This is a genomic window from Psychrosphaera aquimarina (assembly GCF_032461525.1).
GTDB classification, from domain to species: Bacteria; Pseudomonadota; Gammaproteobacteria; order Enterobacterales; family Alteromonadaceae; genus Psychrosphaera; species Psychrosphaera aquimarina.
Map to the genome: position 1 here is coordinate 173,015 of NZ_JAWCUA010000003.1, position 57,671 is coordinate 230,685.

General features: G+C 38.3%; 48 protein-coding genes, 2 tRNA genes and 3 rRNA genes (2 of these 53 running past the window's edge). 21 read left to right on the plus strand and 32 right to left on the minus strand.

The window, feature by feature from the left end; translation table 11 throughout:
• The 3 genes from ctaD to lexA form a co-directional block, all read right to left on the minus strand.
• On the minus strand, positions 1 to 1,519 hold the 5' portion of the coding sequence (gene ctaD, locus RT723_RS03965; protein WP_216056662.1) for a cytochrome c oxidase subunit I. It extends 71 nt beyond the left edge of the window; only the first 1,519 of its 1,590 coding nucleotides appear in the window; its start codon is at positions 1,517 to 1,519; its stop codon lies off the left edge, out of view.
• Positions 1,520 to 1,531: 12 nt separating this feature from the next.
• The gene (gene coxB, locus RT723_RS03970) at positions 1,532 to 2,596 is read right to left on the minus strand and encodes a cytochrome c oxidase subunit II (protein WP_216056693.1); all 1,065 of its coding nucleotides are present in this window, start codon (positions 2,594 to 2,596) and stop codon (positions 1,532 to 1,534) included.
• A 365-nt stretch (positions 2,597 to 2,961) separates the two neighbouring features.
• Positions 2,962 to 3,579, minus strand: coding sequence for a transcriptional repressor LexA (gene lexA, locus RT723_RS03975; protein WP_216056663.1), 618 nt, complete (start codon positions 3,577 to 3,579; stop codon positions 2,962 to 2,964).
• Between the two features lie 146 nt (positions 3,580 to 3,725).
• Between lexA and plsB the strand changes: the two genes are divergently transcribed.
• Together plsB and RT723_RS03985 are read left to right on the plus strand one after the other, a co-directional pair.
• The gene (gene plsB, locus RT723_RS03980) at positions 3,726 to 6,155 is read left to right on the plus strand and encodes a glycerol-3-phosphate 1-O-acyltransferase PlsB (protein WP_315945963.1); all 2,430 of its coding nucleotides are present in this window, start codon (positions 3,726 to 3,728) and stop codon (positions 6,153 to 6,155) included.
• A gap of 45 nt (positions 6,156 to 6,200) precedes the next feature.
• Positions 6,201 to 6,644 carry a hypothetical protein gene (locus tag RT723_RS03985; RefSeq protein ID WP_315945964.1) on the plus strand — a complete coding sequence of 148 codons (444 nt, stop codon included), beginning with the start codon at positions 6,201 to 6,203 and terminating at the stop codon, positions 6,642 to 6,644.
• Between the two features lie 48 nt (positions 6,645 to 6,692).
• Here RT723_RS03985 and tesB read toward each other — a convergent pair whose 3' ends face one another.
• From tesB to RT723_RS04000, 3 genes are read right to left on the minus strand one after another with little or no spacing between them, the layout of a single operon-like run.
• A complete protein-coding gene (gene tesB / locus RT723_RS03990) occupies positions 6,693 to 7,571 on the minus strand; it encodes an acyl-CoA thioesterase II (RefSeq protein WP_216056666.1) in 879 nt (292 codons plus the stop codon).
• Positions 7,568 to 8,644: a potassium channel family protein gene (locus RT723_RS03995; protein WP_371820017.1), complete on the minus strand. Its 1,077-nt coding sequence runs from the start codon at positions 8,642 to 8,644 to the stop codon at positions 7,568 to 7,570. The genes tesB and RT723_RS03995 overlap by 4 nt, the downstream gene beginning before the upstream one ends.
• The gene (locus RT723_RS04000) at positions 8,644 to 9,315 is read right to left on the minus strand and encodes a TetR/AcrR family transcriptional regulator (RefSeq protein ID WP_315945965.1); all 672 of its coding nucleotides are present in this window, start codon (positions 9,313 to 9,315) and stop codon (positions 8,644 to 8,646) included. The genes RT723_RS03995 and RT723_RS04000 overlap by 1 nt, the downstream gene beginning before the upstream one ends.
• Positions 9,316 to 9,563: 248 nt before the next feature.
• Between RT723_RS04000 and RT723_RS04005 the strand changes: the two genes are divergently transcribed.
• The 4 genes from RT723_RS04005 to ubiB all read left to right on the plus strand — a co-directional run bounded on the left by RT723_RS04005 (position 9,564) and on the right by ubiB (position 13,729).
• Positions 9,564 to 10,568 (plus strand): GGDEF domain-containing protein, encoded by a 1,005-nt coding sequence (locus RT723_RS04005; protein ID WP_315945966.1) that lies wholly within the window; start codon positions 9,564 to 9,566, stop codon positions 10,566 to 10,568.
• A gap of 124 nt (positions 10,569 to 10,692) precedes the next feature.
• A complete protein-coding gene (gene ubiE, locus RT723_RS04010; RefSeq protein WP_216056669.1) occupies positions 10,693 to 11,454 on the plus strand; it encodes a bifunctional demethylmenaquinone methyltransferase/2-methoxy-6-polyprenyl-1,4-benzoquinol methylase UbiE in 762 nt (253 codons plus the stop codon).
• On the plus strand, positions 11,451 to 12,071 hold the full coding sequence (locus tag RT723_RS04015; protein WP_315945967.1) for a ubiquinone biosynthesis accessory factor UbiJ: 621 nt from the start codon (positions 11,451 to 11,453) through the stop codon (positions 12,069 to 12,071). Before ubiE ends, RT723_RS04015 begins: the two co-directional genes overlap by 4 nt.
• Positions 12,072 to 12,073: 2 nt before the next feature.
• Positions 12,074 to 13,729 (plus strand): ubiquinone biosynthesis regulatory protein kinase UbiB, encoded by a 1,656-nt coding sequence (ubiB, locus tag RT723_RS04020; protein ID WP_315945968.1) that lies wholly within the window; start codon positions 12,074 to 12,076, stop codon positions 13,727 to 13,729.
• Positions 13,730 to 13,735: 6 nt separating this feature from the next.
• On the opposite strand, the gene RT723_RS04025 is transcribed toward ubiB, so the two are convergent.
• Positions 13,736 to 14,884 (minus strand): hypothetical protein, encoded by a 1,149-nt coding sequence (locus RT723_RS04025; RefSeq protein ID WP_315945969.1) that lies wholly within the window; start codon positions 14,882 to 14,884, stop codon positions 13,736 to 13,738.
• Between the two features lie 111 nt (positions 14,885 to 14,995).
• Between RT723_RS04025 and tatA the strand changes: the two genes are divergently transcribed.
• The 5 genes from tatA to hemB all read left to right on the plus strand — a co-directional run bounded on the left by tatA (position 14,996) and on the right by hemB (position 19,176).
• Positions 14,996 to 15,223, plus strand: coding sequence for a twin-arginine translocase TatA/TatE family subunit (tatA, locus tag RT723_RS04030; RefSeq protein WP_216056673.1), 228 nt, complete (start codon positions 14,996 to 14,998; stop codon positions 15,221 to 15,223).
• A gap of 5 nt (positions 15,224 to 15,228) precedes the next feature.
• A complete protein-coding gene (tatB, locus tag RT723_RS04035) occupies positions 15,229 to 15,546 on the plus strand; it encodes a Sec-independent protein translocase protein TatB (RefSeq protein ID WP_216056674.1) in 318 nt (105 codons plus the stop codon).
• The gene (gene tatC / locus RT723_RS04040; RefSeq protein WP_216056675.1) at positions 15,536 to 16,279 is read left to right on the plus strand and encodes a twin-arginine translocase subunit TatC; all 744 of its coding nucleotides are present in this window, start codon (positions 15,536 to 15,538) and stop codon (positions 16,277 to 16,279) included. Before tatB ends, tatC begins: the two co-directional genes overlap by 11 nt.
• A gap of 102 nt (positions 16,280 to 16,381) precedes the next feature.
• Positions 16,382 to 18,166: a sensor domain-containing diguanylate cyclase gene (locus tag RT723_RS04045; protein ID WP_315945970.1), complete on the plus strand. Its 1,785-nt coding sequence runs from the start codon at positions 16,382 to 16,384 to the stop codon at positions 18,164 to 18,166.
• Entirely contained in the window at positions 18,166 to 19,176 is a 1,011-nt protein-coding gene (gene hemB, locus RT723_RS04050) for a porphobilinogen synthase (protein ID WP_315945971.1), read from the plus strand. The genes RT723_RS04045 and hemB overlap by 1 nt, the downstream gene beginning before the upstream one ends.
• Before the next feature lie 39 nt (positions 19,177 to 19,215).
• On the opposite strand, the gene gppA is transcribed toward hemB, so the two are convergent.
• Together gppA and rhlB are read right to left on the minus strand one after the other, a co-directional pair.
• Positions 19,216 to 20,700, minus strand: coding sequence for a guanosine-5'-triphosphate,3'-diphosphate diphosphatase (gene gppA / locus RT723_RS04055; protein WP_216056677.1), 1,485 nt, complete (start codon positions 20,698 to 20,700; stop codon positions 19,216 to 19,218).
• 19 nt (positions 20,701 to 20,719) lie between these two features.
• Positions 20,720 to 21,946, minus strand: a complete 1,227-nt coding sequence (gene rhlB, locus RT723_RS04060; RefSeq protein WP_315945972.1) for an ATP-dependent RNA helicase RhlB — start codon at positions 21,944 to 21,946, stop codon at positions 20,720 to 20,722.
• Positions 21,947 to 22,034: 88 nt separating this feature from the next.
• Between rhlB and trxA the strand changes: the two genes are divergently transcribed.
• Entirely contained in the window at positions 22,035 to 22,358 is a 324-nt protein-coding gene (trxA, locus tag RT723_RS04065; RefSeq protein ID WP_216056679.1) for a thioredoxin TrxA, read from the plus strand.
• A 4-nt stretch (positions 22,359 to 22,362) separates the two neighbouring features.
• Here trxA and RT723_RS04070 read toward each other — a convergent pair whose 3' ends face one another.
• The 9 genes from RT723_RS04070 to RT723_RS04110 form a co-directional block, all read right to left on the minus strand.
• Complete coding sequence (locus tag RT723_RS04070) at positions 22,363 to 22,782, minus strand: HIT domain-containing protein (RefSeq protein WP_216056680.1); 420 nt, start codon at positions 22,780 to 22,782, stop codon at positions 22,363 to 22,365.
• 126 nt (positions 22,783 to 22,908) lie between these two features.
• Complete coding sequence (locus tag RT723_RS04075) at positions 22,909 to 25,050, minus strand: GumC family protein (protein WP_315945973.1); 2,142 nt, start codon at positions 25,048 to 25,050, stop codon at positions 22,909 to 22,911.
• The gene (locus RT723_RS04080; RefSeq protein ID WP_315945974.1) at positions 25,050 to 25,559 is read right to left on the minus strand and encodes a polysaccharide biosynthesis/export family protein; all 510 of its coding nucleotides are present in this window, start codon (positions 25,557 to 25,559) and stop codon (positions 25,050 to 25,052) included. Before RT723_RS04080 ends, RT723_RS04075 begins: the two co-directional genes overlap by 1 nt.
• Entirely contained in the window at positions 25,556 to 26,671 is a 1,116-nt protein-coding gene (locus RT723_RS04085) for a hypothetical protein (RefSeq protein WP_315945975.1), read from the minus strand. The genes RT723_RS04080 and RT723_RS04085 overlap by 4 nt, the downstream gene beginning before the upstream one ends.
• Before the next feature lie 756 nt (positions 26,672 to 27,427).
• A 5S ribosomal RNA gene (rrf, locus tag RT723_RS04090) occupies positions 27,428 to 27,542 on the minus strand.
• Between the two features lie 160 nt (positions 27,543 to 27,702).
• Positions 27,703 to 30,588, minus strand: a 23S ribosomal RNA gene (locus RT723_RS04095).
• A 277-nt stretch (positions 30,589 to 30,865) separates the two neighbouring features.
• A tRNA-Ala gene (locus tag RT723_RS04100) sits at positions 30,866 to 30,941 on the minus strand.
• Positions 30,942 to 31,075: 134 nt separating this feature from the next.
• Positions 31,076 to 31,152 (minus strand) — tRNA-Ile (locus tag RT723_RS04105).
• Positions 31,153 to 31,264: 112 nt separating this feature from the next.
• Positions 31,265 to 32,800 (minus strand): 16S ribosomal RNA (locus RT723_RS04110).
• The 16S, 23S and 5S rRNA genes sit together here with 2 tRNA genes alongside, the layout of an rRNA operon.
• A 508-nt stretch (positions 32,801 to 33,308) precedes the next feature.
• On the opposite strand from RT723_RS04110, the gene RT723_RS04115 reads away from it, so the two are divergent.
• Positions 33,309 to 33,851: a gamma carbonic anhydrase family protein gene (locus RT723_RS04115; RefSeq protein ID WP_315945976.1), complete on the plus strand. Its 543-nt coding sequence runs from the start codon at positions 33,309 to 33,311 to the stop codon at positions 33,849 to 33,851.
• Between the two features lie 32 nt (positions 33,852 to 33,883).
• Here RT723_RS04115 and aroE read toward each other — a convergent pair whose 3' ends face one another.
• From aroE to dprA, 7 genes are all read right to left on the minus strand, one after another.
• A complete protein-coding gene (gene aroE, locus RT723_RS04120; protein ID WP_315945977.1) occupies positions 33,884 to 34,693 on the minus strand; it encodes a shikimate dehydrogenase in 810 nt (269 codons plus the stop codon).
• 149 nt (positions 34,694 to 34,842) lie between these two features.
• Positions 34,843 to 35,751: an oxygen-dependent coproporphyrinogen oxidase gene (hemF, locus tag RT723_RS04125; RefSeq protein WP_315945978.1), complete on the minus strand. Its 909-nt coding sequence runs from the start codon at positions 35,749 to 35,751 to the stop codon at positions 34,843 to 34,845.
• Between the two features lies 1 nt (position 35,752).
• Positions 35,753 to 36,316, minus strand: coding sequence for an L-threonylcarbamoyladenylate synthase type 1 TsaC (gene tsaC, locus RT723_RS04130; protein WP_315945979.1), 564 nt, complete (start codon positions 36,314 to 36,316; stop codon positions 35,753 to 35,755).
• A 1-nt stretch (position 36,317) separates the two neighbouring features.
• Positions 36,318 to 36,866 carry a DNA topoisomerase family protein gene (locus RT723_RS04135; RefSeq protein ID WP_315945980.1) on the minus strand — a complete coding sequence of 183 codons (549 nt, stop codon included), beginning with the start codon at positions 36,864 to 36,866 and terminating at the stop codon, positions 36,318 to 36,320.
• A gap of 102 nt (positions 36,867 to 36,968) precedes the next feature.
• Entirely contained in the window at positions 36,969 to 37,442 is a 474-nt protein-coding gene (locus RT723_RS04140; RefSeq protein ID WP_216055429.1) for a DUF494 family protein, read from the minus strand.
• 29 nt (positions 37,443 to 37,471) lie between these two features.
• A complete protein-coding gene (locus tag RT723_RS04145; RefSeq protein WP_315945981.1) occupies positions 37,472 to 37,798 on the minus strand; it encodes a DprA-like winged helix domain-containing protein in 327 nt (108 codons plus the stop codon).
• The gene (gene dprA / locus RT723_RS04150) at positions 37,767 to 38,576 is read right to left on the minus strand and encodes a DNA-processing protein DprA (protein ID WP_315945982.1); all 810 of its coding nucleotides are present in this window, start codon (positions 38,574 to 38,576) and stop codon (positions 37,767 to 37,769) included. Before dprA ends, RT723_RS04145 begins: the two co-directional genes overlap by 32 nt.
• A 200-nt stretch (positions 38,577 to 38,776) precedes the next feature.
• Between dprA and def the strand changes: the two genes are divergently transcribed.
• Genes def through RT723_RS04175 form a run of 5 tightly spaced genes read left to right on the plus strand, consistent with a single transcriptional unit; the run spans position 38,777 to position 43,730 of the window.
• Positions 38,777 to 39,292, plus strand: a complete 516-nt coding sequence (gene def / locus RT723_RS04155; RefSeq protein WP_315945983.1) for a peptide deformylase — start codon at positions 38,777 to 38,779, stop codon at positions 39,290 to 39,292.
• Positions 39,293 to 39,297: 5 nt separating this feature from the next.
• A complete protein-coding gene (gene fmt / locus RT723_RS04160; RefSeq protein ID WP_315945984.1) occupies positions 39,298 to 40,257 on the plus strand; it encodes a methionyl-tRNA formyltransferase in 960 nt (319 codons plus the stop codon).
• 9 nt (positions 40,258 to 40,266) lie between these two features.
• A complete protein-coding gene (rsmB, locus tag RT723_RS04165; RefSeq protein WP_315945985.1) occupies positions 40,267 to 41,568 on the plus strand; it encodes a 16S rRNA (cytosine(967)-C(5))-methyltransferase RsmB in 1,302 nt (433 codons plus the stop codon).
• Positions 41,569 to 41,601: 33 nt separating this feature from the next.
• Positions 41,602 to 42,978: a Trk system potassium transporter TrkA gene (trkA, locus tag RT723_RS04170; RefSeq protein WP_216055424.1), complete on the plus strand. Its 1,377-nt coding sequence runs from the start codon at positions 41,602 to 41,604 to the stop codon at positions 42,976 to 42,978.
• Between the two features lie 5 nt (positions 42,979 to 42,983).
• Positions 42,984 to 43,730: a hypothetical protein gene (locus tag RT723_RS04175; protein ID WP_315945986.1), complete on the plus strand. Its 747-nt coding sequence runs from the start codon at positions 42,984 to 42,986 to the stop codon at positions 43,728 to 43,730.
• A gap of 61 nt (positions 43,731 to 43,791) precedes the next feature.
• Here RT723_RS04175 and RT723_RS04180 read toward each other — a convergent pair whose 3' ends face one another.
• From RT723_RS04180 to RT723_RS04190, 3 genes are all read right to left on the minus strand, one after another.
• Entirely contained in the window at positions 43,792 to 45,243 is a 1,452-nt protein-coding gene (locus RT723_RS04180; RefSeq protein WP_216055422.1) for a TrkH family potassium uptake protein, read from the minus strand.
• 9 nt (positions 45,244 to 45,252) lie between these two features.
• The gene (pepQ, locus tag RT723_RS04185) at positions 45,253 to 46,584 is read right to left on the minus strand and encodes a Xaa-Pro dipeptidase (RefSeq protein WP_315945987.1); all 1,332 of its coding nucleotides are present in this window, start codon (positions 46,582 to 46,584) and stop codon (positions 45,253 to 45,255) included.
• Between the two features lie 126 nt (positions 46,585 to 46,710).
• A complete protein-coding gene (locus RT723_RS04190) occupies positions 46,711 to 48,624 on the minus strand; it encodes a transglycosylase SLT domain-containing protein (RefSeq protein WP_315945988.1) in 1,914 nt (637 codons plus the stop codon).
• Between the two features lie 257 nt (positions 48,625 to 48,881).
• Here RT723_RS04190 and fadB point away from each other — a divergent pair, with 257 nt between their 5' ends.
• The 3 genes from fadB to tusA all read left to right on the plus strand — a co-directional run bounded on the left by fadB (position 48,882) and on the right by tusA (position 52,602).
• Positions 48,882 to 51,035: a fatty acid oxidation complex subunit alpha FadB gene (gene fadB, locus RT723_RS04195; RefSeq protein ID WP_315945989.1), complete on the plus strand. Its 2,154-nt coding sequence runs from the start codon at positions 48,882 to 48,884 to the stop codon at positions 51,033 to 51,035.
• 13 nt (positions 51,036 to 51,048) lie between these two features.
• Positions 51,049 to 52,212 carry an acetyl-CoA C-acyltransferase FadA gene (fadA, locus tag RT723_RS04200; RefSeq protein WP_216055418.1) on the plus strand — a complete coding sequence of 388 codons (1,164 nt, stop codon included), beginning with the start codon at positions 51,049 to 51,051 and terminating at the stop codon, positions 52,210 to 52,212.
• A gap of 138 nt (positions 52,213 to 52,350) precedes the next feature.
• Entirely contained in the window at positions 52,351 to 52,602 is a 252-nt protein-coding gene (gene tusA / locus RT723_RS04205; RefSeq protein WP_216055417.1) for a sulfurtransferase TusA, read from the plus strand.
• On the opposite strand, the gene RT723_RS04210 is transcribed toward tusA, so the two are convergent.
• From RT723_RS04210 to gyrB, 4 genes are all read right to left on the minus strand, one after another.
• On the minus strand, positions 52,599 to 53,060 hold the full coding sequence (locus RT723_RS04210) for a hypothetical protein (RefSeq protein WP_315945990.1): 462 nt from the start codon (positions 53,058 to 53,060) through the stop codon (positions 52,599 to 52,601). The genes tusA and RT723_RS04210 overlap by 4 nt on opposite strands.
• Before the next feature lie 80 nt (positions 53,061 to 53,140).
• The gene (gene glyS / locus RT723_RS04215) at positions 53,141 to 55,204 is read right to left on the minus strand and encodes a glycine--tRNA ligase subunit beta (RefSeq protein WP_315945991.1); all 2,064 of its coding nucleotides are present in this window, start codon (positions 55,202 to 55,204) and stop codon (positions 53,141 to 53,143) included.
• Positions 55,201 to 56,127 (minus strand): glycine--tRNA ligase subunit alpha, encoded by a 927-nt coding sequence (gene glyQ, locus RT723_RS04220; RefSeq protein WP_315945992.1) that lies wholly within the window; start codon positions 56,125 to 56,127, stop codon positions 55,201 to 55,203. The genes glyS and glyQ overlap by 4 nt, the downstream gene beginning before the upstream one ends.
• Positions 56,128 to 56,243: 116 nt before the next feature.
• Positions 56,244 to 57,671, minus strand: partial view of a DNA topoisomerase (ATP-hydrolyzing) subunit B gene (gene gyrB, locus RT723_RS04225; protein WP_315945993.1) — the 3' portion only. It continues 1,023 nt past the right edge of the window; 1,428 of the gene's 2,451 nt are visible here — the last part of the coding sequence; its start codon lies beyond the right edge, outside the window; it ends in the stop codon at positions 56,244 to 56,246.

Consider the following 57,671-nt stretch of genomic DNA (forward strand, 5'->3'; position numbering starts at 1 on the left):
CTGCCCCTTCCCACACTTGGTCCGTTGCTTTTTCACCACCTTTAATGCATTTGTAAACAACCGCTACAAATAACAATTGTGATAAACCAAAGGCAAAACCACCAATACTTATCACGGCATTAAAGTCAGCAAATTGAGTAGCGTAATCAGGAATACGTCTTGGCATACCTGCTAAGCCTACAAAATGCATAGGGAAGAACAATACGTTTACTGATACCAGTGATAACCAAAAATGCGCTTTAGCTAATTTTTCGTCAAACATGTATCCAGTCCATTTGGGTAACCAATAATAAGCACCCGCCATAATTGAAAATATAGCGCCTGTTACTAAAACGTAATGGAAATGTGCTACCACAAAATAGGTATCGTGGTATTGGAAATCGGCTGGTGTAATTGCCAGCATCAAACCGGAAAACCCACCTATGGTAAACAGTACAATGAATGCGATAGAGAACATCATTGGTACTTCAAAGGTTAAAGAACCACGCCACATGGTCGCCACCCAGTTAAAGACTTTTACACCGGTTGGCACTGATATCAGCATAGTGCAATACATAAAGAAGAGTTCACCCGCTAACGGCATCCCCGTTGTGAACATATGATGCGCCCATACAACAAATGACAATAGTGCTATCGATGCTGTTGCATAGACCATGGAAGAATAGCCAAATAGCTTTTTACGGCTAAAGGTTGGCACTATTTGCGAAATAATTCCAAACGCTGGCAATATCATTATGTACACTTCTGGATGACCAAAGAACCAAAATATGTGTTGGAACATAACCGGATCACCACCACCTGCCGCACTAAAAAATGAGGTTAGGAAGTATTTATCCGTCAGTACCATAGTGACAGCACCAGCAAGAACAGGCATAACGGCAATTAATAAAAAGGCAGTGATTAACCAAGTCCACACAAACAACGGCATTTTCATGAATGTCATGCCTGGCGCTCTAAGGTTGAAGATAGTTACAATGACATTAATCGCCCCCATGATGGAGGATATCCCCATAATATGAACTGAGAATACAAACAAGGCGGTACTGTCATTACTGTATGTTGTTGATAATGGTGCATAGAAAGTCCAACCAAAGTTAGGTCCACCTCCTTCCATAAACAAAGACATTAACAGAATTAAAAATGCGAACGGCAGTATCCAAAAGCTCCAGTTATTCATTCTAGGCAATGCCATATCTGGCGCACCTATCATCATTGGAACCATCCAGTTGGCTAAACCAACAAAAGCTGGCATAACCGCACCGAATACCATGATCAAACCATGTACGGTTGTCATTTGGTTAAAGAAGTCAGGTTCAACTATTTGCAATCCAGGTTGAAACAATTCCGCCCTGATTACCATAGCCATACCACCACCAATGAAGAACATCAGTAGTGAGAATAATAGATATAATGAACCTATGTCTTTATGATTCGTTGTTAATAACCAACGCATAATGCCTGAAGGTGCACCGTGATGTTCCTCGGCATGGTTATCAGCGTTTAAATTTGTTGTACTCATAACGTGCTCCTCCTATTTACCGGCCAGAAATTCATTAATCGCTGCAGCTTGCACTGCATCACCTGTATTGTTACCCCAAGCATTACGCTCGTAAGTCACAATTGCCGCTAAATCTTTAAGACCAAGCTGTTTTCCATACCCTTGCATTGCGGTTCCAGCACGGCCGTTAACAACAATATCAATATGCTGTTTGACATCACCCAGTGCAATTGCACTGTCTTTTAAAGCTGGGAATACGCCAGGAATACCTTGGCCATTGGCTTGATGACACGCTGCACAATTAGCCATATAAGCTTTTTCACCTAAGGTCATTAACTCTTCCATCGACATGTTCATTGCCAATAGTTTTTGCTCTTCTTCTTTCGCTTGTTTCGCAATAGCCGTTTGTTCTGCCATCCACTTTTTGAACTCAGCAGGTTCCTTTGCAATAACAACGATTGGCATAAAACCATGATCTTTACCGCATAACTCGGCACATTGACCACGGTAGATACCCGGCTCATTCACACGAGTCCATGCTTCATTGATGAAACCAGGGTTTGCATCTTTTTTAATGGCAAACTCAGGTACCCACCACGAATGAATAACATCATCGGAGGTAATTAAAAATCTAACCTTTTGGCCTGTTGGGATCACTAACGGTCTATCTACCTCTAAAAGGTAGTTAGCCGATTTTGCTCGTTCGTTTCTGATTTCAGCTTGAGGCGTAGCGAGGAGACTGTAATAGTCCAATTCATGTTCAAAATATCGATAGTGCCACTTCCACTGAGAGCCCGTAACTTGCACGGTCAGATCAGCATCTGAAGTATCTTCCATTTCTATTAAGGTTTTTGTAGCGGGAAATGCCATCGCTATCAAAATGACAAATGGAATGGCCGTCCAGAGTATCTCCACTTTGGTACTTTCGTGGAAATTTGCAGGTTTCACCCCTTTGGACTTTCTATGATGGATTATGGACCAGAACATGATCCCGAAAACGACAATACCAATAACGCAGCAGATATAGAAAATGATCATGTGCAAATCGTAAACACTTGCACTGATATCCGTTACGCCTTTGGTCATATTAAGACGCATCTCATCCGCAACAGCATTATTCGCAAATACTGCAGCTGGAATTAACCAACTTGATTGCTTAGCAGTCACTAAACACCCTCCCTATTTAAAACATTAAGAAGAGGATGTCTGTACAACCCACACCAGCATATAAACCAATTATTAATCGGTTTATATCTATCCCCAAAAAATGTTTGTTTTTATTATTTTTATATCAGTCTATGTAGCTGACTTATGTTGATATTTTGTTTGTATTATTTTTGTTCAACCAGTCTAACCTATACCCTTTATTTCAATTGTGCAAATAATCACCGGACAAAAAGACATAAAAAAACCCACTTGATTATTTTTTAACCAAGCGGGTTTTATCTATATTTATTAAGCGATTACATTAATGAGCTGTTTCTAATTACACCAACGGCCAAACCTTCAATTGCAAAGTCCTGATAGTTTAAATCTACTTTGATTGGTTCGAACTCTTTATTTTCTGCGTGTAAGATAACTTGGCTACCATTTCTTTCTAAACGTTTTACCGTCACATCTTCTTCAACTCTTGCCACTATCACTTGACCATCACGTGCGGTTTGAGTCTTATGAACCGCTAATAAGTCTCCATCCATGATGCCAATATCGCGCATACTTTCACCTTCAACCATCAGTAAAAAATCAGCCGATGGACTGAACATCATAGGATCTAGATTCACGTGTGATTCAACATGCTCCATCGCTAATATAGGAGAACCGGCCGCAACTTTACCAACAACGGGAATTCCTGCTTCTATATTTGAAATATCTTCAGTTAACCGAATACCACGTGACGTGCCTGCAAGGATCTCAATATATCCTTTCTTAGCTAACGCTTTCAGATGATCTTCCGCGGCATTAGCAGAGCGAAAACCTAAACGTTTAGCAATTTCTGCTCGAGTTGGAGGCATGCCAGTTGAAACTATCGCTTGTTTAATTAACTCAAGAATTTGAGCTTGACGATCGGTTAGTGGACGCATAATCTGGTTTTCCATACAGTGATAATGACTGTTAGTATATACAGCAAATTTAAAACTGCAAATTTAACTTAAATGTTAGTTCGGGTTTACAAAACAATTTGTTAAAATTACTGACTGAATTTTATATTTTCTCGAGATTGAACGTAATGGCTTATATTTCTTACCTTTTTTATTGGATCACGCGTCCGTTTATTAAAGTAAATATCGTATCTGACAGTGATTTATCAGTAGATCTCACCAAACCCATCAAATATGTATTAGTCACTGACTCGTTTGCTGACAAATTAGCGCTTGAACAAGCATGCCGAAATCAAGGGTTACCTAGTCCATTTAAAACGCTGAAAGTGGGTGAATATTCGCTTGCCAGAACCATAGGCGTAAAACATGTAAAATCGTTTTTTAATACGGCTGAAAAACACGACGCTAAGATGTTAAAACATAGCCAAGTATTATTAACTCAAGTTGCCAGTAGCCAACAAGATGTGCAATTTGTACCAGTCATGATCTGCTGGGGCCGTGCTCCCGGTGTTGAAAAAACCAAAGAAAATACAAAAATTGGCATTAAAGACTTAATCGCAGAAAACCTACAAGCTAGCTGGATTAGAAAACTGATCATTGTTTTATTTTCTGGTCGCAGTAATTTCATTCGCATTTCCAAACCTGTTTCATTGATTGAAATGGTCAACAAACACGGTACATCTGAAGCGGCAGCTCATAAGTTAATCCGTGTTGCGCGAATTCATTTTGAACGCCAACGTATTGTTGCAACAGGACCTAAGATAATGGCACGTACCGCCATGTTTAATAGCTTGTTGGCTAGCCCATCACTAAAAAAAGCATTACAAGAAGAGATGAACGCCAAAGACATCTCTATGGAGCAAGCCAAAAAGAATGCCATTAAGCTATTAGATGAGATTGCCGGAGATTACCGAGAATCTTATATCCGCTTTGGCGCACGTTTATTAACCTGGTTATGGAACAAAATTTATAACGGTATTCGTGTCCATAACGCTGACAATTTGAGAGAGTTAGCACAAAAAGGTCATGAAATTGTTTACGTACCTTGCCACCGAAGCCACATGGATTACTTATTACTAACCTATGTCATATATAAAGAAGGGTTAGTGCCACCACATATTGCCGCTGGTATAAATTTAAACTTCTGGCCTGCCGGTCCTATGTTTAGAAAAGCCGGTGCATTCTTCTTACGCCGAAGTTTTAAAGGCAACAAATTATACTCTGCTGTTTTTCGTGAGTATTTAAGTCAGTTGTTCATAAAAGGTTATCCGGTTAAATATTATACCGAAGGGGGACGTTCACGTACCGGCCGTTTATTAAGTCCAAAAACGGGCATGTTAGCCATGACTATTCAGGCGATGTTACGTGGCGTAGACCGACCTATTACTTTAGTTCCTGTGTACATTGGCTATGAACATGTAATGGAAGTAAATACTTACCTAAAAGAATTACAAGGCCAGAACAAAGAAAGTGAATCCATTTTTGGAATATTTAAAGCCCTTAAAAATCTTAAAAATTATGGCCATGGCGATGTGAATTTTGGCGAGCCAATCAGCTTAAATGACATCCTGAATGACAAAGCACCTGAATGGCGCGAGTTAATTAATCCAGTTGATGTTGTGAAACCAACTTGGTTAACCCCGGTTGTAAACCACACCGCTAATACCATAATGAGCTCAATTAATGACGCTGCGGTATTGAATACGGTGAACCTATGTGCCCTTACCTTGTTAACTTCTGATAGTCACGCTTTACCACGAGCCGAAATGCAAAAGCTGTTAACTTTTTATATGCAGTTAAATCATCAAGTACCTTATGCTAGCAATATCAAAGTACCAACCCAAACCGCTGATGAAATAATTGAAGAGGCTATCCTACTTGAAAAGGTAGAAGCTGAAAGTGACGAATACGGCACTATCATCAAATTGGATGACAAAAATGCAATTTTAATGAGCTACTACCGTAACAATGTGGTTCATTTATTTGCTATTCCAGCGATTATTGCTGGAGTTATCGTTAACTCAAATAACACCACAAAAGAGTTGATACTGGCTAAAGTTAATCATTTATTACCTTTGTTAAAAAATGAATTATTTATCACTATCACTAACGTAGATGAATATTGTGGACAAGTGATCGACTTTTTCATTCAACAAGAATTAGCTCAAGATACAAATGGCTCTTTATCAGTAACCGCTAAAAACTCCATGGCTTATTTACAACTAAATTTATTAGCTAAAATAATGAAAGATACGTTACAACGTTATGCTCTTGGTTTTATTCGTATAGAACAGGTTGAAGGTATTCAACGCAGTGAATTAGAAAGCGACTGCCAAAAACTGGCGGGGCGTTTATTAAAATTACACGATATTAAAGCACCAGAATATTTCGATAAAAAAGTGATATCAAACTTTGTGACTTGTCTACGTGAACAACAATATGTAAGCGTTGATGAGGCGGGGTTAATGCACTTAACTACCTCTGGTAAGGCGACCTCAGATACTATTAACTCCTTGTTAAGCGCTGAACTATTGCAATCGTTAAACTCATTAGGCTAGCGCTTAGCGCTCTTTATATTCAAGATAACAAAAGGCAAACAGATAATGAAAAACGTTTTTATATTTAGTTTATTTTTTATGCCGTTAAATTCGTTTGCCAATCCCGTGACTAAACCAATCACTAATCTGTTTGATGCGATGAGGAGTCACGATGGTGCTAAACTGCTAGAACAATTTACGGCAAGTGCTTTACTGCAAAGAGCAAAAAGTGATGGTTCTATTGAGAATAGTGATATCCAACAATTTGCCAACAGCATTAACAGCAGCGAACGTTATTTAGATGAGCATTTATTAGATATTCAAGTGCAAATTCAAGACAATCTCGCCAGTGTTTGGACGCCTTACGCCTTTTACTTAGATAACAAATTAAGTCACTGTGGAGTAAATAGCTTTCAATTAGTGCTGCAGAATAATGAATGGAAAATACATTATTTAATAGATAACTCACATCCGGGCGATTGTGAGGGCTTCATCAAAAAATATAAATAACCACCAGCCAATATGAAGCATCGACTGGCGGTTATCCTTTAAATAATACTATTTTTTGCGAGGGAATTTTTCATGATCACGAATAACACCTTCTTGCATCGCAGATGCGATTAACTCACCATTTTGATTAAAAAACTCACCGCGTACTAAGCCTCGACCACTACTCGCGCTGGTACTTTCTTTACTAAATAGAATCCATTCATCCATTCTAAATGGACGGTGAAACCACATGGAGTGGTCTAAGGTAGCCACTTGCATTTTTGGTTGCATAAAGCTTTCACCATGAGGTAACAATGCTGTTGGCAAAAATGTAAAATCGGATGCGTAAGACAATAAATAACGATGAACTCTTTGATCATCTGGCAATGTCCCATTCGCTTTTATCCAAGTTTGACAAGCTGGCTCCATTTTATCTGGTTTAAACGGATTAATTTGCTGCACATGGCGCATATCAATTGGCTTATCAGCCAATGCTTTGGCATGAAATTGTTGAGGAATTTTATCTAGATTTTTTTGATAAAACTCTAATTCTGACATCAAACCTTCTGGCCCTATGACTTTAGGCATAGTTGATTGGTGATTGTAGCCTTCACCTTCGGTTTGAAAAGATGCTGTCATATAAAATATGGTTTGGCCAAACTGAATTGCTCTGACTCTGCGGGTACTAAACGAACCACCGTCTCGAATATTTTCCACTTCATATACTATGGGAGTTTGGTCATTGCCTTCACGTAAAAAGTAACTATGAAATGAATGCACAAATCGATTATCAACGGTTTCTTTGGCGGCGCTAAGTGCTTGACCAATAACCTGACCACCAAATACTCGGCCAAAGCCCAAAGCTTGGCTTTGTCCCCGGTATAAGCCTTCTTCTATTTTCTCTAGTTTAAGATGATCTAATAAGGTTTCTAATGCTTGTTGGCTCATAAAATTTCTCTAACTGCTATTTGGGTCCAATTAATTTCGTCGGCTATGATTCTTTCTTGCGCCACGTAATGCAAAACTTGACCCGGCATGACATTAAAATCATTGTCAGGGTTTAAGTGCATTTTGACACCGATTCTGTCTTCAGCGACAGCAAGAAGAATTGCATTATGATTTTGTTTTAAATGGAAAAATAAGTCGCCAAATTTATGTGCGCCTATATCAAAAGGCATCTGTGTAGAAAATTGCGTATGGCCACTTAGTGTAGACATCATCTCTTCTTGTAATCGACTACTGCCTGGGTCTTGCATGGAACGCACTAATATTTCAGCCGTTCTAGATGAGTTTGATTCAATGTTTTTAGTATAACGATTTAACATTTCTATTTTAGTATCGTCACTAAAGTTAGCACTGATATGACATTCGTCTTTAACTAAAGAACTCAATTTCAAGGCACAGGTGAAGGTTTGATCATCATTATCACAATCAACAATAATACGGTCAGCTTTGGTAACTGCAACACGCGTCAGTTCATCGTCTTGAGTCAATGACTTTAACTTAGCAAACTCCACCAGCGGGTTATCTAAAAATGGATGTTCCAGATCATTAGTTACACACAGCAATATTTTTCGTTTTTGGCGTTTATTATCCCCTAAAATATGCTGCACCATCTTTTCAGTTCTGTTCTCGTGCCAACCAAAAATTAATATATGTGAATCTTCTTCACTAAAATCTTTTTCACCAGTCATAATTTGTCTCAATACTCTGCTAACTGAACGTCCTAACTTACCTAATAGTGCGCCAAATATGGCTAAACCTAACGGAATTTGAACCAAGGCGACTACTAATTTACCTTCAAATGATGTGGGACTTAAATCACCATAACCAACCGTACTTGTGGTAACGACATAATAATAAAGGTATGAACTAAAGTTGGTTAATTCATACTCACCAACTAAATACAATAACACCCAACTTAAAATGGCATGGAAACCTAAAAGCATCAAAATAGAAAACCAAGATACGTGAATAAAGTGTTTTCTTAAAAATGCGGCTAATTTGTTAATGACCAAGATTAATTCCCCAACAACTTACGCCAGCCTGACTTTTGTTTTGGCACATGTTTACGATATTGAACCAACTCTTGCCAAAATGGACTTAACAACTCATTACTGAGTTTTTCAAAGTTAGGGGTTTCAGACATTGCAATCTGAAATTTAGGATGACTTTCAACCCAAGCTAACGTTAATAATTGATAACTACGTTGTAGTAAACTTAACCATTGTTTTGAATCTACATCTGGGTTTAATTCTTTTAACGCAGGAACCATTCGTTTTAATCCATTAACGGTTTTATTTTGGAACCCTATGTATACTTTCTCTTCAACTCTAGATTCTAATAGTGAATCTGAAATACGACACAGTTGACCAAATTGAGGCGTTTCTACCCAATACTGGGTTAAGTAGGTGCAAATATCATCAACGGTGATGGTTTCATATTTACGCGTTGCCGTTTCAAATGAAATGATCCAATTTTGCAGGTGTTTTTCCAGCAGAGCTAAAAAAATAGCTTCTTTAGTTCTAAAGTAAATATATAAAGTCCCTTTAGCCACTTCCGCTTTGTTAGCTATTTGTATTGCAGAGGGTAATTCATCCCCAGACTCAACAAATAGTGCTTCCGCTGCCGCCAAAATGCCATTAACTCTTTGCAGTTTTTGTTTTTGATTTTTAGCTTTTTTTATTTCCATAAGTTTCTACTAACTATTTTTTTGAATTTTTTACAACTTTAACACTTAATATTACAGTAATTCCTTGACCTTAAAATAAAAGAATCTTAGTTTACGGATAATAATAATTTTTCTATACGCTATATACGAATAACAATAATAAAATTTCGCGTATTCAACTCCGTATTTTGATTGCCATTAGTGGCTCTACAGTTAAAATAGCGACTTGAGTATAGTTCCCATATAAAAGTTGTTCCGGAGCCCAATTAATGAAGTATCAGGATACCATCGAGCAAGCTGAGTCTAAGTTGCAAAAGACACTCGTGTTTTTAAAGCAACATAGATTAGCTGCCAGCCCTATAAACTATAGCGTTGCTTATGAGTACGCCAGTGGGGAAAACGATGATATCGTTAACTGCATTAATAAAGATATTAACGACGGTTGCATAATAGATTCATTTTTAATGGAAGAGTTATACCGTCAATTCATACTCAGTTCTGATGAAAGTTCGGAGAAAGTTGTTCAGCACGCCTCCTCTATTATCAACTCAACTCAAAGACATACTCAAAAAGCACAAAGAGACAGCGGCCATTACGCTAATATTTTAGATGAAGGTTTACTGCTACTGAACGACTCAGATCCTGAATCGTCAAAACAAGTGATTGAGAAGTTAATAAAAGCGACAACTTACGCTAAAAAAACGCAACAAATGTTATTCAAAGCGTTACAACAAGCACAAACCAAATCAAACGAACTGCAACAACAAATCGATGATTTACATGCCAACCGACAACTTGATGCATTAACCGGTTTATATAACCGTTCAGTAATGAGTCAAACCGTTGATATGTGGGTAAATAACGACACTAAGAATATTGCCGCCTTAGCGATTAATCTAGATCACTTTAAACAATTTAACGATAATTATGGCATGACCATCGGGAACGTTATTCTGTCAAAAGTAGCACAAAAAGTGAAAAGTTATGTTTCTGACAGCGGTTTGCCAGTCAGACTTGCCGGTGAAGAATTTTTAGTATTAATCCCTGATGCGAACCCAGTGACGGCCAAAGAAATTGCCGAAAAGGTCAGAGTAGGTGTCGAGAAGTTACAGTTTATTAATGCCAAAAATAAAGAACGCCTGCCTAAAATCACGGTGTCGATTGGCGTTACAGAATACTGTGAGAAGATCGGTCTGGACGGAACTATTCAAAAAGCCACCTCAGCATTACGCATGGCTAAAGCCACAGGCCGTAATAGAGTTTACACAGATTAACCTCAGTTTATTAAATATACGTTGTTTTAATATACAAATATAATGATCTAATCCCTTTTGCCTTGTTGGTTTTAAGCCAACATTTAAGTACACTTGCCTTAATTACTCTTGCCTGTATAAAAATATGACTACTGAAAACGATCAACAATCCACAACACACTTTGGTTACAAAACCGTAGAGTCCGAACAAAAACAAGCTATGGTTGCGGATGTATTCCACTCCGTCGCAGCGAAATACGACATCATGAACGATGTAATGTCTTTTGGCATACATCGACTTTGGAAACGTTTTACCATCGATGCCAGTAACGTGCGACCAGGGAACAAAGTCCTAGATTTAGCAGGCGGTACCGGTGATTTAACACGTAAATTTAGTCAAGCGGTTGGCCCAACAGGCAAAGTGGTACTTGCTGATATCAACGATTCTATGATTAAAGTAGGTCGTGAAAAACTGCATAATTTAGGCGTTGTAAGTAATGTTGAATATGTGCAAGCGAATGCGCAGGCGTTGCCTTTTGCTGAAAACACCTTTGATTTAGTCACCATTGCATTTGGTTTACGGAATGTCACAGACAAAGACGAAGCATTACGTTCTATATATAGAGTACTTAAGCCTGGTGGTCGATTATTAGTATTAGAGTTTTCTAAACCAGAACAACAATGGCTTAATAAAGCCTACGACTTTTATTCGTTTAAGATTTTACCCGAAATGGGTCAGTTAATTGCTGGTGATAAAGAGAGTTATCAATACCTTTCTGAATCGATTCGAATGCATCCAGACCAAGATACGTTAAAACAAATGATGGAAACGGCTGGTTTTGATCAAGTATCGTATACCAATATGACAGGCGGTATTGTTGCTTTGCATAAAGGCTTCAAATTTTGATACTGCTTCAACAATTGGCCCATTCGTTTATTGAGCCAAAAATAAATAAACTTCTTACCTTTGACGACCAAGCACATATTAAGCTGGTTAAATTAGAAGGTAAGAGTTTGAGTGTTTGTTTAACTGACTTATCACTGAACATTAAACTTCAGGTATTAGATAACAAGGTATTATTATCTTCCAATACGGAAGGTTACGATTGTTTAGTGACCACCAGCAGCCAGTATTTACGCTCATTATCGGATGCGTCACAGCTTACTAAATTGATTAAACAAGATAGTTTGGAGCTTGATGGTGATCTCGCCATCGCGCAGGGCTTTTCTGAATTATTAATGAATAACAACATAGATTGGCAACAACTATTATCGAGTTATTTTGGTGACGCTATTGCTCATAAAATGGTAACGGCGATTCAAGCGTTAGTAAGTAATATAAAAATAAAAACGAAAGATATGGATTACACGTTATCCACAGCCATAACCGAAGAGTTAAAATTAAGTCCACATTATAATGAAGTTAGTCTTTTTATTGATCAAGTTGATGTCTTGTCTGCAAAAACAGACAAGTTAGCCGCAACAATAAGTGCATTAACTACCAAACTACACGAGTCTCGATAACATTGAAAACACTCTCTCGCATCAGCAAAATAATTCATGTTTTTCTTTATTATCGACTTTATGAATTAATTCCAAAACAAAAAACACCTTGGTTATTAAAGGTAATGGTTACCCTCTTTTTCTGGTACCCAAAAACATCAAAAAAAACTCATTCCGCTCACAACCTTAGAATTGCATTAGAGCACTTAGGCCCGGTCTGGATAAAGTTAGGTCAAATGTTATCTACCAGAAAAGACTTATTGTCCGAGCAATTAAGTTCTGAATTAACCAAGTTACAAGACCAAGTGACCCCTTATCCCACGTCCATCGTGGAACAAACGATTTGCCAACAACTAGAGATCAACTCACTATCTGACGTTTTTTGCCAATTTGAACAAACGCCTATTGCCACAGCGTCTATGGCTCAAGTGCATGGGGCACAATTATCGTTAGTGGAAGGCCAAGACCCTATTAAGGTGATTATTAAAGTTATCCGTCCTAATATTGAGCAACAGATCATCTCTGACATCTCATTAATGTTAATGTTTGCTGGATTGATCGCTAAAACCAAAGAAGGGCATAGGTTCCGCGCGGTTGAAGTGGTGCAAGAGTATCAAAAAACCATCTTAAATGAGTTAGACCTTAAGTTAGAAGCTAATAATGGCATCAAGTTACGTGATAATTTTAAAGATTCTAATGACTTATATATTCCACAAATATACCCAGAGTTATGTACGTCTAAGGTTTTAGTGATGGAACGTATTTATGGTATTCCGGTATCTGATACGAATGCGCTTATCGCACAAGGTTCTGATTTAAAGAAATTGGCTGAACGCGGAGTTAGAGTGTTTTTTACTCAGGTCTTTCGTGACAGCTTTTTTCATGCCGACATGCATCCAGGCAATATCTTTATTGAGCAACAAAACCCAAATAATCCTAAATACATTGGGATTGATTTTGGCATCATGGGAACGTTAAATGAACAAGATAAACGTTATTTAGCTGAAAATTTTGTCGCCTTTTTTAATCGTAATTATTTAAGAGTGGCGCAATTACATGTGCAATCTGGTTGGGTCCCTAGTCATATTAACGTGGAAGAATTTGAGATTGCCATCCGAGCCGTATGTGACCCTATTTTTAATAAACCATTAGACGAAATATCATTTGCCCAAGTACTAATAGGTTTATTTGATACAGCCAGACAATTTGAAATGCAAGTTCAGCCTCAACTAGTATTATTACAAAAAACACTGTTATATGTAGAAGGATTGGGACGTCAACTTTATCCTCAATTAGATCTTTGGCAAACCGCCAAACCGTTTTTAGAACAATGGGTAGATGAACAGATGGGTTTTAGAGCATTTTATAAATCTAGCAAAGAGAATTTGCCTTATTGGCTTGAGAAAGCACCAGAAATCCCTGAGATGTTACATACTGGGCTGACAAATTTGAATAACATGCCACAACTAAAACAAGACTTAGTTGAGCAGTATTTACAACATCAAAAGCAACACAGACGATTTTTACTGCAACTTACATTAACAGGTTGTGGATTTTTAGCTTCATTACTGATTGCCATATTTAGTAACTTAGACAATCCTTACTGGCAAGTTGCTGGTGTTATTACCGCAACAGTCACGGTTATCAACGCCATTAAAGTGTGGCTAAAAATACGTTAATCCACTTTATAAAAAGCCGTAATGAGACTCTACCCGAAACGAAATACCAGAGTCTCGTCTAAAGTCACTGGATAACGGATTATAATATTCTTGCTCTAATGGATCTTCTTTGTGTAATTCGACAAAAGGCTCCACTTCAAAAAACAACCAATCCCTTAATGCATTAAATCGATATCGAATACTAAACCTATGTAATTGTGCATCCGGCTTTGGTTCAACATATCCAAATGATGATATTCCTATTATCAACGCAGCCTTTTCTCCGACAGAGCTTATTTGGAACAATCCAGAACGCCATTCTGGCGACTCATAAGACTCTAAATCACGATATGAAAAGTTATAGCGTATTTCAGATTGTTGGCTTAACTTGTAACCTGTATCTACTAAGAACCTTGCTCCCCAACCATCCGCTACATAATATTCAAGCGCGGGTTGCAGATTAAATGTCACTCTATTATCTAAAAACTTTTTACGATAAACCGCGGAGGCTCGTGTATAAAGTTGGTCTTCCCCCCAACCTATTCGAACCGATGTACTGATATCATTTGATTTAGTATGTAAAAAACGTACGGCTGCACCCAACGAGTTTTGGCTCAATTTAAATGCTTCTGGTTTTACTGATTCGTAAGGTAAGGTTTTAAAATCATCATCTTCACCGTCTGATAGAATGATCTCTACTTTATTTTCCAAGTTTGGTAACTTGGCTTTTACTTTAAATTTTATCGGGAAGCTTTCCCCTGTGAACACCTCACCTTGTCTGGGTTCCCAGCCGACAATAAAATGTCCCCATGTTTTCGCTTTGTTTTTTCCTTTTTCATCTTTAGCAAAAAAACCATCTAATAAATTGGCAGTCCAGTCCATTGAATAACCAACATTTTCAACCACACTGTTTACGTCAACAAATAGTACTTTTAACCGTTCTTGCTCAACTTTTTTCTCAATAACCGTTAGTTCATTATTCGCCGTAGCTACTGTTTGTGTATTGCATTTAACATTAGAGTGTTGACTTTCACTGGCCGCTTTTGGATCTAACTTTTGTTCTGAGGGTGGACACTTTGGAGTCGTTGATTGTTGAGTTGTTTGTTGTGCACAAAGAGACCATGCACTTGTCATAAACAGGCACAATAATACACACTTTAATTGCTCAACTCTCATAAATAGCTTCCATGTTTTTTGTCTTATTATTCATCATTGAATATCTAAATATATTATTTCACTTAATTAAACTTTATACTATCGTCAGTTTATTACAAATTGGATATTAAAATGGGATTTGGTGGTATAAGCCTCTGGCAACTTCTTATTGTTTTAGTCATTGTCATACTTCTATTTGGTACTAAAAAGATTAAGTCTTTAGGTTCTGATTTAGGTTCAGCGGTTAAAGGTTTTAAAAATTCTATTTCTGACGACAAACCGAACGTTGAAACTAAAAACAATGATGATGCTGATTTTGCCAAGTCAGAAAAACACGAAAAAATTAACACAAAAGACTAGTTGATATGGGTTTCTGGGAGTTTATTGTCATCGCCGTCGTAGGCACCATCGTTCTTGGTCCTGATAAACTTCCTTCGGCTATTAGGCGCTTTAGCCAAATGAAACGCCAATTTAGTCAAATGGTGCAAGGTGTCTCTGCTGAGGTAAATGAGCAGTTACGAGTGCATGAACTGCACGAAAACTTAAAAAAAGCAGAACAACAAGGGATGGAAAATCTATCTCCTGAGTTACAACAATCAGTTGATGAACTCACTAATGCCGCAAAAAGTGTGCAACAAACACTATCAGAACCTGCAGTAGATAATGTTAAACATGACAAATGATAAACCGCCTTTTTTAAATCACCTGATTGAACTAAGACAGAGATTAATTCGCTCCGTTGTGGCTATTTTATTGTGTTTTGCTGGATTAGCTTATTTTGCCAATGATTTATATACCTTAGTTTCTACCCCCTTATTAGATGTTTTACCTGAAGGCTCTAATATGATTGCAACTGATGTTGCAGCCCCGTTTTTTGCGCCCTTTAAATTAGCTTTTATGCTTTCTATTGTGATCGCATTCCCTTATTTATTACATCAAGTGTGGGGATTTATTGCGCCGGGTTTATATAACCATGAAAAAAAGTTTGCAGCTCCAATTCTCATCACCTCTGTTTTATTATTTTATTTCGGTATCGCCTTTTCTTATTTTATTGTGTTCCCATTAGTATTTTCTTTTTTCACCAGTGTGGCACCGGAAAATATAGTCATCGCGACAGATATTAGTAGTTACTTAGACTTTGTTCTTAAATTATTTATCGCTTTTGGCTTGTCGTTTGAAGTGCCGGTAGTCGTTTTTATTTTGTGTCTATCTGGGGTAACCACTGTCGATAATTTAAAATTAAAACGGCCATACGTAATATTGGGCGCTTTTGTTCTAGGCATGTTATTAACGCCGCCTGATGTGATCAGCCAAACATTATTGGCGATCCCGATGTGGATGTTGTTCGAGTTAGGTCTAGTATTATCAAGAGCCATTAAGGTGAAACAACCTAACGAAGAAATAACGGATAATTAATCGTTTTATCTATCCTGTGCCACCTGAGTTCCAGCGCACTAGATTACTTAATAAACTGCTGATATTGTCCTATTAGCGAACTTTAATAAAAAGGCTCAGTTTTTGTTTAATAAATTTGTCATTTTCTTACTTATCTTCGTTGAATTGCTTATTCAAGTTAACGCGGCGACTTATGACATTTCAAACTTACAAGGTAAAACTGACCTCACACCTTACATTGAATATAATATTGGTGATCATGACCCTCTTGAAGCTCCTCCAATAGAAGGTTGGTCACAATTTACTTACTCTCAAATCAAGTTGGGCTTTGACAATCGCGTTCAGTGGTTTCGTTTTGAACTTGCTAATCCATCCGCACAAGTTGAATCTTACTATATAGAATTAGATGCACCGTTATTGGATCACATTACATTTTACATTTTATCTCAAGGGCGTGTCCGCAGTGTTCAAAGTCTAGGTGATAATCAAGTTTTTCCTCTACGACCTGTATTACATGAGTCCTTTATTATCCCAATTTCTTTGCATGCCAGTGAAACATTAGAAATATATATCGCGACACAAACCTCAGGCAGCACTCAGCTACCAATTACTTTATGGCAAAAAGAGTACTTTCAAGAGCAACAAAACTACCAGCGTTTGTTAACTGGTAGTTATATAGGATTAATTGTTGCAGCTATAATCGCTTGTTTAATTACATTCAGCGTGAGTCGAGAAAAATCATCGTTATTAAATGCAGGATTTATAGTTTCTTTTTTAATGATTATTTTGACTTTAAATGGATTTGCTTTTCACTATTTCTGGCCAAATCAGCCCGTATTACAGCAACATGCATTTTATATATTTACTTGCCTAAGTATCCTATTTTCAGCCTTATTGGCCAGAGAAACACTTAAACATTTCTACCAAGACCATCAACTTATGTCTTGGTTTAAATATATCGCGCTATTCGCTGTGTTGTTATTGCCTGCTACCTTATATTTAAGTTATCAAGCCGGTTTATATTTAATAATTCTGATATCAATAATTATATGTATCTGTCATTTGTACGCCGGAGTGATGGCATGGAACCATGGTTTACATGAACATCAAGAGTTTAATTATGGCCTTGCCGTTTTATTAATTTGTTTGTTACTTATTTGTGTAAATAATTTTTCTCCGTTTAGTCTCCCTATTTCAAATCTTAATTTATTGCAACTTTCTCTTATTATTCATATTTTATTTTTAGCAATTGCTGTCACACGTTCATCAGCAATTGAATATGATGTTTTTGGCAATGATGAAGAGGCCACAGATCAAGCGTTGTTACATAGTGAACAAATGATGGAGCTACAGTTTGCTTTTAGGGAATTAGAAGAAAAAAACCAACAATTAGAGAAGCTTAATACCATAGATGCTTTATCAGGTATTTATAATCGACGACATTTTGATAAACGTTTACAAGCTGAATTACGTCGAGGTCGTCGTGAGTTAACCCCATTATCTTTGATTTTGTTTGATATTGATCACTTCAAAAAAGTGAATGATACCTACGGCCATATTGTTGGTGATGAAGTAATTCGTTGTATTTCGATGTGTGCTTCAGAACAACTAAGCCGAACCGCGGACGAAGTATTCCGTTATGGTGGAGAAGAATTTGCGGTGTTACTGCCCAATACAAATTTACCCGGGGCACTCACTTTAGCGGAGAAAATTCGTGTGGCGATTGAAAACCTTACAATAACGCTTAACGAACAAACCTTATCTTGTAAAATAAGCTTAGGTCTCGCAACTCATGACTCCACCAAAGCAATTGAACCAAACTCATTTATCGAAATGGCTGATAGCGCTTTATATAAAGCAAAACAAAGTGGCCGTAATCAAGTCCAAACATATCAAGAGGTAATCTAGTGTCACATAATGACTTAGGCAGTTTTCCATATACACGCATGCGTAGAATGCGAAAAAATGATTTTTCACGCCGTTTAATGCGCGAGAATGTTCTAACGACTAATGATCTGATTTACCCTATGTTTATTCTTGATGGTGAGAACCGTAAAGAGTCCATATCTTCAATGCCAGGCATCGAAAGAATGTCGATTGACTTGTTAGTCAAAGAAGCCAAAGAGTTAGTTGATTTAGGTATACCTGCTATCGCTATATTTCCAGTGACTGAACAAGATCTGAAATCAGAGTTTGCAGAAGAAGCTTATAATCCAGATGGGTTAGCGCAACGGGCCGTAAAAGCAGTAAAAGCGGCATACCCTGAATTAGGTGTAATTACTGACGTTGCTTTAGACCCGTTCACTCTACATGGTCAAGATGGGATCATAGATGAGAATGGATATGTGTTAAATGATATTACGACGGAAATACTGGTAAAACAGGCATTATCCCATGCCGCAGCGGGAGCAGATGTGGTTGCACCGTCTGACATGATGGATGGCCGTATTGGCGCTATTAGAGAGGCGCTGGAATCCACTGGCCACATTAATACTTCTATTTTGGCCTATTCGGCTAAGTATGCATCCAGTTATTACGGGCCTTTTAGAGATGCCGTTGGTTCAGCTGGCAATTTAAAAGGGGCGGATAAAAAGAATTATCAAATGGACCCAGCTAATTCTGATGAAGCTTTGCGTGAAGTTGCATTAGATCTAGCTGAAGGTGCAGATATGGTTATGGTGAAACCAGGTATGCCATATTTAGATATTGTCAGTAGTGTGAAACAAACTTTCCAAGTACCGACTTATGCCTATCAAGTGAGTGGTGAATATGCCATGCATATGGCTGCTATTGAAAATGGATGGTTAGCAGAAGAAGCCATAGTAATGGAATCTTTATTAGCATTTAAACGAGCAGGGGCAGATGGTATTTTGACGTATTTTGCCAAGAAAGCAGCGATTTGGTTACAACAACAATAAAATAACTATGTGAAGGGTACATAAACTGTACCTTTCACTTTATTCTATTACCAATTGCCAACCTTGCGCCGATTGGTAACTTGCTTCTTGTGCCAGTTCAGCTTCAGTTAACGGGTTATTCCCAATCCAATTATCAGGCAATGTTAGTTTCAACACTTCATTTTCAACTGTGACTATTACTTTAGGCATCACTTCATCTTTACGTCTTAACGATAATATAACCGCTAAACGTAATATTCTGGATAATCGACAAGCCAAAAGTACCGAAGTTGAACTTTGTTTTGATAATGAATGTTGATCGATATCTTCTTTATGATTTCGAACTAACGCAGTAAGGAGATTTTTCTGAGCTTCTGTAAAGCCAGGTAAGTTAGTGTTCGCTAACAAATAACTGGCGTGTATTTGCTGATCTTTGTAAGCAACCTGTAATCCAACTTCGTGTACTAGTGCAGCAGACCGTAATATGTCTAATGCATCAAATTGCTCCATATCCCACTTAGAGTTAACTTGATTCGCTAAATTAATAGTGAGTTCTGCAACTCTTTTAGCATGTTCCGAATCGACATGATAACGAGTCATTACACTGTTTAAGGTACGCTCTCGAACATTCTGTTTCGTTAAATCCGGTAACATTGAATACAACAAGCCTTCTCGTAATGCACCGCCAGCTAATGTCATACCTACTAAGTTAAGTTGTCTAAAAATGGCTATTAATATAGCTAGACCACTTGGGAATACTAATCGACGTTCTTGAACTAAACCTGGGATATTTAGTCGGTTGATAGAACCATAAGTGATAGCTTGTTGCATTATGGAAATAAGACGAGGTAAGGTAATTATTTCATCATGACCCTGATGCATAAGAATTTCTTGAATAGCTTGCACAGTGCCAGACGCACCCACCTCTTCTTTCCATTCAAAATCTTTATACAAATCGCGAATTTTGCCAATTTCTAACTCAGCAGCACCAATTGCATTAGTAAAGTTTTGTTCTGACAGTTCGCCATTAGGAAAGTATTTATCTAAAAATGTAACACAGCCAACATTGAGACTATTGCAAATTTGTGGGGTATCTCCCTCACCTGCAACAAGTTCAGTACTCGCACCACCAATATCAATGACAAGACGTTTTTGTTTGCTACTTGAAGTGTATGCAACGCCTTTATATATGGTATTTGCTTCTTCATCACCAGAAATAACCCTGATCTTTTGACCTAAGATACTTTCGGCTTGTTTTAAGAATATATCGACATTTTTTGCTAATCTAAGAGTTGCCGTTCCGGCAATTCTTAGATTCTGTGAAGGGATATCTTGTAGACGTTCAGCAAACAGATTTAAACATTCCCATCCTCTTAACATCGCTTCGTTAGAGAGATTCATATCTGCATCTAACCCAGCCGCCAATCGAACTTTACGTTTTACTCTGCCAATTACCTGAACACTACCAGCCACCACCTGAACAATCATCATGTGGAAGCTGTTTGAGCCTAAGTCAATAACGGCATAACTACTATTGTTTTCCATTAAAGAACTACCTGCTCAATTAGTTACGACGTCTTTGGCCGTGATGATTATTACGGCGCTTTTGGTATTTTGGGCGTGTAACATCATCTAATAATGCATCGGCATCATATTGACTTACTGGAATACTGTGACCGATATATTCTTCAATCGCCGATAAGTTATATACATATGATTCACATGCAAAACTAATTGCGTGCCCACTTGCACCAGCACGTCCAGTTCGACCTATACGATGCACGTAATCTTCACGATCATCAGGTAAGTCAAAGTTATATACGTGAGATACTTCAGGGATATGTAGTCCACGAGCAGCAACATCCGTTGCAACTAGGAAATCAATATCACCTTTTGAGAAAGACTCTAAAATACTTAAACGTTTACGTTGGTTTACGTCACCAGTTAATAGGCCAACTCTATGTTTATCTGATTTTAGCCAGTTATACACTTTTTCACACGAATGTTTTGTATTGGTAAAAACAATTGCCTTATCTGGCCAATCTTCTTCAATTAAAGAAAGTAGTAATTCAATCTTTTGATTCGACTGCGGGTAAAACAATTCTTCTTGAATACGAACGCCTGTCATTTGATTTGGTTCTGATTGCAAATGAGTCGGTTCATTCATATGTGAGTATGCAAGTTCTTTTACCTTGAAGCTCATGGTTGCAGAGAAAACAAGATTCAGACGAGAAGTTCTATCTGGCATCTTGTTAAACAAGTAACGAATGTCATTAATAAAGCCTAAATCGAACATACGATCCGCTTCATCAAGCACAACAACTTCTATTGAGTCTAAATTGAATACACCTTGTTTATGGTAATCAATGACTCGGCCTGTCGTACCGATCAGTACATCAACACCTTTTTCTAATACTTGGCGTTGAGATTCATAACCTTCGCCACCATAAATCAATCCTAGAGACAGACCACTTTGCTCAGCAAAGGTAATCGCGTCTTTATGGATTTGGATAGCAAGTTCACGGGTCGGTGCTAAAATTATTGCTCTCGGCTGCCCTTTAGCATCAGGATTAGCTAATAATCTGTTAAATGTTGCAGTTAAAAACGCGATGGTTTTGCCTGTACCTGTTTGTGCCTGTCCTGCTATGTCTGCGCCTTTTTCTATAAGAGGCATACACATAGCTTGAATAGGGGTACAATGCGAATAACCAGCAGAGGATAATGCTTTTAATACACTTTCGTGTATTGAAAAGTCTGAGAATTTAGTTTCTGTTAAATGTGTCTTAGTCATAGCGGATAAGAATAACCTTAACCCTTGCAATAAGAAACAATTTATTCAAAATAGCGTTATAAAATTTAATAAATACTTGGAGATTTAAATGAGCGATAAAATTATTGCAGTGACAGATGATAGTTTTGAGTCGGTTATCAATGGTGATAAACCTGTTTTAGTTGATTTTTGGGCAGAGTGGTGTGGTCCTTGTAAAATGATTGCCCCTATTCTTAATGAAGTTGCTGAAGAAATGGCTGACACTGTTTCAATCGCTAAATTAAATATAGATCAAAACCCAAACACGCCACCTAAGTTTGGTGTTCGTGGTATACCTACATTGTTGTTATTTAAAAATGGTGCGGTAGCTGCAACTAAAGTTGGCGCATTAAGCAAAACACAATTAACCGAGTTCTTAACTGAAAACATCTAATCCGTTATTTAAACTGGCTTAGTTGTGATAAGTTTTCTAAAAAAGAGTCGATAAATTCGGCTCTTTTTTGATCTTGCCAAGCAATACTTGCCCCTATCCCCCAGATGGGACCTGGCCAAGTTTGATCATGTTCAAATCTAGCCACAACATGCCAATGTAATTGTGCAACAACATTGCCTAAATTCGCGACATTGATCTTTTTACACTGGGTTGTTGCAGTCAATGCTTTAGATACCAAAGCACTTTCTTTCATCAGTTGCATTTGTTCATGCTCGGACAGTTGATGTACTTCCGTTAATTCATTTACCCGCGGTAATAATACAAACCATGGATAACGGCTGTCATTTTGTAAGCGCAGCTGACATAAAGGTAATTCTTTGACAAATATAGAGTCTTTTTCAATTCGAGGGTCTAATTTAAACATGAGCATTGCTTTTGAATTTACGGAATAGGTGGATATTAGTGGATGATTAAATGCGTGTCGAGGCGCAATTTTACTAGATATTAATGCGGTGAGTAGATATCAACGAGTTTAGGATTGGCTTAGTCGTTAAGCTACCTTAACTTTACTAGGTTCAATGTTTTGTCGGCTATAATATTTGGTCGAATAATAATTATTACTTTCCTTAACCTTATTAATCAATATACCGCCCACAATTACATTGGCCTGTTGCAGTTCCTCTAATACATTGCCCAACATATTAGTATCTGTTTTTTCAGCGTCTACAACCAAATATACACTATCAACATGTTTAGAAATAACATAAGCATCACTGACAGACATGATTGGTGGGCATTCCAAAATAACTCTCTCATAGTGAGATTTTAAATAAGTTATTATCCCTTGAAGTCTCGGGTTGGACAAAAACACCAACGGGTTTTTAGGCACATTACCGGAAGCGATCACATCAAATTTATATTGTTCTTGTTTAATAATCGATTGTTCTAATGTGTGACTTTTGGCAATTAAGTTCGTTAAGCCTGGTCGGTCTTTATCCTCTCCCAATGCTTTGGCTATAGAAGGAAAGCGTAAATCAGCATCGATTAGCACTACATCTTCTAGTTCTGAGAAACAATCGGCCAGTTGGATAGATAAAGATGATTTACCATCGTTAGGATTTATCGACGTTATCGCAATCACTTTCTGTTTAGACCTGACTTTATCCAATAATATATTGGTTCTGATACTTCTAATTGCCTCAATAAAACCAGCGTGTTTAGCTCTATCTAAATGAGTAAGAACATCATTTTTAAGTGACTTCTTCATTTTAATCTTAGGCACTGTGCCTATAACTTTTGTTTTGAACTTTAATGCCATTCGCCTAAATTGGATCACTTTATCGCCTAACATCACTTCGATAAATACAATTAAAACAGACACCATAAAACTGCCAAGTACAGCCAACACTAACATTAATTTACGTTTAGGTTTTACTGGTGAACTATTTTCTTCTGCGGTCTCAACTAAAATGATATTTGACGTATTAGATAAGTCCTGCATTAAATCAGATTCATTTTGTTTTTTGACCAAGGCTTCATATAAAGTCAAATAAGCATCAAACTCTCGCTTTAATTTTTGATAATCAAATTCAATGACGCCCAACTGTCTTAGTCTTAACGTATTTTCGTCTATTTCTTTTTCAACAAACACCAAGTTGTCTTGATAAAACTGTAATTGCTTATCGATTTGATGAACTTGCTTAGTGATCTCAGACAATAAATTAGATTTTGCATCATTTAATAAACGATTCGCTTCGATATACTTTGGGTGTTTTTTACCGTATCTAAGTTTGATTTTGTCGAATATTTTTTGCTGGGCTTTTATTTCATCTTTGCCTGAATTTACAATGTCTGACTTTGCTAACATGGGAATGGCTAATAAGGCATCGACATTATTTTTACTTTTAATAATATGACTTTTCAAAATATTAGATTGTTCAATTTCACTGTCTAACACTTGTTTTTGAGCGTGCATTTTTACTAATTTGGTATTACTGAACGCGATTGCAGTTTGAATATCTATAAAGTCATGTTCATTTTGATATTCAACGATCTTAAATTCAGCTTTATCCAAACTTTGTTGAACTGATTTTATTTTATCAACAATCAGTTTCGAACCTGCTTTCTGCTTTCCCGCCATGAGCTGTTCTTTAAAGGTAACAAATGTACTACCCACTTCATTGGCTATTTGGGCTGCTAACTTAGGATTTGTTGACTGATAAGAGATTGATATTAAATCTGTACCTGATTTCTGCTGGACCGATATATTACTTAATACGTTATCTATCGTTGTTTTACGTCTAAGTTTATTAAACTCATCAATCGTCATTGATGTATTTTCAGGAAAAATAATATTAAACTCAGGTTGTTTATCTAATGCCAAGCTATCAACTATTTCACCGGCAAATCGTCTGCTTTTGATCAACTCTAGTTCAGTCTCGGTATTATCCGCTGCCGTTATAGATCCACTGATGAGACTTTGTAAAGGATCCGCTGATTGAGTTGCCTTTTTAAACATAATCAATACACTCGATTGATAAACATTAGGCACTTGAGAAATAAATATACTGGCTAACAGGGAAGTAAGGATAACAAAGATTAAAATGAACCACTTTCTATGCCAAAGTACTTTGGTTAATTCGCCTAAGTCTATTTCATCATCATCTTTGTAATTTTCATTAATTTGTTCCATTAAAAGAAACTCTTATTAATTTTAATTACATCGCCTGGTAAAATTTGAGAACTCTTTTGTGCAGTAAACGACTGCCTAGGAAACCCACGCCAAATAACCCAATGAGAAGTTGAAGCCCGATCTTTTAACCCGCCGGCTAACGCTATGGCTTGTTCTAAATTAATTTCTGCTTGGTATTTATAACTGCCTGGAGTTTTCACTTCACCATGAATAAAAAATGGTCGGTAGCTTCTAACCATGATCGTCACATCCGGATTGAGTAAATAACCATCCGCATATCTTTTTTCCACTAAAGATTTAGCTTGCTGTACACTTAGTCCTTCCAGTTTCACTTGTCCTATTAAAGGTAAGTCGACTTGTCCGGATTGGCTTAATTTAGTAAGGGTTTTTAATTCTGACTCTTGGTAAACCAAGATTTCAATTTCATCACCAGGGCCCAGTTGATACTCTTTGTTATTAGCGAGGGCAATATTAGTGAAAAAGAATAGTAAACATAGATATTTAATCATATTAAATCTCTACTAACAGAGATGCCGACTACCGTTTGTTCATAATCAAATAAACTTCTATCATCCTTGTATTCATCATATTGCACATAAAGATTACTACTCCAATTGGAGCTGTAAGCTAAATTGTATGCATTTTTAATGGATAATTTCTCTGAATCAATAGCACCACCAATAACACCTGTGATGTAATTAACATCGAATAAAAGTGATAAATAATTTGTCGGTTTTATAGCAAAATTTAATTTGGTATTGGTTTGAAGTTCAGTATTAAATCGATAATCACCAGATACAGAATAACGACGACCATTAGCTAATGTAATACTAGAATATTCGGTCAATTCAGTTTTATGGTTGATTATCCAAGACAGGGTATTTTGTCCGCCTTTTACTGCCGAACTACCCAAATCTACACTCAACGAAGATGAGCCGAGATAACGTGTTCTAAAACCAACAAATGAAGACAAAATTGAGCTAGAGTTTTCTCCTTGTTCTTGTGTATTACTACCTTCAACTTGCATCAATTTCGATGTTAAATAACTGTCTTCTGTAATCTTCCACCCTAGAGATAAATCTAACGAATCATTATCAATAGTGCTAAATATATTATCGGTCAGGGGGTCTTCACTCTCAGAGTGAGTATTATTAAGAGCAAACTTAATATACCAATAATCTTGGTCATTACCTAAATTAAGATTAGCCTTCAAATTAAATGCTGTGGCTATCAGTTGATTTTTAGGTTTGTCTAAAAAATGCGTAGATAAAATTGCAGCTGTATCAAGTTCAGACGAGTCCTGTATACCAAATAAAATATCAGTATTATCTGTTATAAAACCTTTGAATTGAAATGCAGAATTCCTATTATGAAAGGTATGATTTTTATCACTTTTAACCGACGTATACAGAGATGTATTGGCAATTGAAAAGCCCCAACCATTGTAAAGTTGTATTGCTTTTGCTGTTAAGCCGAAATTAGATTCATTAGAAGTCGCTAACTGATGGCTAACATTTATTTGAGATGAGAGGATGCCCACATCAAATTGATTTTGATCCCAATCCGCATCAACATTAAATGCTACTAAAGATATTAAGAATAGATAAATACGAAAATACACAATATATTATTTTTATTATTATTGTTACATCCGTGTTTAGTTTTTATTGGTGCACATTTAAACAGATTAATGTCAAAAAAGCACCTAATAAAAAGAGGGATTTGCATTAATACACTTATATACTAAGGGTTTTAATTACACCTTTGATATACATAACTCTGTTTACCTTACTATTCAGAAATTAAATCCAATATTATTAAATATATTGTCATCTGACTCTAATAATAACTGAATAAATAGATACTAATTACAATCCACCACACCTCATAATAAAACAGTATCTTGTCAAATATATATATTTTTGCTTCTTATCGCATTAGTTTCGCTAATATTAATACAGGTTACAGGCCTTATCATTCTGCTATATGCCATGCTTATTATTGATAATACATATTTAACCCTGTTTCATTAATATGTTTAACTAAATCATTCATCTCTTTTAACAGGCAAGTTTCTCAGCGTATTTTAGGTGATAAAGATTGAGTTGTTCTTATAGAGGAGTCTGTGTTTTATGCTTTTGCTCTGACTCGTAGCTCGCGTCTTGTAACTCGTAACTCGCGGCTAATTTAACCTTAAATTTTAGACAATAAAAAAACCCACACTCAATGAGCATGGGGTCGTGTTTATAAGAGTGGAGTCTGTTGCTGTTGCTCTGCCTTAACTCGCGTCTCGTAACTCGTAACTCGCGGCTAATTTAAACTTAAATTTTAGACAATAAAAAACCCCACACTCAATGAGCATGGGGTTGGTATGGGAGTCTGGCGGTGAGCTACTCTCGCATGGCGACTGCCACACTACCATCGCCGCAACTGCGTTTCACTTCTGAGTTCGAAATGGATTCAGGTGGTCCCACAGCGCTATTGCCACCAGACAAAAGCGTTATTGCGTATTTAACAATGGAAAGCTTCTTAACCGAGTTATCAGTTAAGTAACGACCTACAAGGATGTAGGAAGTACTGAATATTGTCAGGAACAATATCAGTAAAAATAAAGGAAATTTGTATCAGCGTTCAAGAACACTTAAGCGTTGTATGGTTAAGCCTCACGGGCAATTAGTATTGGTTAGCTTAACGCCTCACAGCGCTTCCACACCCAACCTATCAACGTTGTAGTCTTCAACAACCCTTTAGGACAGTTAAACTGTCAGGGATGACTCATCTCGAGGCTCGCTTCCCGCTTAGATGCTTTCAGCGGTTATCGATTCCGAACGTAGCTACCGGGCAATGCCATTGGCATGACAACCCGAACACCAGCGGTTCGTCCACTCCGGTCCTCTCGTACTAGGAGCAGCCCCTCTCAATCATCCAACGCCCACGGCAGATAGGGACCGAACTGTCTCACGACGTTCTAAACCCAGCTCGCGTACCACTTTAAATGGCGAACAGCCATACCCTTGGGACCGACTTCAGCCCCAGGATGTGATGAGCCGACATCGAGGTGCCAAACACCGCCGTCGATATGAACTCTTGGGCGGTATCAGCCTGTTATCCCCGGAGTACCTTTTATCCGTTGAGCGATGGCCCTTCCATACAGAGCCACCGGATCACTATGACCTACTTTCGTACCTGCTCGACATGTCCGTCTCGCAGTTAAGCTTGCTTCTACCATTACACTCAACCGTACGATGTCCGACCGTACTTAGCAAACCTTCGTGCTCCTCCGTTACTCTTTGGGAGGAGACCGCCCCAGTCAAACTACCCACCAGACACTGTCCACAATCCCGATAAGGGACCAATGTTAGAACATCAAACATACAAGGGTGGTATTTCAAGATTGGCTCCACAAGAACTGGCGTCCTCGCTTCAAAGCCTCCCACCTATCCTACACATGTAGGCTCAATGTTCAGTGTCAAGCTGTAGTAAAGGTTCACGGGGTCTTTCCGTCTAGCCGCGGGTACACAGCATCTTCACTGCGATTTCAATTTCACTGAGTCTCGGGTGGAGACAGCGTGGCCATCATTACACCATTCGTGCAGGTCGGAACTTACCCGACAAGGAATTTCGCTACCTTAGGACCGTTATAGTTACGGCCGCCGTTTACCGGGGCTTCGATCATGAGCTTCTCTTGCGATAACCCAATCAATTAACCTTCCGGCACCGGGCAGGTGTCACACCGTATACGTCATCTTTCGATTTAGCACAGTGCTGTGTTTTTAATAAACAGTTGCAGCCACCAGGTCACTGCGACCGGCTTCAGCTTAGGGAGCAAGTCCCATCACCAATGCCGGCGTACCTTCTCCCGAAGTTACGGTACCATTTTGCCTAGTTCCTTCACCCGAGTTCTCTCAAGCGCCTTAGTATTCTCTACCTGACCACCTGTGTCGGTTTAGGGTACGGTTCTTAATCATCTGAAGCTTAGAGGCTTTTCCTGGAAGTATGGCATCAATGACTTCATCACCTTAGTGACTCGTCTCGTGTCTCAGCCTAGTGAATTCCCGGATTTGCCTAAGAATTCAGCCTACACACTTTCACACGGACAACCAACGCCGTGCTCACCTAGCCTTCTCCGTCCCCCCATCGCAATGATTAAAAGTACAGAAATATTAATCTGTTTCCCATCGACTACGCATCTCTGCCTCGCCTTAGGGGCCGACTTACCCTACCCTGATTAGCATGGGATAGGAACCCTTGGTCTTTCGGCGTGGGGGTTTTTCACCCCCATTATCGTTACTCATGTCAACATTCGCACTTCTGATATGTCCAGCAAACTTCTCAATTCACCTTCAACCACTTACAGAACGCTCCCCTACCTAGCGTAATAAATTACGCTACCGCAGCTTCGGTGTTATGTTTAGCCCCGTTACATCTTCCGCGCAGGCCGACTCGACTAGTGAGCTATTACGCTTTCTTTAAAGGGTGGCTGCTTCTAAGCCAACCTCCTAGCTGTCTAAGCCTTCCCACATCGTTTCCCACTTAACATAAACTTTGGGACCTTAGCTGGCGGTCTGGGTTGTTTCCCTCTCCACGACGAACGTTAGCACCCGCCGTGTGTCTCCCGGATATTACTTTACGGTATTCGGAGTTTGCATGGGGTTGGTAAGCCGGGATGGCCCCCTAGCCCAAACAGTGCTCTACCCCCGTAAGTATTCGTCCGAGGCTCTACCTAAATAGATTTCGGGGAGAACCAGCTATCTCCCGGTTTGATTAGCCTTTCACTCCTAGCCACAGGTCATCCCCTAACTTTTCAACGTTAGTGGGTTCGGTCCTCCAGTTGATGTTACTCAACCTTCAACCTGCCCATGGCTAGATCACCGGGTTTCGGGTCTATACCTTGCAACTATTTCGCCCAGTTAAGACTCGGTTTCCCTACGGCTCCCCTATTCGGTTAACCTTGCTACAAAATATAAGTCGTTGACCCATTATACAAAAGGTACGCAGTCACAGAACAAGTCTGCTCCTACTGCTTGTACGTATACGGTTTCAGGTTCTATTTCACTCCCCTCACAGGGGTTCTTTTCGCCTTTCCCTCACGGTACTGGTTCACTATCGGTCAATTGGGAGTATTTAGCCTTAGAGGATGGTCCCCCTATCTTCAGTCAAAGTTTCTCGTGCTCCGACCTACTTAATGTGTCCAATATGCTGCTTCGTGTACGGGGCTATCACCCTTTATTGCGGAACTTTCCAGAACCTTCCACTACAACATACTGAATCGGCTGTTTCCCTTTCGCTCGCCGCTACTCAGGAAATCTCGGTTGATTTCTTTTCCTCCGGGTACTTAGATGTTTCAGTTCTCCGGGTTTGCTTCGCATAGCTATGTATTCACTATGCGATACTGCACAAAATGCAGTGGGTTTCCCCATTCAGAAATTCTGGTCTATAACGGTTTTTATCACCTTAACCAGACTTATCGCAGATTAACACGTCTTTCATCGCCTCCAATTGCCAAGGCATCCACCGTATACGCTTATTCACTTAACCATACAACCTTAAATGCTCTCGCACTAAAGTCGTCGGTTATGCCATTTTGATTGTGCTCGCTAAAAGCAACAATCGACATAAATAACGCTTGAGTTTTCTCTTACAGTGATACAAATTACTTGTTATTCATTCATAAGAATGTCAAACAAGGTTTATACCTTTATTTTTTATTCAGCTTTCCAATTTGTTAAAGAGCAATTGAGTCATTAAAAACTCAAATAAATAAACACTAAGTAAATGCATATTTATTTGAGCTCATGTTCATTCGAAGAAGAAGTGGTGGAGCTATGCGGGATCGAACCGCAGACCTCCTGCGTGCAAGGCAGGCGCTCTCCCAGCTGAGCTATAGCCCCAATTTGTACTTTCTAAATGCTGACTTCAGCGAGTATGTAAATCAGACAAGTCCAATCTTTTCTTATCAAGGCATTTAATGAGGACGTTTACTACGACCACATGCCTAGTTAAATAACGCTTGAGAAGTAATGATTGGTAGGCCTGGGCAGACTTGAACTGCCGACCTCACCCTTATCAGGGGTGCGCTCTAACCAGCTGAGCTACAGGCCTATATATGTGAGTCACAAGCGCTAACTTATGCCACTTTCCTGTAACTTCTTCTTGCTCACAATTCGTAATTAATTATCTGTGTGGACACGAGTAAATCTCATAACTTTATGTATAAGGAGGTGATCCAGCCCCAGGTTCCCCTAGGGCTACCTTGTTACGACTTCACCCCAGTCATGAACCACAAAGTGGTAAGCGTCCTCCCGAAGGTTAAACTACCTACTTCTTTTGCAGCCCACTCCCATGGTGTGACGGGCGGTGTGTACAAGGCCCGGGAACGTATTCACCGTGGCATTCTGATCCACGATTACTAGCGATTCCGACTTCATGGAGTCGAGTTGCAGACTCCAATCCGGACTACGACAAGCTTTATGGGATCCGCTTACTCTCGCGAGTTCGCAACCCTTTGTACTTGCCATTGTAGCACGTGTGTAGCCCATCTCGTAAGGGCCATGATGACTTGACGTCGTCCCCACCTTCCTCCGGTTTGTCACCGGCAGTCTCCTTAGAGTTCTCAGCATAACCTGCTAGCAACTAAGGATAAGGGTTGCGCTCGTTGCGGGACTTAACCCAACATTTCACAACACGAGCTGACGACAGCCATGCAGCACCTGTCTCAGAGTTCCCGAAGGCACTAAAGCATCTCTGCTAAATTCTCTGGATGTCAAGAGATGGTAAGGTTCTTCGCGTTGCATCGAATTAAACCACATGCTCCACCGCTTGTGCGGGCCCCCGTCAATTCATTTGAGTTTTAACCTTGCGGCCGTACTCCCCAGGCGGTCTACTTATCGCGTTAGCTTCGCAAAACAGCGCTTAAGCGCCAAGCTGCTAGTAGACATCGTTTACGGCGTGGACTACCAGGGTATCTAATCCTGTTTGCTACCCACGCTTTCGTACATGAGCGTCAGTGTCGACCCAGGTGGCTGCCTTCGCCATTGGTATTCCTTCAGATCTCTACGCATTTCACCGCTACACCTGAAATTCTACCACCCTCTGTCGCACTCTAGCCATCCAGTTTCAAATGCAGTTCCCAGGTTGAGCCCGGGGCTTTCACATCTGACTTAAATGGCCGCCTGCGTACGCTTTACGCCCAGTAATTCCGATTAACGCTCGGACCCTCCGTATTACCGCGGCTGCTGGCACGGAGTTAGCCGGTCCTTCTTCTGCGAGTAACGTCACATCTGATGGGTATTAACCACCAAACTTTCCTCCTCGCTGAAAGTGCTTTACAACCCGAAGGCCTTCTTCACACACGCGGCATGGCTGCATCAGGCTTGCGCCCATTGTGCAATATTCCCCACTGCTGCCTCCCGTAGGAGTCTGGACCGTGTCTCAGTTCCAGTGTGGCTGATCATCCTCTCAGACCAGCTAGGGATCGTTGACTTGGTGAGCCTTTACCTCACCAACTATCTAATCCCACTTGGGCTTCTCTAAAGGCGAGAGCCGAAGCCCCCTTTAAGCCGTAGCTATTATGCGGTATTAGCAGTCGTTTCCAACTGTTGTCCCCCACCTAAAGGCAAATTCCCAAGCATTACTCACCCGTCCGCCACTCGTCATCAAACTAGCAAGCTAGTTCATGTTACCGTTCGACTTGCATGTGTTAGGCCTGCCGCCAGCGTTCAATCTGAGCCATGATCAAACTCTTCACTTTAAAGTGTTTCATTTAATCGCTACTCATTAAATACTGTTCAAATAAATAAATTTGTTTGTACAGACACTTAAGAATAGTAAATCTTAATTTGTTACTATCACTTACAAGTGCCCACACAGATAATTAATTACAAGTTGTTAAAGAACATTTCGAACCCCGAAGGTTCTGGTTAAGACTGACTATCAATTTAGTCGCTCAAGGCTGTCTCAACCGGGATGCGCATTCTACACTTCCCAAACTCCCTGTCAACACTATTTTGAAATCTTTTTCTTAAAAGTTTTTACAAACTTCTCTAAGATTTCTTGCTCCAAACCCTAATTCAAACTTGTTGTTTTAGCGGCTTGGTGTCTTCCTGACAACGTGGGGCGCATTATAGGGAGATTTTATAATGGCGCAAGTGTTTTATTGAATTAATTTACCGAGTGACTATTATTCCTACACAACGTGTATTTATTGACTTATTTGGTTAAATTTTAAGGTATTATACAGGTAAAAGTGAGGACTTATTATGAATCAAACAAATACAAAAATGTATAACGGTATCGCTCCTAAATTAGAAGATAATGTTTTTATAGAGGGTACTGCTGTACTTTACGGTGATATAACCTTAAAAGAAGACGTTAGCATTTGGCCAATGGTTGCCGCTAGAGGTGATGTTAATACTATCTTCATAGGCGCAAGAAGCAATATTCAGGATGGCAGTGTTTTACATGTCACTAGAAAGTCAGCGTCTAATCCAAATGGTAACCCACTTATTATAGGAGAAGATGTAACTGTCGGGCATAAAGCTATGTTACATGGCTGCACTATAGGCGACCGCGTTTTAGTCGGTATGGGCGCGATTGTTATGGATGGGGCTGTTGTTGGCAATGATTATATTGTTGGTGCAGGATCTTTAGTGCCACCTCATAAAGTATTAGAAGATGGCTACTTATATGTGGGTAACCCGGTAAAAAAAGTAAGACCGTTAAAAACCAGTGAAATGGAATTTCTAACGGTATCTGCAGATAACTATGTACGCCTTAAGAATGAGTACCTAGAGCAGCTATGATCTTGTTGCATTTTTTCGTTCTATTGAAAGTCTTACTGCTCTCTTAGTAATTTTCTAATTTGGGATGTGTCTGGTCGTATGCCGTGCCAAATTAGAAATGACTCTGCCGCTTGTTCCACTAACATACCTAATCCATCGATTGTTTTAACATTTGAGTGACTATTTTTTATTACGTATTGGTTAAAACTAGTCACATGAGGTTTGTAACTCATATCGTAACTAACTGATATGTGTTTAAAACAAGAGGTGTCCATCTCTGGTACGTCATCGGTTATTGAACAAGAAGTAGAATTGATCACAATATCAAAGTCCCCTTCTATTGTTTCTAACCCACTGGCAAAAATATTATTAACATTAATATCACTTACTATTTGTTCCGCTTTTGATTTGGTTCTATTGGCAATTACTATACTGTGAGGTGACTCTTCGATTAACGCGAGTATTGCGCCTTTTGCTGCACCACCAGCACCTAACACTAATATTTTCTTATTAGTCAGACTGTAATTATGAAACTTAAGATCTGTTACTAATCCAATGCCATCGGTGGTGTCTGCTTTATAAATGCCATCATCGATATATAAGGTATTAGCCGCTTGCGCTATTTTTGATTGAGTAGTGGTTTGATTCGCATATTCATACGCATCCTGCTTAAACGGAGTTGTCACATTAAGACCTGTTCCACCATTTGAAAAAAACGCATCTACTGTTTGTTTGAACTGGTCTGGTTCAGACTCTAACAAGGTATAACTCAACTCAATATTAAGTTGCTTGGCAAATGTTTGATGAATTAGTGGCGATTTAGAGTGGGTAATTGGGTTACCAATAACAGCAAATTGTTTCATTAGATACGATTCAAGGTAGTTGAGTTATCAAGATAGTCTCGAAATTCAGCTTTGATCACAAGGTCATAACAATAATATATATGTATAAGTTAAACTCCTCTGGGTATTTAGGGAAATTTAACTTATACGATTCTCGATGAAGATTATTATTAACGGCTTAACCAGTTTCTAGGTACTAGATACTCATTCAATTTAGCTTCTTGGCTATTTTCATCTGGTGAGTATTGATACTCCCAACGTACTAAAGGAGGTAACGACATTAATATAGACTCAGTTCTGCCACCGGTTTGTAAACCAAATAATGTCCCGCGATCAAAGACTAAGTTGAACTCTACGTAACGGCCCCGACGGTATAATTGAAACTGACGTTGTGCTTCATTATATTCATCGTCTTTTCTAGCGTGAACAATTGGTACGTATGCTTGGCAAAATCCACGACCGATATTTTTAGTAAATTCGAAACACTTATCAAAACCCCATTCGTTTAAGTCGTCGTAAAACAGACCACCAACACCACGAGTTTCATCTCTGTGTTTTAAATAGAAATATTCGTCACACCATTTTTTATATTTATCGTACAAGTCATCACCAAACGGTTGGCAAATATCTAATGCCGTTTGATGCCAATGAATAACATCTTCATCTTTTGGGTAATATGGCGTTAAGTCAAAACCACCGCCAAACCACCAAACTGGATCTTCACCTTCTTTTTCAGCAATAAAAAAACGGACATTAGCGTGAGTTGTTGGAATATGTGGATTATGTGGATGAATAACTAAAGACACACCACAAGCATTAAAGCTACGGCCTTCTAATTCAGGCCTATGAGCTGTGGCTGACGCTGGCATATTAGCACCGTAAACATGAGAAAAATTCACACCGGCCTGCTCAAATAAGTTTCCGTTCTTTAATACTCGAGAGCGCCCACCTCCCCCTTCTTCTCTTTGCCATTGATCTTGTTCAAACGCTTTACCATCAAGCTCAGTTAACGTGGTACAAATATCATCCTGCAATGACTGCAAGAAACGTTTAACTTGTTCTAACATTGTATTTTCCAACTTAGCTCCTTATTACTTTTCCGGTAAATGCGTGTTTTATGGTTGAAGGGTTTGTATTACCACCTAAAGGCTCATCTACATAAACAGCAACTTTATCGTCAAACAGTTCTTGCAGTTCATTTAACGTTTCACATGTTGGCTGACCCGTTAAATTAGCGCTAGTAGAAACAATAGCGTCCTCGAATTCATTACATAAATTTATGACTGTTGGGTGGTTGGTAATTCGCATCGCAATTAGATCGCTGCCACCTGTAACCCAATGTGGCGCTATCTCTGAACAAGGTAATAACCAAGTTACAGGGCCAGGCCAAGAATCAAATACTTGTTGTTTAATATCTGAGGATAGCTTTTTTATATCTACATATTTTTCCACTTGTGCAAAGTCAGCGGCGATTAATATTAACCCTTTTTCTATTGGTCTTTGTTTGATCGTTAACAAATGGTTTACCGCGATTTCACTTTGCGGATCACATCCCATCCCCCATACAGCTTCTGTTGGATAAACAATAACTTGGTCTTGTTTTAATGCAGCAACAGCTGCCTTTCTTATTACATTATCTTTCATATTAATCAGCTTTTGGTGGCACTCGAACATGGTGGTTACAATTAGGGCAATGTAATTCATTATTATGTTCTGTCATTACAGCCCAATCACACTCATCACATTTTACCGCAATTGGTTTTTGATTTAATAGATAATCGCACTTGGGGTATTGATCACAAGCATAAAAGCTTTTGCCTTTTTTATTCGCCCGCATATGTAATTCCCCCTTATGGCATAAAGGGCAATCTACAGGCTCATAATCATCATCGTCGTCATCTTTAACAGTAAAACTACAATCAGGGTAATTTAAACAACCGATAAACATTCCAAACTTACCGGTTTTAACCGCCAAATCTCCTTCACATTCTGGGCAACAAACATCATCTAGGATTTTTAAAGTTTGTACTTCGGAGGATTGGGATAAAGCGCGCGTGTAATCACAAACAGGATAAGTAACACAGGCTAAAAAGGCACCGGACGAGCCTGTTTTGATGGTTAACTCTGAGTTACATTTAGAACAGAATTCTTTTGTTTTAGTAGATTCAAACGGATTATCTTGGTCCGGGGTCATATGCTCAGAAGTCGAATAAATGAAATTTGCAGTGGATCTTATCCACTACAAATTTATAAGCAATCAAAAGTTAATCAATTATTAATCTAAATCAGAAAGTGCTTAGTGTAATGTGCCGTCAAATTCATCAAATACTAGATTTTCCATTTGCTCAAAGGCAGACTCTTTACCGGGCACATTAAATAAAACCATCATGACAACCCACTTCAAGTCTTCTAGTATAATTTCGCTTTCCTCTAATTCCATTACCCTATCAATGACCATTTCTCGAGTGGCAACATCTAATAAATTAATTTGTTCTAAGAAAAGTAAAAAACCTCTACATTCTGCATCTAGTTTAAAACTTTCTTCCAATGTATAAACTCGAGTGGATACGGCGGTTTGCCCTGCAATAAATGGGGCGTTATCAGTGGATTGTAAATCGGCTAAATCTTCTAACCACATTAACGCTTTATAAATATCGTCGTCGTGGAATCCAGCCCTTTTGAGCTCCTTAGATAGTGCATCATCATCTATCCAAACTTCAGAACTGTCATTTACAATATTTTCAAACAAATACAAAAGGATATCAAACATACATTGCCCCTTTGTTTATATAGGCTAGGTTAACTACTTACCTTTAAATAGCCTCCGGGTACTGCAACAATTAACCCTTCGACTTCTAAACTCAACAACTTAGTCAGTACCTGTTCAACAGGTAGATTAGATTGTTGAACGATGACATCAATTGACGTTGTGTCATGTCCTACACTAGCTAACAATTTATCCTCTGCCAAGTCCTTTTTATTAGAAAAGTTGTCCGTTTTTGTTAATCCAACGTACTCTTCTATTATATCGTCAATACCTGTCACAATTTTAGCACCTTGTTTGATTAAATGGTGGCAACCTACTGACAAGGGATTAAAGATACTGCCAGGATATCGCAAATACATCTCTCCCTTCTTCTACCGCTATTTGTGCCGTAATAAGAGAACCACTTTTAATGGCTGCTTCTACCACAACGGTGCCATTGGTCATCCCAGCTATAATTCGATTTCGTTTAGGAAAATTGAACTGTACTGGGGGAACGTTAGGTAAAAACTCAGAAACCAACAACCCGTCTTGTTCCACAATTTGTTCAGCTAAATATAAATGACGTTTAGGGTAAATTTGATTTAGACCCGATCCCAAAACCGCTATAGTTTGACCCTTAGCCGATAACGCTGCTTTATGTGCAATACCATCAATGCCAATCGCTAACCCACTTGTAATCACAACCTGTAAACCAACTAACTCACGAACAAAGTTTTTAGTCACTTGGCTACCATAAGCGGTGGGATTACGGCTACCAACAAACGCTAACTGAACTTGGTTTAATAATTTGATGTTGCCTTTTAAAAATAATAAAACAGGTGGTCTGGCAGTATTGAATAATAAACTTGGGTACAACATATGATTAAATGGCAATACAAGTATTTGTTGTGATGTTAACCAGTCGACTAACCTGTCTATATATTGCCAATCCGGCATTAATAGTTTGGTTATTTGTTTGGGAGATAATTTATAATTAGGAAGCTCACTTTCTGGGAGTTGGAATACGCTTAATAAATTGGGCAATAACGCTTCTAATTTTTTTAACGCTCCTATGCCTAATTGGGGGCAAAGATATAGCGCCATCCATAATCGTAATTGCGATTTAGACAAAAGTTCTGAGTCTTTGAATTCATCCATAAACACCCCACATTCCCAATAATAGAAACATAGTAAACTAACTGAATAATTGCGAATTTATAATGACGGAATAATAACCATCAATTCCTGTTAAAATTGGGGATATAAAGGTAAAATTACTTTATCTGTGTTTGTAGTAGCGATGTGAGTCGACTGACTAAACACCTTATGTTTCCAATATTTTGAGTAAAAGAATAATCATGACTGTATTAAATGTTTTGCAATTCCCAGATGAAAGACTACGCACAGTAGCAAAAGAGATCACTGAAGTAACAGACGAAATTAAAACGCTGATTGACGATATGTTTGACACTATGGATGAAGAGCAAGGCGTTGGCTTAGCCGCTTCTCAAGTCGATCAACATATCCGCTTATTTGTTTTAGATACATCGGCGGAACGAGATGAACCTCTAGTTTTTATTAACCCAGTGATCACGCATAAAGAAGGTATGGTGATCAATGAAGAAGGCTGTTTATCAGTTCCTCATTGTTATGCCAAAGTTGAGCGTGCCGAAAAAGTTACGGTGACCGCCTTAGATAAAAATGGTGAAGCCTTCACTAAAACCGCTGAAGGCTTAATGGCCATTTGCATCCAACATGAATTAGATCATTTGGATGGCAAACTGTTTGTTGATTATTTGTCACCATTAAAACGTGACCGTATTAAGAAGAAGTTGGAAAAAGAAGCTAAAGCGCTAGCAAAAGAAAAAAGGTAAGTTGAGTGTCAGATAAAAAGTTGAATATTATTTTTGCGGGAACGCCAGAGTTTGCCGCAAAACATTTAGAACACTTAATTGCAAATAACTACAACATCATCGCCTGTTACACTCAACCAGACCGCCCTGCAGGTCGAGGTAAAAAGTTACAACCAAGTGCCGTAAAAAAAATTGCACTGGAGCACAACATTCCGGTTTGCCAACCTCAATCATTAAAGACAGACGAAGCTCTAGATGAATTGTCTGCATGGAATGCTGACCTAATGATAGTGGTCGCTTATGGTTTATTACTGCCTAAAGCAGCATTAGATGCACCTAAATATGGTTGCATCAATGTACATGGCTCGTTATTGCCAAAATGGCGAGGTGCCGCGCCAATTCAACGTTCTGTTTTAACTGGTGACGCTGAAACTGGGGTCACCATTATGCAAATGGATGTTGGCCTTGATACTGGCGATATGTTGTTAGTTGAAAAGTGTGACATTACTGATCAAGACACAAGCAGCTCTATTTATGAAAAATTACAACTAATTGGCCCTAACGCATTAACCAAAACAGTTGATCAAATTGAAGCTGGAACAACTACTCCAGTAAAACAAGATGATGCATTGGCAACGTACGCCCATAAATTAACTAAACAAGAAGCGCTCATTGATTGGACATTTCCTGCCATTGAAGTTGAAAGAGCAATCCGCGGTTACCAACCTTGGCCTGTGGCATATACAAATTTAAGTGGTAATACGGTAAAAGTTCTACAAGCCGAAATAGTGACTTTCTCAGATAAACCAGCCGGCGAAATAATTAGCGCCGATAAAACTGGTATTACTGTGGCCACAGCAAGTGGCGCAATTAAAATTACCCAATTACAACCTCAGGGTAAAAAGCCAATGTCCGTTACTGACTTTATCAACGGTCGTGCGGATTGGGTTAAACCAGGTACCAACTTGTTAGTGGATGCAAATTAGAACTTCATTATGAATAAAACTAAAAACGTAAGAGCAGAAGCAGCCAAATGTTTGGTCGCCGTATTAGATAAGGGATTATCATTATCTGATGTATTACCTAAATCTCAAGCTAACCTAGCCCCTAAAGACGCGCCGTTGCTACAAGAAATTTGTTTTGGCGTATTACGTTATTTTCCAAAATACGACTCAATAACTAATTTATTATTAAGTAAAAAGCTTAAAGGCAAACAACGTATCTTCCATCATCTGATCATTGTTGGTTTATATCAGATAGACAAAATGCGTATTCCTGAACACGCTGCAGTTGCAGAAACAGTACAAGCCACTGTTGTACTTAAAGCTCCTGGACTAAAAGGGTTAGTAAATGCCTGCTTACGTAACTTCACTAGAAATAAAGAGGCTTTAGAATCTAAAACTGACAATTTGGTTACTCAATATAGCCACCCAAGTTGGTTTATAAAGCGTATTCAAGCAGCCTACCCTGATAATTGGACGTATGTTTTAGAACAAAACTTAGAGCGTTCACCTATGTGGTTGCGTGTACATACCAATAACGTTTCAATTGATACTTTTATAGAAGAATTAAACAAGGCGAATATTGCGTTTGAACAGCCTTTAACACACAAAACTGGTATTTTGCTCAACAAACCTAGTCCTGTTGAGTCCATTCCTGGATTTGAGCAAGGCTGGTTTACTGTGCAAGATGGTGCAGCTCAACATGCTGCACTGTTGTTAGAACCTAAAGATGGCGAGTTAATTCTAGATGCATGTGCTGCCCCGGGCGGTAAAACATGTCACGTATTAGATTTAGCAACCTGTGATATGGTGGCTGCAGATATTGATGAAAATAGACTAGAGCGTGTAAGCCAAAATCTAACGCGTTTAGGTGAAGACGCTAAAATTATTTGCGGTGATTTATCCGACCCAAGCGTCATTGATGAAACTATCACGTTTGATCGCATTCTGTTGGATGCTCCTTGCTCTGCAACAGGTGTCATTCGTCGTCACCCTGACATAAAGTGGCTTAGGCGTAATGAAGATATCGAAGCACTAGCTGAACTACAGAAAAAAATACTCGATACTTTATGGCAAAAGCTGAAACCTGGCGGCATTATGTTATATGCCACTTGCTCAGTGTTACCAGAAGAAAACAAGCGTCAAATGGCGCAATTTTTACTCAATACCCATGATGCTCAATTAGTAAAAATAGATGATTCAGAAACAAATGAAGCGCCTGGTTGGCAAATATTACCAGGTCAGCTTAATATGGATGGGTTCTATTACTGTCGCTTGATGAAAACATTAAGTTAATAATAAAAATAACAGGTTAGTTACTATCTCGATATGAAGATAATTATATTAGGTGCAGGACAAGTCGGTGCGACTTTAGCAGAAAATCTTACCAGTGAAGAAAATGAAATCACAGTGGTGGATATTGACGCAGAAAAATTACATGAATTACAAGACAAACTCGACTTACAAGTTGTATGTGGTCACTGCTCTCACCCTGATGTATTAAGACAAGCAGGCGCAGAAGATGCAGATATGTTAATTGCCGTTACTCGAAGTGACGAAGTGAACATGATGGCCTGCCAAGTTGCCTATAGTATATTTTCTACTCCTACTAAAATTGCCCGAATACGTTCTCAGCAATACTTAAAATATAAAGAGCAGTTATTCCATAATCATGATTTGCCGGTTGATCATTACATTGCACCGGAGCAACTAGTAACTCAATATATACATCGTTTAATAGAATACCCAGGTGCACTGCAAGTGTTAGAGTTTGCCGGCGGTAAAGTGTCATTGGTTGCCGTCAAAGCTTATTATGGCGGTTCATTGGTTGGATACGCTTTGTCCGCATTAAAAGAACATATGCCTACAGTAGAAACTCGAGTAGCGGCTATTTACCGTAAAGGTCAAGCAATCAAACCATTAGGTACCACAGTTATCGAAGCCGATGACGAAGTGTTTTTTGTTGCTGCATCAAAACATATACGATTAGTGATGAACGAGTTACAAAAACTCGAAGAGAGTTATAAACGTATTATGATAGTTGGTGGAGGTAATATTGGCGCTGGTTTAGCTAGAATTTTAGAAACTCAATATCGGGTAAAACTGATTGAACGAAACCAAAAACGAGCAGAATACTTATCACAACGACTAGAGCATACCGTAGTATTTACCGGCGACGCTTCTGATCAAGAGTTATTAGCTGAAGAGCAAATCGACCAGACCGATGTTTTCATTGCTGTCACAAATGACGATGAAGCCAATATCATGTCCGCCATGTTAGCGAAACGTATGGGTGCAAGAAAAACCATGGTACTTATACAACGCAGTGCGTATGTTGATCTGGTTCAGGGTGGTGAAATAGACATTGCCATCTCGCCACAACAGGCTACTATTTCTGCGTTACTGACTCATGTTAGACGCGCTGATATTGAAAATGTATATTCATTACGCCGTGGTGCTGCGGAGGCCATTGAAGCCATTGCGCATGGTGACGAAAACAGTTCTAAAGTCGTTGGACGTGCAATACAAGAGTTAAAATTGCCTCCTAGAACAACAATAGGTGCAATAGTAAGAGGTAATGACGTTCTTATTGCACACGATGATACGGTTATTAATAGTAACGACCATGTCATATTATTTTTAGTGGATAAAAAACATATAACGGAAGTTGAAAAATTATTCCAAGTGAATGCATTTTTCTTATAAATATTATGAATAATCAAAGCACAGAACACAGCAGTCAAGATAGCAACACTGAAGGTTACCAAGGCAACTATTTCGGCTTTGGTCATATCATTCGTTGGGTTGGTATAAGCTTAATTATTATTGCAGGGATGACTTACCTAGCCTATCACTTAGGTTCCAATGAAAATATAATTAAAATAAACCAACTAAACAAAGACATTAACCAGTTGGGACAAGTTAGTTCGTTAGATGCTTTAGTAACTGAATTTCAATCCATTAGCGAAGACCTTAAATTATCGAGTAATGAACGTTCTCGATTAACTGAATTACTTGATCAGATAATCCAACACAAAACCAACTTAAAACAAGCTGAGAGTGAGCTACAGCAAACTAAGCTTTCTTTTTCTAACATTACAACTCGATATAAAAACCAAATAGCACAGTTAGAAACAGAAAACATTGAACTAAAAGCGCAACTTAAAAAAGTTGAATCTGCAATGTCATATTCTCACGGTACGGTTAGAAACTTTTCGATCAGTGTGAATGACTCTTACTCTATGTTATCTGAACCAACTTCTCGTATAGGTCTTCAACGAATTCTTAATAATGGCAGTGCTCAAATATATGTGGGTAACGCATTAATGTTTTTCCATATTGGTCATACATTAAGATTTAGATTTGCGCCAAACTGGCTATGTGATGTGACGTTAATAAAAATTGATGATGCTGCAGAAAAAGTAGAATTTGAATATGTATGTAAGCTTAACAATTAGTAATTATTATTTAATCCCCTGAGTTAATATCTTTAAATAATTAGCTCAGGGATTAGCCATGTTAATTACGCCAAAATGCTGGGGTAAATAACACCAATAAAGTAAATATCTCAAGTCGTCCAAACACCATAGCTAACATAAGTATCCACTTAGCGCTGTCACTTACACTGGCATAATTCACCGCCACTTCACCTAACCCAGGGCCTAAGTTATTTAAGCACGCAGCCGTTGCTGTAAACGCAGTAATATTATCTAAGCCGGTACCAATCAAACACATCATAATCACAACAAAGATCAATGTATAAGCAGAAAAGAATCCCCATACAGCTTCAACAACTCGGTCAGGTAACGCTTTTTTTCCCATTTTTATTGAAAAAATTGCCTTTGGATGAATTAAACGATTTAATTCACGAAGTCCTTGTTTAAACAACAAAATCACCCTTACTACTTTTAATCCACCACCAGTAGAACTGGCACAACCTCCAATAAAAGAACTAAAAATCAAAAGGATGGGTAGAAATACTGGCCAAGTTGAAAAGCTTGTTGTAGCAAACCCTGCGGTGGTAGACATAGATACAGATTGAAATAGCGCTTTATCCAAGGATTCAAAGTTAGACGCGTATTCACTTTGATCAACCAAAACGTACCAACATAATAATACTAAAGCTAATTGGATATATAAAAACACCCTAAACTCTGGATCTCGTATATATTGTTTTATCGAGCGATTTGTCATCGCTGCATAATGCAAAGAAAAGTTAGCTGCTGAAATTAACAAAAACACCACACAGACTAAATTAATTGCAGTGCTGTCATAATATCCAATACTGGCGTCGTGATTAGAGAAACCACCAATTGCGACGGTAGAGAATGCATGGCTTATGGCATCAAACACATTCATACCAGCAAGCCAATAACTGACTGCACACAACGTAGTTAGTGCCACGTAGATGTACCAAAGATGTTTTGCGGTATCCGCTATTTTCGGTGTCATCTTACTGTCTTTCATAGGACCCGGTATTTCAGCTCGATACAATTGCATCCCACCGACCCCTAATATTGGTAGAATAGCCACGGCTAACACAATGATCCCCATTCCTCCTAACCATTGTAATTGCTGACGGTAAAACTGTATCGCTTTAGGTAAGAAGTCTAGTCCCGTTAATACAGTAGCACCTGTGGTAGTTAAGCCAGAAAATGATTCAAAAAATGCATCTGCTAAACCAATCTCTGGCGTTGTTGAGAAAATAAATGGCAAAGCACCAAAAGAGCCAAGAACTAACCAAAAGAAGACAACAATTAAAAAACCTTCCCGGGTTCTCAAATCTGCTTTTTGCATCCTGTTGGGGTACCAGATCAATATACCGGCGATTAAGTTAAAGAAGAATGCGATGATAAAAGGCACACCACCGCCATCGTTATAGATAATTGACACAATAGCTGGCGGTAACATCGCCACACTAAATAACGCAATTAACAAACCTAGTATTCTAACTATCGCACGGTATTGCATTGTATTCTCTTATTTTAAGTCTAACTCGCGAGTCATATTTTCATTACGTTCGGTATGAACAATAATATTGTCCTCAATCCGAATACCGCCAAATGGCTTAAACTCAGCAACTTTATCCCAGTTCACCATACTTTCTAAATTTGTACCCTTTAGTTCTGCTAATAACGTATCAATAAAGTACAAACCAGGTTCAATTGTAAACACCATATCGGCTTCTATATGACGAGTTGTTCTCAAAAATGGGTGATCTTTTGGTGAAGCCACATGTGTGCCTCTATCATCTCCCATAAACCCACCCACGTCATGCACTTGAAGTCCTAAATGATGACCTAAACCATGTGGAAAAAAAGTACGGACTAAGCCAGATTCTAACGCTTGTGCCGCTGGTACTTTGATAATGTTAAATTGCTCTAACGTATTTGCGATTAATGCATGAGTTTGCACATGTAAATCAACATACGAGCCACCAGGTTTTAGCGCAGCCCCCATATCGGTCGTGATTTGATCAACGGATTTGATTAATTCGGCAAATTCATTGGTTTTATCAAATGCATAAGTACGAGTAATGTCCGCAGCGTAACCATTAAATGAAGCGCCAGCATCAATCAAAAAGCTTTTTGGTGAGGTAGGTTTATTACGTAAAAAATGGGTGTAATGTAAAATTGAAGCATTTTCATTTAACGCAACGATGTTGCCATATGGTGTTTCAGATTCTAAATGCTGGCATGCATCTAAATAAGCCATTTGAATGCCATATTCAGATTCCCCAGCATAAAAAGCCTCTTTTGCTGCGTTATGCCCTAATACCGCTAATCTATTGGCTTCACGTAGGCAATGTTTTTCGTAATCTGATTTATAGGCACGCTGATAATGTAAAAAGCTCACTAAACTGTCTGGATTAATGTGACCAAAGTTAAGTGCTTTTGCTACATCTACACTTTGACCTAAATACGCCATATTAGAGCGGTCATAAGGCAATAACTGTCCAACGTCTGCAGGGCTTTTTAAATAAACAATTTCAACTTGTTCGGTCCAATACTCAGTAGGTTCATCTGGCACTTTATGCCAAAAGTCCACTGGACGATAAAAAATTAATTTAGGTTTGTTTTTGCCATCAACGATTAACCAACAATGTGGATTATCAACAATAGGCAACCAAGCTTTAAATTGAGGATTAACTTTAAACGGGTAATCCATATCATCCAAAAACTGTCTAATCGGCTGGCCACTATGAATAACAAATGCATCTAAACGTTCATTTAATAATGTTTGTTGCGCTAATTTTTGTAGACGTTTGATATGTTCAGGAAATGTGGATGATAAAGAAGAAAGTAAAGACATGATCGCGGCTCCGTATTTTTAATCAGAGTTTAGCATCTAAAAGCTTTTGGAATAAACAAGTTAGCAATAAATGAAGTAAAAATCAGCGATATACTTGGGATCTTGACCACAAACAGAAAAAGACCGCTAAAGTGTTGGGCTTATTACTGCGTCTTGTGATTTGGCAAACACATTATCCGTACGCTTCAGTAACTTTTGGTAAACTTCTGTATACGCCATTACAGCTTTTACATAGTTCCTAGTTTCTTTATACGGTATGGTTTCAATCCATGCGTCGGCCGCCATTTCTTTTTCTGGCAACCAACGTTTCACTTTTGAAAATCCAGCGTTATAGGCCGCGGTTGCTACAATGGGGTTTCCTTTACTTTTTTTCATCAAATAAGAAAGGTAATTAGTCGCAAGTTTTACGTTTTTCTCTGGTTTAAATAGCTGTTTTCTTCTGACTTTTGATTTAGCCATATAACTTGCTGTGCTTGGTTTAATTTGCATTAACCCTGCAGCTCCAGCCGATGAATAGGCATCATGCATAAATGAACTTTCTCTTCGGGCGATTGCAAAAACAAACGCTGGGTCGACCACATTATTTTTCGCACTCGTAGATAAGATACTTTTATAGGCAAGCGGAAAACGTAAATTCACATCATTTAAATAACCCACCGCAGCCAAAGTAAATATGGGTCTGTCGTACCAACCCCAATTATAAGCAAGTTTTGCCGCTGCCAATTTTTCGCGGGTTGTTGAATATTTGATTAATAAATTCCATTCTTTTCTTGCGTCATTTAAGCGGTTTAACTTAAATAACTCAAACGCACGTTGCATGACTTTTGAACTACCTACATTAATAAAGTCACGTTCGAGTATCTCTAAAGGTTCGTGGCGTAAGTTTGCCTCAACACCCATTTTATTAGCCGCAAGAAAGCCGTAATAATCACGTCGTTCCGATAATTCCGAAAACGCACGTTTTGACCAAGTTTGATCACCAAGCTCATCCAGCGACCTTGCCTTCCAATACACCACAGATTCGTCTGTTTGCATTTGTTCCGGTAAGGAAGACATGATATTTAATGTTTGTTGCCAATCCCCTTTTTCTAAACTGAAAGCCAATCGCCACTGTTTAACCGACTCATCGACAACTTCTTCAGGCACTTTCAATAACCACTCTAAGCTTGAATCGTGTGTTGTGACGGCATAAGCCAAAGCAATACGTTTGGTTAAATAATTCACTTCTGTTTCGGTAAAAGCAAATTTAGGAGAGAGTTCAGACCAAAGGTTATCTACCTTTTCTGGTGCAACAAACACCAATTTGTTTAAGGCAAATAATAAAATGTCTTTTTCTTTGTCGTTGTAGAGTAAAAAGAAGTTAGTTTTTGCCACGTTAGCAGGACGAGTTACCACTGATTTCCATAAACTGGCTAGGTGTGTATCGGAAGGGTCTAATAAATTTTTTAAATAGGATAACAAACCATAGTTTTTTTGTTTGGCAGCTAAAATCAAACGCTCTAAAGCTTTGTCTGTAGTTAAATAACCTGCCTTTTGCCACTTGTTAAACAAAAAATTACATTCTTTAGGTTGAGAAAACGGAGCCATCCATAACTCTGTCACTTGCGGTAATATATGCTGTTCTGACGCCCCATTTTGTAATTGCCATGTTAAATTTAAACAGGTTAATCGAGTATCACCAACATCAACGTATTCTTCTAGGAAAGCTTGTCTTAATTGCCCATCCGCTAAATATTGTAACCATGCTTTTTGTAATTTATGGGAAAAAGGAGCATCTGGATAACGAGATAATAGACGAGTAATGCGGTGTTTATTTGCCAACGACATATTACGAACAAGGTAAATAGCTTCTGCATATGGCGCCAAAGGATAATCTACAATTTCATCAGCGATATCTAAGTATGAAGATTTGGTTCCGTATCTAGCTTCATGCTCTACTTTTAAATATAAATCTCTTATTTGCTCAATGTCTTGCGCATTAATGCTATAAGCAAAAAACGCACAAAAAATTAATAACATTTTATTGAACAAATTAACCATTTAAATCACATAACCTTAAAACAAAGATGGATTAAACCAATAGATATAAAAATTAACAGCAGTTAAACAACATTTAACTAATATTAAGTTAAGTAGATTAATTAGCAATCGTTATACCAAGTAAAAATATGATTACAGTTAAATTCAAACAGTCGTTTAAAAACATTGCTTTTTTAGTGAAGTCGAGTAACACTCTACCAACTAATTAGACCTGTTGTATTTAACCTCTATATAAATACCAAGCTAGGAGATAAGACATGTTGTTTAAAGGTGAAACCCTTTTTGTAGATTTACAAAGTGATGGCATTGCCCATTTTACTTTTGACTCACCAGGCTCAGTAAATAAATTCGACCAACAAACCATTCAAGAATGTAAATTAGCGACTGTAGCTATTAATGAAAACACTGATGTTAAGGGTGTTTTGGTAAGCTCAGCTAAATCTACATTTATCGTTGGCGCTGATATCACTGAATTTTTAGGTTTTTTCAAAAATGATGAAGCTGATTTAATTAAGTGGATTAAAAGCAGCTCAGACATGTTTGATGGTATTGAAGACATTAAAGTCCCGACTATTACGGCCATTTCTGGATTTGCATTAGGTGGCGGTTTTGAGTTTTGTTTAGCGACCGACATGCGAGTAGCAGACGAAACAGCTCAAATAGGTTTACCAGAGAATAACTTAGGTTTAATTCCTGGTTTTGGAGGTACCGTTAGACTTCCTCGCCTTATTGGTCCTGACAATGCATTAGAGTGGATCACATCAGCACGACCTCAAAAAACGAAAAAAGCCATTGCTATCGGTGCAATTGATGCAGTCACTTCAAGTGATAAATTAATCGAAGTTGCAACCAAAATGTTAACGGATGCAATAAACGGTAAATTAGATTGGCAATCACGTCGTCAACAAAAAACTAGTCCTATTAACTACAGCGCAACTGAAATTGAAAATGGTTCATTGGTAGCAAAAACAATGGTGATGGCAAAAGCAGGTAAACATTACCCAGCACCAATCGCTGCGGTAGAATCTGTTTATTCTGGTGCTTTATTGCCTAGAGCAGAAGCTATGTTAATTGAGAATCGCTTGTTTGCCACTCTTGCAAAAACAGATACGGCAACGGCCATGATTGGTACATTCCTAAATGACCAATACGTAAAAGGTATTGCAAAAAAAGCGGCAAAAGGTTCAAAAATTACCGTAAAACAAGCAGCTGTTTTAGGTGCTGGGATTATGGGTGGAGGTATTGCTTACCAATCGGCTTCTAAAGGTACACCGATAGTTATGAAAGATATCAATCAAACAGCCATTGATTTAGGACTTTCAGAAGCATCAAAAATACTTAACAAGAAGTTAGCTAAAGGCCGTATCGACGGTAAAGCATTTGCATCGACTTTAACTAACATAGTTCCTACTCTTAGTTATGATTCGTTAAAAGACACTGATTTTGTTATTGAAGCGGTTGTTGAAAACCCTAATGTTAAAGCCGCTGTATTAGCTGAAACTGAACAAAATGTTTCTGCTGATACTATTCTGACATCCAATACATCTACGATTTCAATTAACAAACTGGCTAAAAGTCTTAAACGCCCAGAAAACTTCTGTGGTATGCATTTCTTTAACCCAGTGCCATTAATGCCATTAGTTGAAATCATCCGTGGTGAAAACACCTCAGACGAAACCATTGCAGCAACCGTTGCTTACGCCAGCAAAATGGGTAAAACCCCAATTGTTGTCAATGACTGCCCTGGTTTTTTTGTTAATCGTGTATTGTTCCCATATTTCGCAGGATTTAGTTTATTACTTAATGATGGCGCAGACTTTACTAAAGTAGATAAAGTTATGGAGCGTGAATTTGGTTGGCCTATGGGACCTGCATTCTTATTAGATGTTGTTGGTATTGATACCGCAGATCATTGTACTGATGTTATGTCTGACGGCTTCCCTACTCGTATGCCAAAATTAGATAAAGACCCAGTAACCACTCTATACAAAAACAATATGTTTGGTCAGAAAAACGGAAAAGGTTTTTATACACACACTTTAGATAAACGTGGTCGTCCGGCCAAAAACGTTGATGCTTCAACTGTTGAATTGCTTGCTGCTATTGCACCTGCAAACAAAGACTTTGATAAAGCAGAAGTAATTAATCGTTTGATGATTCCTATGATCAACGAAACTATTCGTTGTTTAGAAGAAGGTATAATTGCTTCACCTGCAGAAGCAGATATGGCCTTATTATATGGTGTTGGTTTCCCTCCATTTAGAGGTGGTATATTCCGTTACGTTGACACTGTAGGACTAGCTGAGTTTGTTGCACAAGCAGACAAATATGCTCATATGGGTGAGATATATCAAGTCACCGATAAAACTCGTGAAATGGCTAAAACTGGCCAAACTTTTTATACAGCCTAGTAGGAGCAAGAAAATGAAAAATGTAGTTATTGTAGATTGTGTACGCACCGCTATGGCTAAAGCACGTAACGGGATGTTCAGTCACGTAAGAGCTGAAGATTTATCAGCTGCCGTAATGAAATCATTATTAGCACGTAACCCACAAGTTGACGCATCTGAACTAGATGACGTTATTTGGGGTTGTGTTATGCAAACCTTAGAACAGGGTTTTAATGTTGGTCGTCAAGCTGCTTTATTAGCTGGTATTCCAACTTCTGTTCCAGCTGTTACTGTAAACCGTCTTTGTGGTTCATCAATGCAAGCATTGCACGATGCTGCAGCTAAGATTATGTCTAATCAAGGTGACATGTTCCTAATTGGCGGTGTTGAGCATATGGAACACGTTCCTATGACACATGGCTTAGACTTTCATCCTGGATTAAACCTATCAACTGCACAAGCTGCTGGTTCAATGGGGTTAACTGCTGAAGCACTAGCTCGTAAATATGATATCAGTAGACAAATGCAAGATGAGTTTGGTGCTCGTTCTCATCAACTTGCACACCAAGCAACAATCAACGGCCACTTCGCCAATGAAATAATTCCTGTTGAAGGTCATGATGTTAATGGTGCATTAACTATGTGTGACTATGATGAAGTTATTCGTCCAGAGTCGACAGTTGAATCGCTATCAGCTTTGCGCCCGGTTTTTAATCCAGTTAATGGTACTGTTACAGCTGCTACTTCCTCTGCCTTATCTAATGGTGCTTCAGGCATGTTAGTAATGAGTGAAGACAAAGCGAAAGCGTTAGGGTTAACTATCAGAGCTAGAGTTAAATCGATGGGTGTATCAGGTTGTGAGCCATCAACTATGGGGTGGGGTCCTGTTCCAGCAACTGCTATTGCCCTTAAACGTGCAGGTTTAGCCGTGACAGATTTACAACAATTTGAGCTAAATGAAGCATTTGCGGCTCAGGCCTTATCAGTAATGAAAGGATTAGATATTCTAGATCGTATGGATTCTATTAATGTTAATGGCGGCGCTATTGCTTTAGGACACCCACTTGGTTGTTCTGGTGCAAGAATATCAACAACATTAATTAACAATATGGAAAGAAACGATACTGAACTAGGTTTAGCTACTATGTGTATTGGTTTTGGCCAAGGTATTGCCACAATCTTCGAACGTGTAAATTAATTTATTAACTAAGGAAGCTAACATAACGCTTATGCAGCCTTAATTAATTTTTAATTTGATAATAAAAAGGTGTTTAGTCCTCGACTTAAACACCTTTTTTTATCAAAATTGTATTATGAACTTCTACCGGAATTTATAATGAGTTTTAACCCTGAAAATATATCCTCAGATCAAACATTAGATGCTTTAGGTCTACGTTGCCCTGAGCCAGTTATGATGGTTAGAAAATCAATTAGAGCCATGGAGTTAGGACAAACGCTATTGATCACTGCCGATGATCCCGCCACAGTAAGAGATATTCCTTCTTTTTGTCGCTTTATGGGACATGACTTAGTTGAGCAGTTTATTGAAAGTTCACCATTTTATTTTTTAATTAAAAAGCAAAGTTAATTTAGGTTATCGAAGGATTCTACTTTATTTATTTGAATATGACTTGGGCCTGTAGTCGACATTTTTAGTATAAATGTATAATAACCTGTTTCTTTTGGCTTTAATTCCAAAGGTTTTTGAATAGGTGTTGAATTTAGCTTTTCAAAATCATACGTACAATCAAGTTCTAACCATTTTCCTAATACCACCTTCCTGTCTTCTATTTTTTTATAGCCGCAATTTTTGTTTTTTGACCATTGTTTATCAGCAACCTTAATATGATATGGGTTCCCGTCAGCTTCTATTTTCGTCGTTACAATTTTATTTGTAGTGTCTGCTATTGGTTTAAACTTATACTCAGATTTTGCTTCCCACCAAGTAAACTCTGAACGTAGGTATAAATCTGAGTACATATCTTTTGGTTTGCTGCTACATGCCATCAATATGCTAACCAATATCAATAAAACCATATTTTTCATAAACTTACCTTCGGGCCTTTAGATATAAAAAAAGCCAGGTTAACTGGCTTTTATCATGTTTGTATATTCTGAGAACTACATTATAGAACTGAAATATCTGCAGTAAACATAAATAAACGCTGTAATTCGCCTAGTATGGCTAAACGATTATTTTTCACTGCGACATCATCAGCCATAACCATCACATCATCAAAAAATGAATCGATTACCTCTCTTAATTCAGCTAACTGATTTAAGCCTGCTTGATAATCACCAGTATCAAAACTTGCATTAACCGAACCAGAAATAGAATTTAATTTATTTACTAAGTTTATTTCGGCAATATCTGCTAACAATGCTTCATCTATCTTAGTAAATTCACTCTGTCCATTTTTGCTTAGGATATTGTTTACACGTTTATTTGCTGCAGCTAAAGCAACTGCGGTATCTAATTGTGCAAAATTCACCACGGCTTTTAGGCGACGTTCGAAGTCTAACGCAGATGTCGGACGTTTTACTTCAACCGCTCGGATCATTTCAACTTTGATATTTTGCTCTTGATAATGTGCTCTGAAACGCCCTAACATAAAGTCGATTACATCTTCGATAACATTATCATTTGATAACTTGTCACCAAACAGATCGGCACTGAATTCTGCAATTGATTTAAAGTCTAAAGGTAGCTCTTTTTCTATTAAGATACGAATAATACCTATTGCCGCTCTTCTCAAAGCAAACGGGTCTTTATCCCCTTTTGGGTGCTGACCTATACCAAAGATACCCACTAAGCTATCAAACTTATCAGCTAGCGCAACAGAGCATGCCTCCATTGAAGTAGGAAGCTCATCACCTGCAAATTTAGGCATGTATTGTTGATATAGAGCATCTGCTACTTTTACATCTTCACCGTCGTTTAACGCATAGTATTTACCCATTACACCTTGAATATCGGTAAATTCCATAACAACTTCAGTCATTAAATCTGTTTTAGATAATAAACCTGCACGTTCTGACAAGGATACATCTGCATTAATTTGACTAGCGATATGACCAGCTAATTTTGCAATACGTTCTGATTTATCTTTAAGAGTACCTAATTGTTTTTGGAATAATACAGTATCTAAACTGGTTAAACGTGACTCAAGTGTCTGTTTTTTATCTGTATTATAGAAAAACTCAGCATCAGCCAATCGCGGTCTAACGACTTTTTCATTTCCAGAAATAACTTGTTGTGGGTCTTTACTTTCAATGTTCGATATAAAAATAAACTTAGGTAACAAATTTCCGTTTACGTCTAATAATGGAAAATATTTTTGGTCATCTTTCATTGTGTAAATTAACGCTTCTGGTGGCACCTCTAAGAAACGCTGTTCGAAAGTACCAACTAACGCCACAGGCCATTCAACTAAAGAAGTAACTTCATCTAACAAGTCATTATCTTCAATTGTTTTAGCATTATTTTGTTCACAAATTGTCGCCATTTGATGGCTAATAGTTTGTTGTCTTTGATTAAAATCGACCATAACATAAGCCGCTTCTAATTCACGTTGATAGTTATCTGCGTGCGTTATCGTCACTAAGTCTTTATGATGAAAGCGATGCCCTTGTGCTTGATTGCTAGACGTTAAGCCTAAGACTTTTGCTGGCAACACAGTGTCACCATATAATGCGATTAAGTTATGAACTGGGCGTATGAACTCTTCACTTCCTGCTCCCCAGCGCATCGGTTTATTAATTGGTAATTGTTTTAATGCTTGAACAATAAATCCTTCAACTAATTCACTGATATTTTTTCCGCTCACTTTGGCGATGTGTAGCAGCCATTCACCTTTATCAGTTTTAAGACGGGTTGCTTCACTTACATCGATGCCACAACCTCTTGCCCAACCTTGTGCTGCTTTTGTTGCCTTACCATCAGCATCAAAGGCCGATGAAATAGCAGGACCACGCTTTTCTACTTCTTTGTCAGCTTGTTGCTCATCTAAGTTGTGTACTTTTAATGCAAGCCTTCTTGGAGCAGCAAACCATTCAATAGAATCAAATGCTAAATTTGCACTTTTGATTTGAGCTTCAAAATTTTCACAAAATGAAACTGCTAACTTTTTAAGTGCTTTTGGCGGTAACTCTTCCGTCCCAAGTTCGATTAATAAGTTCTGTTTAATCATGATTTTGCCTTAACTTCAGACGTATTAGTTTTACAAAGTGGGAAACCAAGCTGTTCTCTAGCATCATAATAAGCTTGAGCGCAGGCTTTGGATAAACTACGAACACGTAATATATAACGCTGACGCTCTGTAACTGATATAGCATGCCTTGCGTCTAACATATTAAATGCATGTGATGCTTTCATAACTTGCTCATACGCAGGTAAGGCTAACCCAGCGTCAATCAATTTTTGGCTTTCTTTTTCAGCTTGATCAAACTCGACAAATAACGCATCAACATCAGCATGTTCAAAGTTATATGCTGATTGTTCTACTTCATTTTGATGGAAAACATCACCGTAAGTAACGGTTCCTAATGGGCCGTCTGTCCATACAAGGTCATATATACTATCAACACCTTGTAAATACATTGCTAGACGTTCAAGGCCGTAAGTTATTTCACCTGTCACTGGTGAGCATTCAATACCACCTACCTGTTGGAAATACGTAAATTGAGTTACTTCCATTCCGTTTAACCAAACTTCCCAACCTAATCCCCAAGCACCTAAAGTTGGTGATTCCCAATTGTCTTCTACAAAACGAATATCATTGACTAATGTATCTAAACCTAATTCTTCAAGAGAACCTAAATACAATTCTTGAATATTTTTTGGTGAAGGTTTCAACATAACTTGGAATTGATAGTAATGTTGTAGACGATTAGGATTTTCACCATATCTACCATCTGTCGGTCGTCGACATGGTTGTACATATGCGCTGCTCATAGGTTCTGGACCTAATGAACGTAGAAACGTCATTGGATGAAATGTACCGGCCCCCACTTGCATATCAAGTGGTTGGATAATCACACAGCCTTGCCTAGCCCAATAATCTTGTAAAGCTAAGATAAGGCCTTGAAATGTATTTATATTATATTTACTCATAACTCTGTTCTATTGAACCTTGTAAGTTAATCTATTCATTGAATTTAGTACTATCTTAAACGTAATAAAGCCTAGCAGCTATTAACTGATAGGCTTTTTTAATACGTGTATTTAACTTATACGTCTAAGTTAGCCACTTTAAGTGCATTTCTTTCTATAAAGTCTCTTCGAGGCTCTACATGGTCACCCATTAAGGTAGTAAATAATTGATCGCATGCTATGGCATCTTCAATTCTTACTTGTAGCATACGACGTTGTTCAGGGTCCATTGTAGTTTCCCACAATTGTTCCGGGTTCATTTCACCCAGTCCTTTATAACGCTGAATATACAGACCTCGCTTAGATTCTTTCATCAACCATTCTACAGCTTCAGCAAAATGTTCGATTGGTAAACGTTTTTCTCCGCGGCTTACATATGCACCTTCTTCAAGAAGATCCATATTAATGTTCGCAATTTCGATTACGTTTTTATATTCCGTTGAATCAATAAAGTCTTTGGTAAATGTATAATCACGATCAACACCGTGCTGTCTTACACGAATTTTAGGTAATGTAAGTTTACGTTCTTCATCATATACCGTTAATGGCGTGTAATTTACACCTTCTGTTTCTTTTTCATTTAAATAATTGGTGAAACTTTCTATCCAATTTACAACATTAGTTTCATTATCTAATTGAGATGATAATAATGATTTCTGGAACATTAACCCAGATAATATTTTAGGATTAATTTTCTTAGCCAATCTATTTAAACTAGATTCTGCTAAATGATATTGTCTTAATAGTTTTTCAAGTTCTAAACCATGTACCGCCGGTGCATCTAAACTTAAATGTAGAGTACTGCCTTCAAGTGCCAATGTAGTTAAGTATTCTGTTAAAACTTCATCATCTTTAATATAACGTTCTTGTTTACCTTTCTTTACTTTATATAACGGTGGTTGTGCAATGTATATATAACCACGTTCAACAAGTTCTGGCATTTGACGATAGAAAAAAGTTAATAACAATGTACGGATATGTGATCCATCCACGTCGGCATCGGTCATGATGATGATATTATGATAACGTAATTTTTCAGGGTCATATTCGTCACGTCCAATACCACAACCTAATGCAGTGATCAGCGTTCCAACTTCCTGAGAAGAAATCATTTTATCAAAACGAGCTTTCTCTACGTTTAAGATCTTACCTTTTAGAGGCAATATAGCTTGGTTTTTCCGGTTTCGTCCCTGCTTGGCTGAACCGCCAGCAGAGTCCCCTTCCACTATATATAGTTCCGACTTACCAGGATCTTTTTCCTGACAATCAGCGAGCTTACCAGGTAATCCTGCGATATCTAGTGCACTTTTACGACGTGTCATTTCACGTGCTTTACGTGCCGCCTCACGTGCTCTAGCAGCATCTATAATTTTCATTACTATGAGTTTTGCAATCGCTGGGTTTTCAACAAGGTAATCTTGTAGTTTTTCACCCATCGCTTGTTCTACTGCACTTTTAACTTCAGAAGAAACCAACTTATCTTTAGTTTGAGATGAGAATTTAGG

Excerpts from the sequence above, each read along its gene's own strand:
- coxB (WP_216056693.1), bottom strand. The coding sequence starts at position 2,596 with ATGCGTCTTAATATGACCAAAGGCGTAACGGATATCAGTGCAAGTGTT.
- lexA (WP_216056663.1), bottom strand. The coding sequence starts at position 3,579 with ATGCGTCCACTAACCGATCGTCAAGCTCAAATTCTTGAGTTAATTAAA.
- plsB (WP_315945963.1), top strand. The coding sequence starts at position 3,726 with ATGGCTTATATTTCTTACCTTTTTTATTGGATCACGCGTCCGTTTATT.
- RT723_RS03985 (WP_315945964.1), top strand. The coding sequence starts at position 6,201 with ATGAAAAACGTTTTTATATTTAGTTTATTTTTTATGCCGTTAAATTCG.
- tesB (WP_216056666.1), bottom strand. The coding sequence starts at position 7,571 with ATGAGCCAACAAGCATTAGAAACCTTATTAGATCATCTTAAACTAGAG.
- RT723_RS04000 (WP_315945965.1), bottom strand. The coding sequence starts at position 9,315 with ATGGAAATAAAAAAAGCTAAAAATCAAAAACAAAAACTGCAAAGAGTT.
- RT723_RS04005 (WP_315945966.1), top strand. The coding sequence starts at position 9,564 with ATGAAGTATCAGGATACCATCGAGCAAGCTGAGTCTAAGTTGCAAAAG.
- ubiE (WP_216056669.1), top strand. The coding sequence starts at position 10,693 with ATGACTACTGAAAACGATCAACAATCCACAACACACTTTGGTTACAAA.
- RT723_RS04025 (WP_315945969.1), bottom strand. The coding sequence starts at position 14,884 with ATGAGAGTTGAGCAATTAAAGTGTGTATTATTGTGCCTGTTTATGACA.
- tatA (WP_216056673.1), top strand. The coding sequence starts at position 14,996 with ATGGGATTTGGTGGTATAAGCCTCTGGCAACTTCTTATTGTTTTAGTC.
- tatB (WP_216056674.1), top strand. The coding sequence starts at position 15,229 with ATGGGTTTCTGGGAGTTTATTGTCATCGCCGTCGTAGGCACCATCGTT.
- tatC (WP_216056675.1), top strand. The coding sequence starts at position 15,536 with ATGACAAATGATAAACCGCCTTTTTTAAATCACCTGATTGAACTAAGA.
- gppA (WP_216056677.1), bottom strand. The coding sequence starts at position 20,700 with ATGGAAAACAATAGTAGTTATGCCGTTATTGACTTAGGCTCAAACAGC.
- rhlB (WP_315945972.1), bottom strand. The coding sequence starts at position 21,946 with ATGACTAAGACACATTTAACAGAAACTAAATTCTCAGACTTTTCAATA.
- trxA (WP_216056679.1), top strand. The coding sequence starts at position 22,035 with ATGAGCGATAAAATTATTGCAGTGACAGATGATAGTTTTGAGTCGGTT.
- RT723_RS04070 (WP_216056680.1), bottom strand. The coding sequence starts at position 22,782 with ATGTTTAAATTAGACCCTCGAATTGAAAAAGACTCTATATTTGTCAAA.
- RT723_RS04075 (WP_315945973.1), bottom strand. The coding sequence starts at position 25,050 with ATGGAACAAATTAATGAAAATTACAAAGATGATGATGAAATAGACTTA.
- RT723_RS04080 (WP_315945974.1), bottom strand. The coding sequence starts at position 25,559 with ATGATTAAATATCTATGTTTACTATTCTTTTTCACTAATATTGCCCTC.
- RT723_RS04115 (WP_315945976.1), top strand. The coding sequence starts at position 33,309 with ATGAATCAAACAAATACAAAAATGTATAACGGTATCGCTCCTAAATTA.
- aroE (WP_315945977.1), bottom strand. The coding sequence starts at position 34,693 with ATGAAACAATTTGCTGTTATTGGTAACCCAATTACCCACTCTAAATCG.
- tsaC (WP_315945979.1), bottom strand. The coding sequence starts at position 36,316 with ATGAAAGATAATGTAATAAGAAAGGCAGCTGTTGCTGCATTAAAACAA.
- RT723_RS04135 (WP_315945980.1), bottom strand. The coding sequence starts at position 36,866 with ATGACCCCGGACCAAGATAATCCGTTTGAATCTACTAAAACAAAAGAA.
- RT723_RS04140 (WP_216055429.1), bottom strand. The coding sequence starts at position 37,442 with ATGTTTGATATCCTTTTGTATTTGTTTGAAAATATTGTAAATGACAGT.
- RT723_RS04145 (WP_315945981.1), bottom strand. The coding sequence starts at position 37,798 with ATGTATTTGCGATATCCTGGCAGTATCTTTAATCCCTTGTCAGTAGGT.
- dprA (WP_315945982.1), bottom strand. The coding sequence starts at position 38,576 with ATGGATGAATTCAAAGACTCAGAACTTTTGTCTAAATCGCAATTACGA.
- def (WP_315945983.1), top strand. The coding sequence starts at position 38,777 with ATGACTGTATTAAATGTTTTGCAATTCCCAGATGAAAGACTACGCACA.
- rsmB (WP_315945985.1), top strand. The coding sequence starts at position 40,267 with ATGAATAAAACTAAAAACGTAAGAGCAGAAGCAGCCAAATGTTTGGTC.
- trkA (WP_216055424.1), top strand. The coding sequence starts at position 41,602 with ATGAAGATAATTATATTAGGTGCAGGACAAGTCGGTGCGACTTTAGCA.
- RT723_RS04175 (WP_315945986.1), top strand. The coding sequence starts at position 42,984 with ATGAATAATCAAAGCACAGAACACAGCAGTCAAGATAGCAACACTGAA.
- RT723_RS04180 (WP_216055422.1), bottom strand. The coding sequence starts at position 45,243 with ATGCAATACCGTGCGATAGTTAGAATACTAGGTTTGTTAATTGCGTTA.
- pepQ (WP_315945987.1), bottom strand. The coding sequence starts at position 46,584 with ATGTCTTTACTTTCTTCTTTATCATCCACATTTCCTGAACATATCAAA.
- RT723_RS04190 (WP_315945988.1), bottom strand. The coding sequence starts at position 48,624 with ATGGTTAATTTGTTCAATAAAATGTTATTAATTTTTTGTGCGTTTTTT.
- fadB (WP_315945989.1), top strand. The coding sequence starts at position 48,882 with ATGTTGTTTAAAGGTGAAACCCTTTTTGTAGATTTACAAAGTGATGGC.
- fadA (WP_216055418.1), top strand. The coding sequence starts at position 51,049 with ATGAAAAATGTAGTTATTGTAGATTGTGTACGCACCGCTATGGCTAAA.
- tusA (WP_216055417.1), top strand. The coding sequence starts at position 52,351 with ATGAGTTTTAACCCTGAAAATATATCCTCAGATCAAACATTAGATGCT.
- RT723_RS04210 (WP_315945990.1), bottom strand. The coding sequence starts at position 53,060 with ATGAAAAATATGGTTTTATTGATATTGGTTAGCATATTGATGGCATGT.
- glyS (WP_315945991.1), bottom strand. The coding sequence starts at position 55,204 with ATGATTAAACAGAACTTATTAATCGAACTTGGGACGGAAGAGTTACCG.
- glyQ (WP_315945992.1), bottom strand. The coding sequence starts at position 56,127 with ATGAGTAAATATAATATAAATACATTTCAAGGCCTTATCTTAGCTTTA.